This is a genomic window from Catellatospora sichuanensis (genome assembly GCF_007483665.1).
GTDB lineage: Bacteria > Actinomycetota > Actinomycetes > Mycobacteriales > Micromonosporaceae > Catellatospora > Catellatospora sichuanensis.
The window spans coordinates 1-54983 of the sequence record NZ_VIQO01000049.1 but is presented as its reverse complement, the minus strand read 5'-3'; the positions used below and the strand labels follow the sequence as shown (position 1 = coordinate 54983).

61 protein-coding genes and 5 pseudogenes (1 of these 66 running past the window's edge) are annotated in these 54983 nt (G+C 69.7%); 28 read left to right on the top strand and 38 right to left on the bottom strand.

What is annotated here, in order from left to right; translation table 11 throughout:
* A protein-coding gene (locus tag FLL47_RS41090) for a cation:proton antiporter (RefSeq protein ID WP_144128105.1) crosses the window boundary here: on the top strand, positions 1-560 show its final stretch. It extends 574 nt beyond the left edge of the window; only the last 560 of its 1134 coding nucleotides appear in the window; its start codon lies beyond the left edge, outside the window; it ends in the stop codon at positions 558-560.
* Positions 561-785: 225 nt separating this feature from the next.
* Here the strand turns inward: FLL47_RS41090 and FLL47_RS45305 are convergent.
* Positions 786-1052: pseudogene (locus FLL47_RS45305) on the bottom strand (STAS domain-containing protein); the annotation flags it as partial.
* A 487-nt stretch (positions 1053-1539) separates the two neighbouring features.
* Between FLL47_RS45305 and FLL47_RS41080 the strand changes: the two are divergent.
* The gene (locus tag FLL47_RS41080; protein WP_144128103.1) at positions 1540-2076 is read left to right on the top strand and encodes a hypothetical protein; all 537 of its coding nucleotides are present in this window, start codon (positions 1540-1542) and stop codon (positions 2074-2076) included.
* Between the two features lie 287 nt (positions 2077-2363).
* On the opposite strand, the gene FLL47_RS41075 is transcribed toward FLL47_RS41080, so the two are convergent.
* The 8 genes and pseudogenes from FLL47_RS41075 to FLL47_RS41040 form a co-directional block, all read right to left on the bottom strand.
* On the bottom strand, positions 2364-3134 hold the full coding sequence (locus FLL47_RS41075) for an ABC transporter permease (RefSeq protein WP_144128102.1): 771 nt from the start codon (positions 3132-3134) through the stop codon (positions 2364-2366).
* Positions 3131-3859: an ABC transporter ATP-binding protein gene (locus FLL47_RS41070; protein ID WP_144128101.1), complete on the bottom strand. Its 729-nt coding sequence runs from the start codon at positions 3857-3859 to the stop codon at positions 3131-3133. Before FLL47_RS41070 ends, FLL47_RS41075 begins: the two co-directional genes overlap by 4 nt.
* The gene (locus FLL47_RS41065) at positions 3856-4419 is read right to left on the bottom strand and encodes a TetR/AcrR family transcriptional regulator (protein WP_222106432.1); all 564 of its coding nucleotides are present in this window, start codon (positions 4417-4419) and stop codon (positions 3856-3858) included. The genes FLL47_RS41070 and FLL47_RS41065 overlap by 4 nt, the downstream gene beginning before the upstream one ends.
* Before the next feature lie 222 nt (positions 4420-4641).
* Positions 4642-5055: a hypothetical protein gene (locus FLL47_RS41060; RefSeq protein WP_144128100.1), complete on the bottom strand. Its 414-nt coding sequence runs from the start codon at positions 5053-5055 to the stop codon at positions 4642-4644.
* A 413-nt stretch (positions 5056-5468) separates the two neighbouring features.
* Positions 5469-6407 (bottom strand): hypothetical protein, encoded by a 939-nt coding sequence (locus tag FLL47_RS41055; protein WP_144128099.1) that lies wholly within the window; start codon positions 6405-6407, stop codon positions 5469-5471.
* 106 nt (positions 6408-6513) lie between these two features.
* Positions 6514-7596 (bottom strand): cation:proton antiporter, encoded by a 1083-nt coding sequence (locus tag FLL47_RS41050; protein WP_144128098.1) that lies wholly within the window; start codon positions 7594-7596, stop codon positions 6514-6516.
* 274 nt (positions 7597-7870) lie between these two features.
* Positions 7871-8288, bottom strand: a pseudogene (locus tag FLL47_RS41045) (MerR family transcriptional regulator).
* Positions 8288-8750: pseudogene (locus FLL47_RS41040) on the bottom strand (SulP family inorganic anion transporter); the annotation flags it as partial. The pseudogenes FLL47_RS41040 and FLL47_RS41045, both read right to left, overlap by 1 nt.
* A gap of 241 nt (positions 8751-8991) precedes the next feature.
* On the opposite strand from FLL47_RS41040, the gene FLL47_RS41035 reads away from it, so the two are divergent.
* Both FLL47_RS41035 and FLL47_RS41030 read left to right on the top strand, forming a co-directional pair.
* Entirely contained in the window at positions 8992-9645 is a 654-nt protein-coding gene (locus tag FLL47_RS41035) for a hypothetical protein (protein WP_144128097.1), read from the top strand.
* Positions 9646-9814: 169 nt separating this feature from the next.
* Positions 9815-12220, top strand: a complete 2406-nt coding sequence (locus FLL47_RS41030; RefSeq protein WP_144128096.1) for an arylsulfatase — start codon at positions 9815-9817, stop codon at positions 12218-12220.
* 285 nt (positions 12221-12505) lie between these two features.
* On the opposite strand, the gene FLL47_RS41025 is transcribed toward FLL47_RS41030, so the two are convergent.
* Positions 12506-12898 carry a hypothetical protein gene (locus tag FLL47_RS41025; protein ID WP_144128095.1) on the bottom strand — a complete coding sequence of 131 codons (393 nt, stop codon included), beginning with the start codon at positions 12896-12898 and terminating at the stop codon, positions 12506-12508.
* Positions 12899-13348: 450 nt separating this feature from the next.
* Here FLL47_RS41025 and FLL47_RS44945 point away from each other — a divergent pair, with 450 nt between their 5' ends.
* From FLL47_RS44945 to FLL47_RS41015, 3 genes are all read left to right on the top strand, one after another.
* Entirely contained in the window at positions 13349-13483 is a 135-nt protein-coding gene (locus FLL47_RS44945; RefSeq protein WP_281286795.1) for a hypothetical protein, read from the top strand.
* A 210-nt stretch (positions 13484-13693) separates the two neighbouring features.
* Positions 13694-13942, top strand: a complete 249-nt coding sequence (locus FLL47_RS41020; RefSeq protein WP_144128094.1) for an RNA polymerase sigma factor — start codon at positions 13694-13696, stop codon at positions 13940-13942.
* The gene (locus FLL47_RS41015) at positions 13939-14424 is read left to right on the top strand and encodes a hypothetical protein (protein WP_144128093.1); all 486 of its coding nucleotides are present in this window, start codon (positions 13939-13941) and stop codon (positions 14422-14424) included. Before FLL47_RS41020 ends, FLL47_RS41015 begins: the two co-directional genes overlap by 4 nt.
* 308 nt (positions 14425-14732) lie before the next feature.
* On the opposite strand, the gene FLL47_RS44570 is transcribed toward FLL47_RS41015, so the two are convergent.
* Positions 14733-15011, bottom strand: coding sequence for a hypothetical protein (locus FLL47_RS44570; RefSeq protein ID WP_246159316.1), 279 nt, complete (start codon positions 15009-15011; stop codon positions 14733-14735).
* Here FLL47_RS44570 and FLL47_RS45300 point away from each other — a divergent pair.
* Together FLL47_RS45300 and FLL47_RS43815 are read left to right on the top strand one after the other, a co-directional pair.
* Positions 14902-15135 (top strand): annotated as a pseudogene (locus tag FLL47_RS45300) (chromate transporter); the annotation flags it as partial. The gene FLL47_RS44570 and the pseudogene FLL47_RS45300 sit on opposite strands and share 110 nt — an antisense overlap.
* A 49-nt stretch (positions 15136-15184) precedes the next feature.
* Positions 15185-15985 (top strand): chromate transporter, encoded by an 801-nt coding sequence (locus tag FLL47_RS43815; protein ID WP_281286797.1) that lies wholly within the window; start codon positions 15185-15187, stop codon positions 15983-15985.
* Here the strand turns inward: FLL47_RS43815 and FLL47_RS41005 are convergent.
* Entirely contained in the window at positions 15978-16187 is a 210-nt protein-coding gene (locus FLL47_RS41005; RefSeq protein WP_186316226.1) for a hypothetical protein, read from the bottom strand. The genes FLL47_RS43815 and FLL47_RS41005 overlap by 8 nt on opposite strands.
* Before the next feature lie 148 nt (positions 16188-16335).
* On the opposite strand from FLL47_RS41005, the gene FLL47_RS41000 reads away from it, so the two are divergent.
* Positions 16336-16521, top strand: coding sequence for an OsmC family protein (locus FLL47_RS41000; RefSeq protein ID WP_144128091.1), 186 nt, complete (start codon positions 16336-16338; stop codon positions 16519-16521).
* A gap of 531 nt (positions 16522-17052) precedes the next feature.
* On the opposite strand, the gene FLL47_RS40995 is transcribed toward FLL47_RS41000, so the two are convergent.
* From FLL47_RS40995 to FLL47_RS44565, 6 genes are all read right to left on the bottom strand, one after another.
* The gene (locus tag FLL47_RS40995; protein ID WP_144128090.1) at positions 17053-17817 is read right to left on the bottom strand and encodes a sulfite exporter TauE/SafE family protein; all 765 of its coding nucleotides are present in this window, start codon (positions 17815-17817) and stop codon (positions 17053-17055) included.
* Positions 17814-18401 carry a rhodanese-like domain-containing protein gene (locus FLL47_RS40990; RefSeq protein WP_144128089.1) on the bottom strand — a complete coding sequence of 196 codons (588 nt, stop codon included), beginning with the start codon at positions 18399-18401 and terminating at the stop codon, positions 17814-17816. The genes FLL47_RS40995 and FLL47_RS40990 overlap by 4 nt, the downstream gene beginning before the upstream one ends.
* 31 nt (positions 18402-18432) lie before the next feature.
* Positions 18433-19761 carry an MBL fold metallo-hydrolase gene (locus tag FLL47_RS40985; RefSeq protein WP_144128088.1) on the bottom strand — a complete coding sequence of 443 codons (1329 nt, stop codon included), beginning with the start codon at positions 19759-19761 and terminating at the stop codon, positions 18433-18435.
* A gap of 123 nt (positions 19762-19884) precedes the next feature.
* Positions 19885-20154, bottom strand: coding sequence for a metal-sensitive transcriptional regulator (locus FLL47_RS40980; protein ID WP_144128087.1), 270 nt, complete (start codon positions 20152-20154; stop codon positions 19885-19887).
* A 194-nt stretch (positions 20155-20348) separates the two neighbouring features.
* The gene (locus FLL47_RS40975) at positions 20349-21023 is read right to left on the bottom strand and encodes a response regulator transcription factor (protein WP_144128086.1); all 675 of its coding nucleotides are present in this window, start codon (positions 21021-21023) and stop codon (positions 20349-20351) included.
* Positions 21020-22225, bottom strand: a complete 1206-nt coding sequence (locus FLL47_RS44565; protein WP_144128085.1) for a sensor histidine kinase — start codon at positions 22223-22225, stop codon at positions 21020-21022. Before FLL47_RS44565 ends, FLL47_RS40975 begins: the two co-directional genes overlap by 4 nt.
* Positions 22226-22402: 177 nt before the next feature.
* On the opposite strand from FLL47_RS44565, the gene FLL47_RS44560 reads away from it, so the two are divergent.
* The 4 genes from FLL47_RS44560 (at position 22403) to FLL47_RS40950 (ending at position 25876) form a co-directional block, all read left to right on the top strand.
* The gene (locus tag FLL47_RS44560; protein WP_144128084.1) at positions 22403-23143 is read left to right on the top strand and encodes an ABC transporter ATP-binding protein; all 741 of its coding nucleotides are present in this window, start codon (positions 22403-22405) and stop codon (positions 23141-23143) included.
* Between the two features lie 14 nt (positions 23144-23157).
* Positions 23158-23892, top strand: coding sequence for an ABC transporter permease (locus FLL47_RS40960; RefSeq protein ID WP_144128083.1), 735 nt, complete (start codon positions 23158-23160; stop codon positions 23890-23892).
* A gap of 187 nt (positions 23893-24079) precedes the next feature.
* Complete coding sequence (locus FLL47_RS40955) at positions 24080-24673, top strand: hypothetical protein (protein WP_144128082.1); 594 nt, start codon at positions 24080-24082, stop codon at positions 24671-24673.
* A gap of 72 nt (positions 24674-24745) precedes the next feature.
* Positions 24746-25876, top strand: coding sequence for a HupE/UreJ family protein (locus FLL47_RS40950; RefSeq protein ID WP_144128081.1), 1131 nt, complete (start codon positions 24746-24748; stop codon positions 25874-25876).
* A gap of 91 nt (positions 25877-25967) precedes the next feature.
* Here the strand turns inward: FLL47_RS40950 and ccsB are convergent, their stop codons facing one another.
* The 13 genes and pseudogenes from ccsB to FLL47_RS40885 form a co-directional block, all read right to left on the bottom strand.
* Positions 25968-26885, bottom strand: coding sequence for a c-type cytochrome biogenesis protein CcsB (gene ccsB / locus FLL47_RS40945; protein WP_144128080.1), 918 nt, complete (start codon positions 26883-26885; stop codon positions 25968-25970).
* A 61-nt stretch (positions 26886-26946) separates the two neighbouring features.
* Positions 26947-27840, bottom strand: coding sequence for a M56 family metallopeptidase (locus tag FLL47_RS40940; protein WP_144128079.1), 894 nt, complete (start codon positions 27838-27840; stop codon positions 26947-26949).
* Positions 27841-27854: 14 nt separating this feature from the next.
* Positions 27855-28202 (bottom strand): annotated as a pseudogene (locus tag FLL47_RS40935) (BlaI/MecI/CopY family transcriptional regulator); the annotation flags it as partial.
* Between the two features lie 171 nt (positions 28203-28373).
* Positions 28374-29039 carry a class I SAM-dependent methyltransferase gene (locus FLL47_RS40930; protein WP_144128077.1) on the bottom strand — a complete coding sequence of 222 codons (666 nt, stop codon included), beginning with the start codon at positions 29037-29039 and terminating at the stop codon, positions 28374-28376.
* Positions 29040-29250: 211 nt separating this feature from the next.
* Positions 29251-29658 (bottom strand): four-helix bundle copper-binding protein, encoded by a 408-nt coding sequence (locus FLL47_RS40925; RefSeq protein WP_144128076.1) that lies wholly within the window; start codon positions 29656-29658, stop codon positions 29251-29253.
* Positions 29659-29876: 218 nt separating this feature from the next.
* Positions 29877-30512, bottom strand: a complete 636-nt coding sequence (locus tag FLL47_RS40920) for a DUF305 domain-containing protein (protein ID WP_144128075.1) — start codon at positions 30510-30512, stop codon at positions 29877-29879.
* 207 nt (positions 30513-30719) lie between these two features.
* A complete protein-coding gene (locus FLL47_RS40915) occupies positions 30720-30941 on the bottom strand; it encodes a cation transporter (RefSeq protein ID WP_144128074.1) in 222 nt (73 codons plus the stop codon).
* Complete coding sequence (locus FLL47_RS40910; RefSeq protein ID WP_144128073.1) at positions 30938-32023, bottom strand: sulfite exporter TauE/SafE family protein; 1086 nt, start codon at positions 32021-32023, stop codon at positions 30938-30940. Before FLL47_RS40910 ends, FLL47_RS40915 begins: the two co-directional genes overlap by 4 nt.
* Before the next feature lie 81 nt (positions 32024-32104).
* Positions 32105-32491 carry a hypothetical protein gene (locus FLL47_RS40905; RefSeq protein WP_144128072.1) on the bottom strand — a complete coding sequence of 129 codons (387 nt, stop codon included), beginning with the start codon at positions 32489-32491 and terminating at the stop codon, positions 32105-32107.
* A gap of 52 nt (positions 32492-32543) precedes the next feature.
* A complete protein-coding gene (locus tag FLL47_RS40900) occupies positions 32544-32936 on the bottom strand; it encodes a (2Fe-2S) ferredoxin domain-containing protein (RefSeq protein ID WP_144128071.1) in 393 nt (130 codons plus the stop codon).
* 68 nt (positions 32937-33004) lie between these two features.
* A complete protein-coding gene (locus FLL47_RS40895) occupies positions 33005-35263 on the bottom strand; it encodes a heavy metal translocating P-type ATPase (RefSeq protein WP_144128070.1) in 2259 nt (752 codons plus the stop codon).
* Positions 35263-36222 carry a hypothetical protein gene (locus tag FLL47_RS40890; RefSeq protein WP_144128069.1) on the bottom strand — a complete coding sequence of 320 codons (960 nt, stop codon included), beginning with the start codon at positions 36220-36222 and terminating at the stop codon, positions 35263-35265. Before FLL47_RS40890 ends, FLL47_RS40895 begins: the two co-directional genes overlap by 1 nt.
* Positions 36219-36431 (bottom strand): heavy-metal-associated domain-containing protein, encoded by a 213-nt coding sequence (locus FLL47_RS40885; protein WP_144128068.1) that lies wholly within the window; start codon positions 36429-36431, stop codon positions 36219-36221. Before FLL47_RS40885 ends, FLL47_RS40890 begins: the two co-directional genes overlap by 4 nt.
* A 302-nt stretch (positions 36432-36733) precedes the next feature.
* Here FLL47_RS40885 and FLL47_RS40880 point away from each other — a divergent pair, with 302 nt between their 5' ends.
* Together FLL47_RS40880 and FLL47_RS40875 are read left to right on the top strand one after the other, a co-directional pair.
* Positions 36734-37132, top strand: coding sequence for a DUF6153 family protein (locus tag FLL47_RS40880; protein WP_144128067.1), 399 nt, complete (start codon positions 36734-36736; stop codon positions 37130-37132).
* Between the two features lie 74 nt (positions 37133-37206).
* Positions 37207-37818: a DUF305 domain-containing protein gene (locus tag FLL47_RS40875; RefSeq protein WP_144128066.1), complete on the top strand. Its 612-nt coding sequence runs from the start codon at positions 37207-37209 to the stop codon at positions 37816-37818.
* A gap of 62 nt (positions 37819-37880) precedes the next feature.
* On the opposite strand, the gene FLL47_RS40870 is transcribed toward FLL47_RS40875, so the two are convergent.
* Positions 37881-38207, bottom strand: coding sequence for a metal-sensitive transcriptional regulator (locus tag FLL47_RS40870; protein WP_144128065.1), 327 nt, complete (start codon positions 38205-38207; stop codon positions 37881-37883).
* 92 nt (positions 38208-38299) lie between these two features.
* Here FLL47_RS40870 and FLL47_RS40865 point away from each other — a divergent pair, with 92 nt between their 5' ends.
* From FLL47_RS40865 to FLL47_RS40850, 4 genes are all read left to right on the top strand, one after another.
* Positions 38300-38545 (top strand): heavy-metal-associated domain-containing protein, encoded by a 246-nt coding sequence (locus tag FLL47_RS40865; protein WP_144128064.1) that lies wholly within the window; start codon positions 38300-38302, stop codon positions 38543-38545.
* A 46-nt stretch (positions 38546-38591) separates the two neighbouring features.
* The gene (locus FLL47_RS40860; RefSeq protein ID WP_144128063.1) at positions 38592-40046 is read left to right on the top strand and encodes an MFS transporter; all 1455 of its coding nucleotides are present in this window, start codon (positions 38592-38594) and stop codon (positions 40044-40046) included.
* Between the two features lie 160 nt (positions 40047-40206).
* On the top strand, positions 40207-42732 hold the full coding sequence (locus FLL47_RS40855) for a copper-translocating P-type ATPase (RefSeq protein ID WP_144128062.1): 2526 nt from the start codon (positions 40207-40209) through the stop codon (positions 42730-42732).
* Between the two features lie 513 nt (positions 42733-43245).
* Positions 43246-44532: a C40 family peptidase gene (locus FLL47_RS40850; protein ID WP_186316224.1), complete on the top strand. Its 1287-nt coding sequence runs from the start codon at positions 43246-43248 to the stop codon at positions 44530-44532.
* 180 nt (positions 44533-44712) lie between these two features.
* On the opposite strand, the gene FLL47_RS43475 is transcribed toward FLL47_RS40850, so the two are convergent.
* Positions 44713-45183 (bottom strand): TetR/AcrR family transcriptional regulator, encoded by a 471-nt coding sequence (locus tag FLL47_RS43475; RefSeq protein ID WP_222106434.1) that lies wholly within the window; start codon positions 45181-45183, stop codon positions 44713-44715.
* 205 nt (positions 45184-45388) lie between these two features.
* Between FLL47_RS43475 and FLL47_RS40840 the strand changes: the two genes are divergently transcribed.
* On the top strand, positions 45389-45856 hold the full coding sequence (locus FLL47_RS40840; RefSeq protein ID WP_144128060.1) for a hypothetical protein: 468 nt from the start codon (positions 45389-45391) through the stop codon (positions 45854-45856).
* 254 nt (positions 45857-46110) lie between these two features.
* On the opposite strand, the gene FLL47_RS40835 is transcribed toward FLL47_RS40840, so the two are convergent.
* The 3 genes from FLL47_RS40835 to FLL47_RS40830 all read right to left on the bottom strand — a co-directional run bounded on the left by FLL47_RS40835 (position 46111) and on the right by FLL47_RS40830 (position 47986).
* Positions 46111-46968, bottom strand: coding sequence for a C40 family peptidase (locus FLL47_RS40835; protein WP_144128059.1), 858 nt, complete (start codon positions 46966-46968; stop codon positions 46111-46113).
* A gap of 15 nt (positions 46969-46983) precedes the next feature.
* Positions 46984-47127, bottom strand: a complete 144-nt coding sequence (locus FLL47_RS43470) for a hypothetical protein (protein ID WP_186316222.1) — start codon at positions 47125-47127, stop codon at positions 46984-46986.
* A gap of 289 nt (positions 47128-47416) precedes the next feature.
* Positions 47417-47986: a TetR/AcrR family transcriptional regulator gene (locus FLL47_RS40830; RefSeq protein WP_144128058.1), complete on the bottom strand. Its 570-nt coding sequence runs from the start codon at positions 47984-47986 to the stop codon at positions 47417-47419.
* Between the two features lie 106 nt (positions 47987-48092).
* Between FLL47_RS40830 and FLL47_RS40825 the strand changes: the two genes are divergently transcribed.
* From FLL47_RS40825 to FLL47_RS40800, 6 genes are all read left to right on the top strand, one after another.
* The gene (locus FLL47_RS40825) at positions 48093-48245 is read left to right on the top strand and encodes a DotU family type IV/VI secretion system protein (protein ID WP_144128057.1); all 153 of its coding nucleotides are present in this window, start codon (positions 48093-48095) and stop codon (positions 48243-48245) included.
* The gene (locus FLL47_RS40820) at positions 48245-48760 is read left to right on the top strand and encodes a DUF2269 domain-containing protein (protein ID WP_222106430.1); all 516 of its coding nucleotides are present in this window, start codon (positions 48245-48247) and stop codon (positions 48758-48760) included. Before FLL47_RS40825 ends, FLL47_RS40820 begins: the two co-directional genes overlap by 1 nt.
* 161 nt (positions 48761-48921) lie before the next feature.
* The gene (locus FLL47_RS40815; protein WP_144128056.1) at positions 48922-49338 is read left to right on the top strand and encodes a cupin domain-containing protein; all 417 of its coding nucleotides are present in this window, start codon (positions 48922-48924) and stop codon (positions 49336-49338) included.
* A gap of 41 nt (positions 49339-49379) precedes the next feature.
* Positions 49380-49859, top strand: a complete 480-nt coding sequence (locus FLL47_RS40810; protein WP_144128055.1) for a MerR family DNA-binding protein — start codon at positions 49380-49382, stop codon at positions 49857-49859.
* A 142-nt stretch (positions 49860-50001) separates the two neighbouring features.
* On the top strand, positions 50002-50211 hold the full coding sequence (locus FLL47_RS40805) for a hypothetical protein (RefSeq protein ID WP_144128054.1): 210 nt from the start codon (positions 50002-50004) through the stop codon (positions 50209-50211).
* Between the two features lie 325 nt (positions 50212-50536).
* On the top strand, positions 50537-51685 hold the full coding sequence (locus FLL47_RS40800) for a hypothetical protein (RefSeq protein ID WP_144128053.1): 1149 nt from the start codon (positions 50537-50539) through the stop codon (positions 51683-51685).
* A gap of 634 nt (positions 51686-52319) precedes the next feature.
* Here the strand turns inward: FLL47_RS40800 and FLL47_RS40795 are convergent.
* Positions 52320-52928, bottom strand: coding sequence for a carbonic anhydrase (locus FLL47_RS40795; RefSeq protein ID WP_222106429.1), 609 nt, complete (start codon positions 52926-52928; stop codon positions 52320-52322).
* 2 nt (positions 52929-52930) lie between these two features.
* Here FLL47_RS40795 and FLL47_RS40790 point away from each other — a divergent pair, with 2 nt between their 5' ends.
* Entirely contained in the window at positions 52931-53980 is a 1050-nt protein-coding gene (locus FLL47_RS40790; protein WP_222106428.1) for an MFS transporter, read from the top strand.
* Here FLL47_RS40790 and FLL47_RS40785 read toward each other — a convergent pair.
* Positions 53962-54474 (bottom strand): hypothetical protein, encoded by a 513-nt coding sequence (locus tag FLL47_RS40785; protein WP_144128051.1) that lies wholly within the window; start codon positions 54472-54474, stop codon positions 53962-53964. The two genes, FLL47_RS40790 and FLL47_RS40785, sit on opposite strands and share 19 nt — an antisense overlap.
* Positions 54475-54983 lie beyond the last annotated feature (509 nt).

Below are 54983 nucleotides of genomic sequence, written 5' to 3'. Positions count from 1 at the left end.
TCAGCCTCGCCTTCGCCGCCACCCACCGCCTCGGCGGGCCGCTGGCCCGCATCGTCGACACCGACGACCCCGAACTGCTGCTGCTGCGCGTGCTCAGCCTCACCCTGCTCGTCGCCGGGGTCACCGAACTGCTGCAGGCCTCGGCCGCCGTCGGGGCGTTCCTGGTCGGGCTCGCGCTCACCGGTCAGGTCGCCGACCGCACCCGCCGTGTCGTGGCCCCGCTACGCGACCTGTTCGCCGCCGTGTTCTTCCTCGCCATCGGCCTGTCCATAAATCCGCGAGACATGATCCCGGTCCTGCCGGCCGTACTCGTCCTGGCCGCCGTCACCGCCGCCACGAAGATCGCCACCGGCTGGTACGCCGCCGCCCGTGACGGAGCCGCCCGCAGGGGACGGATGCGGGCCGGGACCGTCCTCATCGCCCGCGGCGAGTTCTCCATCGTCATCGCCAGCCTCGTCGCCCTCCCGCAGCTCAACGCGCTCACCGCCGCGTACGTCATCGTGCTCGCGATCATCGGCCCGCTGGCCACCCGCCTGGCCGACAACCTCCCGGCGCGGTGACCCGCGCCGCGCCGTTCCCGCTGTCGGCGGGACCTCACAGCCCGATCGCCGCCGACACGCACACCCCAGCAGGTCCGTGCGGCTTTCGGTGTCTTCACATAGCGACCGCTCGGGCTGGCCTTGGCATCTCGAAGGGTGCCGGACGCCATGGCGGTATCGCGGTGCGCAGGTTGCCCGCTCAGGCCAGGCACCCGGACTGTCGCCGGCCGCGATCCCCAGGAGGTCGGCGACACCGCACAACCTCATCATCGCCGCCACGGGCACAGACGGATCGACTACCGAGAAGGGCAGGTTCCGGCGGACTGCTTCGCGCCTGCAGGCGATCACCGCTGCGACACCGGCAGTGTCGACGAAGGTGACCGCCGACATGTCCAGCGCCAAGCTGACAGCCGCCCGAGTGTGCAGCACCGCGACAGTGACCTTACTCAGCGTGGGCGCTGTCGAGAAGTCCATATGACCCGCGACGATCAGGCAGACGCTGCCTGCACGCATGCTCAAGCGAATCCTGAGCTCTTCAGACAATGCCGCACCGCAGGCCGAAGCCGCTACAGCCGACGAGATCGACATCGGGTATGGCAGCTAAGGCAACTCCTACAAGACGGCAACGTCATCGCCGACCAGGCTTCCCGGCACACCGGCCCACACGGTACGGCCCGTCACCGGCTACTCGCAATACGGGCACCGCGCTGTCCCGGTGATCAGGGCGGCAGCGCGTCACATCACTGCCCCGGTGACGATGATGCCGCCGAGACCAGCCCGCGATCCGGCACCTGCCAGCCCTTTAGGTGGCGGTCCAACCGCCCACAAATGTGCAGGTAGACTCCGCCCAGGTGTGCCGGGAAGCCTGGTCGGCGACGTCGAACCGTGACCGCCGACCGAAATGAGCTCACATCTTGAGCGCCCTTGGCCCTTGCCTGACCCAGCAGCGGACCGCTGCCGGCGTGGATCCCAGGCCGTGTACCTGCATCGGACTCATACGATGACCCTGGTGACAGTCATGTGTCTGGCCGCGGCTGGGCTCGCAGCCGGCCTGCTGAGGCTGCCTAGACGCCTGCCGCACGTCGTGTTTGATGCCCGAGCCCAAGACATGCTGGCCGCGGCGGCGAAGCACCGTTGCATCCGTGTGATTGCCATGGAGCCGGTGCCATACGACGACGGCCCACATACTGAGCGCGACGATCACGACTGCGATGGCACCTTCTTCATCGAGGTCACCGTCGCACGGACGCGGCTCGCGGTGGCGGCCGTCCACGGCGTGCGGTACTACGGTCACCAGATCCTCGCAGTCCGAGCGTCATCGGTCGGTCCCGCCATCGCCGCGGTTCTGCTCGCGCTGCGTGATGCCACAGGCCACGTGCCCGTCGCTGAAATCGGGTGGTCACGGCATAGCCTCGCCCGCGAAGCCGTCCAGTTGTTGGTACGCGGGCATGGACTGACCGCGGCTCGCACGCGCCACCTGCTTGCCCGCGCTGAACAGGACCCGACTCGTCGACCGAAAGTGTCACTTCGTTCGTAACCTCGGTGGGCTCGAGGCACCGGCGCCTCCGGTCAGAGAAGCGCAGCCACCGATACGGCAGGCAGACTTCGGCGGTGATCATGGGCGAAGATCCGGCCGCACTCGGTGAACTACCAGATCGCACGCAACTGACGCTGGCGGATCATTAACCTCGAATACAACGACGCTCGTCGCACAGTTCTTCGGGGCGGTGAGGAAGGCGAAGGTTCATGCGGGCTGTGCTGCCGCTTCCTCGTCTCTACTGGCTGAGGGCTGCACGTGCGCGGCGCCGGTCATTTCGGGGCTCGTCAGCGGTCGAGTTGAAGGCGGCGCCATGTGTGCAGGGTCAGCAGCCCGAAGGCGACGGGGAAGACTGCGGCGAGCATCAGCTGTGCAGCGGTCACCGTATCGGGCAGCAGCGCCCACAGCGCCGGTGCTGCAGGTGGGAACCAGCCGCCGCCGGCGCCGGCCACGACCACGATCTGCGTGACGGCCATCAAACCGACCACGGCGGCAATCGCGGGCAGCAGTCCGCGGCCGACGGTGGCCGCCCACGCCGCCGGGGCGGCCAGCGCCGCGGTCATTAGAGCCAAGGCCAGCAGGCGGCCCAGGCCCGCCCAGTCCGCTGGGCTGGGGGCCTGCCGGGTGACGGCGACAGCGGCCAGTGCCACAGCGGCGGTGAGTCCCGCCGACGCGACGCACGCCCACAGCAGGAAGACGATGAGCTTGGCCGACGCGATGGTGGGTCGGGTGACGGGCAGGCCGAACAGGCCCGTGATGGTGCCGTCGGTGAACTCCCGCCCGAACATCCAGCTCAGGCCGACCCCGAAGGCCAGCAGTCCGGCCGCGGCGGTGACCTGGGTGGCGACGTTGAGCATGGCGGGCCATCCGCCCTCGGCGGCCAGCGGTCCCAGCTTCGCGGCGAGCTGTTCGTTGCCGTCGGCGGCAGCGGCCGTGGTGGCTGCGGCCAGCGCGGCCACACCGCACATGAGCAGGATCGCGGTGCTGGTCAGCACGCGGGAGGCGGTTGCCTTGCGGCCTTCGACGGCGATGGCCGTCGCCAGCGTCCGGGCGGTCATGGCTGGCTCCGTTCATGCCGGGTGTCGTCGTCGTGGACGAGCGTGAAGAAGGATCTTTCGATGTCGACGCCGTGCGGGTCGAGCGTTCCGATGACGCGGCCGGCGTTGATGACGGTGATCCGGTGCGCGACCCTGGCGACCTCGTCGAGATGATGGCTGGACACCAGCACGCCGGCGCCAGCGGCGGCGCGCCGTACGAGCGCCTCGCGCAGCATGATGACGCCGGCCGGGTCGAGGGCGTTGGTCGGCTCGTCGAGCACCACGACGTCAGGGTTGTGCTGCAGCGCCGCGGCCAGGCCCAGCCGTTGCCGGTTACCCAGCGACATCCGCCGCGCACGGACGCCGGCGTAGCGGGTGAGATTCAGCTCCGCCAGGACACGTTCCACGATCAGCGCGGCCTGGGCCGAACTCGCCCCGTGCAGCCGTGCCGCCAGCATCAGGTTGGTGCGTCCGTCCAGCTCGCCGTAGGCGAGAGGGTTCTCCACCAGGTGACCGACGTGCGCCCAGTCGGCCGCGTTTAGCGGCCGGTCGTTGATGCGTACCGTGCCCGAATCCGGGTGCAGCATGCCCAGCAGCAGCCGCATGAGCGTGGTCTTGCCTGCCCCGTTGAGTCCGACCAGGGCGTGGATCTGGCCGGCGGCGACGTCGAGGTCGATGCCGGCCACGCCAGCGCCGCCGCCGAACTGCCGGGTGAGCCCGCGTGCCTGGATGCGTGCGGAGCTCATCGGCGTCCGTCCAGCGTGTCGAGGGCCGCGGCCACCGCATCGGTCAGGGCGATGTCGTCGCGCTGGGACCAGTCCAGCAGCGCTGCGGTGATGCCGGCCAGGGTCGCGGCGGCCGCGACCCTGGCCGAGCGCGGGTCGGTCCCATCGGCGACGAGCTGGTCGACCAGGATCTGCTCGGTGGTGGCGTTGTTCGCGGCGATCGCGGCACGCAGCGACGGGGTGACCGCCGCGATACGCACCCGCCGCCGTACCGTCTGACTCTGCGGTTCCGGGAGCTGTGCCCAGGCCGTCCGCAGGCCGGCGACCGCCCGCACCAGGGGAGTGAGGGTACGGGGCTGCGCCGCGACAGCGTCGGCGATCAACGGATCGTAGGGGTCTTCGACCACCACCCGGTCCTTCGCGGCGAAGTGCCGGAAGAACGTCATCTCAGTAACCCCCGCGGCTTCGGCGATCTGCGCGACGGTCGTCTGCTCGTAGCCCTGCCGCTCGAACAAATCCAGCGCACAGTCCAGCAGGCGGGCACGGGTGCGGGCCCGTCGCCCACCGACCTCACTCTCCAACCCAACAAGAAAATGTTAGCGGCTAACATTTCGTCGGAACAAGGAGGTGTCTGACGAAAGGTCCGCGAAGCTCGCAAGGGACTGCGCAAAGCGCGGGCCTGCGGCCACGTTGCGGGCGCTGTACGCTCCGCACCCGATCCTGTCCGGGCTGGTCACCAAGAAGCAGTTGGTCGAGGACAGCGGCCGAGTGACCCCATCAGATCCCGGGCCGAGCTGCAGTGGTCATAGGCCGGTAAGGTCCGTGCGGTCGGCCACGACCTCCGCTGGCTCGACACCCTGCGGCCGGCCGTGACGGCCGATGTCGGCTGCCCACTGCAAGGCGAGAGTGTCGGCGGCTGCACGACCGCCGACGGCCTCCAGGTAGAGGTATCCGGCCTGGTCAGCCATGCCGAGCGTATACGCGACGACAGGCCAGATACCCGTGCAGGCTCGCCACGGCCATACCACCACCGTGGCCAATAGCGCCGGCATCCATTCCAGAGCCTGGCCGACCAACCGCCCAGGCAGCGGGGAGAACATCATCGGATCGTCGTGAGCCAGTCCTCTGATCGCCGATCGGGGTCGCCAGGCGATGCGGCGCCGGCCCACCCGCCACAGCTGCACGCTGCCGTGCGGGTCTCGTCCAGTGACCAGCATGGCGCCAGGGTAATCGCCGGCAACCACACCTGTGCCGCAGGAACACGACGGTGGCGGCGACGTCGGAACCGACCTCGAAAGCGTTGCCGACTGCGAAATGCCCGACCGACGCGCCGTCCTATGCGCGAGCCCCGGGACGGGCACCGGTCAGGCGCCAAGCGACGCCGCGTTTCCGGCGCCCGCTCAGACAGTACGAATCCGATCATGGCCATGCCCACCGCCGCCTGCGTCGCAGCACAGCGTACGACGACGGCGACTGGCCACAGGCGACTCGACCTCGCGCAGGAGCACGGCCTCTGCTGATCTGCAGGGGCACTGCGAGGAAGATCCACATGTGGATGGTCTCGCCGCGGTGGACGTCACACGGGTCCAGAAACCTGCTGCAGCCCAGGTGCTGGCTGCACCGTCGCGCGTCAGTGGCGGGGAAGTCCCAGCTCGCGCCGCAACCGGCCCTTGAGCACGTCGAGTTCGGCGTCGGTGGTGTAGACGTGGTCCTGGTCGAGGGTGACGGCGATCAGGTGACGGCTGGGCTCACGGCTGATCTCGTAGTGGTACAGGGCACCCTGCTCCACGTCGAGGACCATGCGGGTCAGTCTGCCGGTGTACAGCACGGACAACTCACGGTTTAGCTCGTGGTGGCGTTCGATGATCCGCAGGCCTTCGGCCTGGTAGAGCTCGCGGCGCTGGTGCGGGCTCACCTGCCGCAGCCGGTATTTCGCCTGCTCGAAGGCGTCGACGCTGAAGATGCGCTGGGCGGGGGCGTCGGGTTGGCCGTCCGGCGGCTCGTACAGGGCGATGTAGTGCAGGCGTTCGACGCTGAGCGCGTCGCGGCAGGCTTCCAGCAGGGCGCGGTCGGTGGAGTCGGCCTGGTAGGCGCCGGGCACGGTGGAGATCGCGACCTCCTCGGCGGGCAGGGGCGTGGTGGTGGGGTTCTCGATGACCTCTTGGACGTCTTCGACGCGGAAGTAGAAGCAGCCGATGGCGAAGGTGGTGACGCCGAGTAGCAGGGTGAGCATGCCGACGATGTCTTGGACGAGGTCGCTTTTGAACAGGTTGTAGGCGGCGGTGACCAGGAAGCCGTGGATGGCGCTACCCAGGCCGGCGAGGATGAGGAACGCGCCGCGGGCGCGCTGGACGTTGAGCCAGCCGGGCCGGGCAATGTAGAGGCCGCCTGCGGTCAGGCCGACGATCACGACGGCGACGCCGGCGCGGCCGAAGTTGAAGGGCTCGTCGCCGAGCAGGGCGAGGAGTATTTCGAAGATCAGCGGTAGGGCGATGGTGCTGGCGAGGATCCCGGCCATGCGCTGCGACCAGTTGATCTTCGGCATGGAGGTGGGGTCGGCTGTGGACATCGCGCACCTTCGGTTGAGGGGGAGTGCGGAGAGGTCATCTTAAGGAACGCGCGCACGCGGTGTGGTGCGCCGGTTGCGGCGCGCATCGCACGGGCGTCGGCTCGTGTCAGCGGGGCTGGGTTTCGTGTCCGAGGTCGGCGCTGGGCCCGGCCTGGTACGGCAGCGGCACGACCGCTTCGGGTGCTGGTGTGGCGCGTCGGTCGAGCAGTGTGTTGGCCACGAGGTGGATGACGTTGACGACGAGGATCGCGGGTGCGACGACGGCGATGACGCCGTCGAACTGTGCCTGCAGCAGGAGCGAGAGGATGATTGCGGTGATGCCGTTCTGCTGGGCCAGGGCCAGGTGCGCGCGGTCGCCTGCGGGCAGTTTGCGGGTGAGGGCGTATCCGACGATGACCTGCGCCGCGAAAGCGGCCGCGCCCAGCGCCAGTCCGGCGCCGATGTTGACGCCTTCGGTGAGCAGCAGCCCGAGCATGAAAGCCGCGCCGATCAGCGCGGCCTGCACGGCCCAGCTGAGCTGGCGGCTGATGTTGGGCCGGATGAACAGCCCGGCGACTGCCAGTCCGATCATCGTGAACTGCCACACCGCAAGGGCGATGAGCGCGAGCGCGAACACGGCCATCGCCTTGGGGAAACAGCGCAGCCAGTACCAGCCCAGGAACGCCACCGCGATGAACACCACGTTCGCGGCGAGGTTGTTCAGGTAGGACCCGCCGGCACCCGTCTGCAACTGCGGCACGCCCTGGGCTGTGGCGACGATCGCGGCGGCGTACACCGACAGCAGCACGGTGATCGGGTCATCGAACGACGACCAGGCGGCCAAGATTGACTTGGCGCGCGGGGACATGCGCGGATTGCCGATGATCGCCGCCGCTGCCAGGGGGTCGATCTGTGCCACCGCGACACCGAGCACCAGGTACAGCGGGTTCTGGAACGCCAGCGCCAAGCTCACGCCGATGATCGCGGCCTTCGCGAAAACACCGATCGTGACCGCGGCGACGATGGTGCGCCAGTCTCTGCGGGCGTGGGGCAGGTCGATGCCGAAGGTGCTGCCGTACAGGCCCACGGCGAGCAGGATCGTGGTCACCAGCAGGTACGTCGGCGATGACTCGAGCCCGGATGCCCCGGTCGCGAAGGCGACAAGCAGGCCGACGCCGGCTGGGATGACGAGCTTGCCCAACGCCAACACCGGCGTGCCTCCACATCGTTGACGACAGCCGATTGTGTACTACCGCCGCCACCGGCGTCGATCGCGCCGAGGCCGGTGACGAACGCTGCCGGACGGCGCGGGTCAGGCGATCGCGAGGTACGCCGCCGTCGAAACGATGTGCTGTGGCGTGCGAGCTGTGTGCCGACCGAGCAGTGCGGGCACCCGGGAACGCAGTGCTGGCACCCGGGAACTTTGCCGGAACGGCCGCGGTAGGTCCGGCGGCCAATCCGCTGGGCTTGTTCGATTTCCGTACTCAGCGCTGGTGGAGGGCGAGCTGCTCGTGGAGTTGGTCGGCGAAGCCTTGCGCGGTGGCCAGCTGCCCGGCCAGGTCCGCCACACGTTGCCAGGCGGCCCGGTGGAACGTTTCGAGCCGGGCGATCAGTGCGGTCCCGTCGGCGGCGGACACGCGGGGCAGGGCGTCGACGATGTCGAGCAGGTCGCGCATCTCCTCCAGGGTGAAGCCGAGTGGTTTCATCCGCTTGATCACCGCGAGCCGGTCGAGGTCGGCGCAGGTGTACAGGCGGAATCCGCCCTCGCTACGGGCTCCACAGGGCACGACCAGCCCGGCTTCGTCGTAGTGCCGGATGGTGGATGCTCAGCCCGGACCGTTCGGCGGCCTCGCCGATCTGCATGTGCCGCCCGCTGTCCGCGGTCTTGCCTGCCGGGGCCATCAGTGGCCGGCCTGCAGCTGTCCGGCGAGGGTCTGGTGGATGCGGGCGCTGGGCTTGTTGAGGCCGCTGATCTGTACGGTCTTGCCGCGGGAGGCGTACTTGGTGGTGATCGCGTCGAGCGCGGCGACCGAACCCGGCGGGCGAAGATCACCATCGCGGCCAGCGCGCCGAGGACCACGCCGATGGCGAGGTTGTGGGTGATCAGGGTCGCGGCGACGGTCGTTACCATGACGGTGGTCTCGCCCCAGGGCATGCGCTTGAGAGCGGCGGGGGTGATGCTGTGCCAGTCGAAGGTCGGCACCGATACGATGATCATCACGGCGACCAGTGCGGCCATCGGGATCACCGCGACGACGTCGCCGAGGGCGACGACCAGGATCAGAAGGAATGTGCCGGCCAGGAACGTGGACAGGCGGTGCGGGCTCCGGACGCCTTCACGTTGATCATCGTTTGGCCGATCAGGCGGCCCTGACCGGGTGGGAGTGGTCATGGGTGGGCGTGGCGGCGCTGTTCGACATCGGGCACTGGACCATGACGCTGTCGACGCGACGGCGTGCTCGGACTGACGTGGGGCCCGGTGATGGACCAGGCCTGCACTAATTCTGCTGATCTGCACCTATGGTTCGTTAGCCGTCCTACGCTCGTGGAGTAATCCACGGAGGGCACCGTGGTGACCGGCGACGCCAGGGGATGGTGAGTACAGGTGGCATTACCGAAGATCGATCTCACGAAGACGAACATCGCCATCGACCGGCTGCTGGAGACGACCCAGAACCCCCGGCACCGGTACATGCTCATGTCCTACTACCGGCACCGGTACCTGGAGATCGCAGGACGGTACAAGGAGATCTTCGAACCGGACATGACGATCGAAAACCCCGTTTATCACTTCCACGCGTTGGGCGTGAGCACGACGCTCGAGGGCCGCGACGCGGTGGAGACCCTTTACCGGGAGTGGACCGAGACCGGTCAGTGCGTGATGTACGCCGAGGACGAGCAGGTGGCGGTGGCCGACAACTTCATCGCCTCGACGTTGCACGGCCATCAGTTCATGCCGGGCCAGGTGCTGCAGGCGCTGGGCTTTACTGTCGACGACCCGGACGCGATGTACGTGTACTCGGCGCACCAGGAGATGGTCTGGCCCTACGACGACCGCTGCCGTCTCATCGGCGAGGACGTCTGGGAGGTCGACCCGGAGAAGGCCGTGATCACCAAGTGCCGCCCCGAAGAGGTGATCACGGTGGCCATGGCCGCCGAGGCGCTCAACCCGCTGATCAAACCCCTGCCGTCATATGACCAGTACGTCCTCGGCAAGGCGAAGGCCAGCACCGGCGCCCGAAACAGGGCAGTGACGTAAAGCTTCTCCACCCCGCGCGGGCCGGCGGGCTCGATGCGGCTACCCGGCGACGCCACCCGGCACAGGTGCCGGGTGGCGACCTCGCCCATCGGGCGTCATTGGCGCCGCCGTCGCCCGGGACAGCAACGACGGCACGTACGACATCGCATCGCGCAGCCGAGGAGTGACCATGGGCGAGGACGTTGACCGAACCACCCTGCCGATCCGGCGGCCCGCATTCAGCGGCACCGTCAACCGGACCCTCGACGGCTCACAACCCGACTGGAGCCAGATCGGCCACGTGAGCGCCCCCGAAGGCGCGCCGAACGTGCTGCTGGTGCTCGTCGACGACGCCGGCTTCGGTAACCCGAGCACCTTCGGCGGCCCTGTCGACACACCGAACTACACCCGTATGGCCGAGGGCGGTCTGCGCTACAACCGCCTGCACGTCACCGCACTGTGCTCGCCCACCCGCGCCGCGCTGCTCACCGGGCGCAACCACCACACCGTCGGGTTCGGCTCGATCGGCGAACTGTCCAGCGGCTTTCCCGGCTACACCGCGTTCCTGCCCAAGGACTGCACGCCGTTCCCGCGGGTGCTGCGCGACAACGGCTACACCACTGCCGCGTTCGGCAAGTGGCACCTGACCCCTGACCACCAGCAAGGTCCCGCCGGGCCGTTCGACCGCTGGCCGTCGGGCTGGGGCTTCGACTACTTCTGGGGCTTCCTCGGCGGTGAGGCCGGCCAGTACGACCCCGTCGTGGCCGAGAACAACACGATCACCGGCGTGCCCGCCGGCAAGGACGGCCAGGAGTACTACCTGCCCGACGACATGGCCGACCGGACCATCGCTTGGCTGCACGGCGTACAGTCCCAGGACCCGGACCGGCCCTGGTTCGTCTACTTCTCCACCGGCTGCGCCCACGCGCCGCACCACGTGCCCCCGGAATGGGCCGACCGCTACCGGGCCAGGTTCGACGAAGGCTGGGACGCCTGCCGGCAGCGGACCTTCGAGCGGCAGAAGCAGCTGGGCGTCATTCCCGCCGACGCCGAACTGACCCCCCGCGACCCCGCCTTCCCCGCCTGGGACTCGCTTACCGACGACCAGAAGCGGCTCTACGCCCGCCAGATGGAGGTCTATGCCGGCTTCCAGGAAAACGCCGACCACAACATCGGCCGCGTGCTGGATGCGATTGCTGACATGGGGGAGCTCGACAACACGCTGGTCATCTGGATCTGGGGCGACAACGGCGCCAGCATGGAGGGCACCATCACCGGCTCGTTCAACGAGCTGACCATGCAGAACGGCATCCCGCTCACCGAGCAGCAGCAGCTGGACCTGATCGGTCAGTACGGCGGCCTGGACGCCTGGGGCACCGACGTCATCGCCCCGCACTACTCGGCGGCGTGGGCCTGGGCGGGAAACGCGCCGTTCCAGTGGGGAAAGCAGGTCGCCTCCCACCTGGGCGGCACCCGCGACCCGATGGTGGTGCACTGGCCCACCCGCATCGCCGACCGCGGCGGTCTGCGCACCCAGTTCACCCACGTCATCGACATAGGCCCCACGATCCTCGACCTCGCGGGCATCCCACAGCCGACCCACGTTGACGGCATCGCCCAGCAGCCTGTGCACGGCAGTAGTTTCGCCGGCTCGCTGACCGACGCGGCCGCGCCCGAGCACCGCACCCGCCAGTACTTCGAGATCTACGGCAACCGCGCGATCTACGACGACGGCTGGTGGCTGTCGATGCGCCTGCCGCGTATCCCGTGGACGGTCGACCCCGAGACGATGAAACGCTTCGCACCCGGCGTCTGGAACCCCGACGACGACCCCGTCGAGCTGTACTACCTGCCCGACGACTTCAGCCAGGCAAACGACCTAGCCGCTCGGCACCCTGACAAGGTCAAGGAGCTGCAGGAGCTGTTCTGGAGTGAGGCCGAGAAGTACCAGGTGCTGCCGCTGCTGGGTGGGATGTCGTTCTACTTCGGCATCGTGCCGCCCATGCCGACCCGCAGCCAGTTCACCTACTACGGTGACGTGCAGAACGTCAGCTCCGGAATGATTCCCCGGATCTACAACCACTCGTACACGATCAGCGCGGAGCTGCACATCCCCAACGGCGGTGCCGAGGGCGTCATCGTCGCCGAAGCCGACCATCTCGGCGGCTTCAGCCTGTTCGTCAAGGACGGCAGACTGCGGCACACCTACTCGATGATGGGCGTGTCCGTGTACCACCACGAAGCGAGCGAGCAAATGCCGACCGGCGACGTGCAGGTCGCAATGGTGTTCGCCGCCGACGCGGCCAAGCCAGGCACCGGCGGCCACGTGACCCTTCTGGTCAACGACCGGCCCGTCGGCGGCGGCCGGATGGAACACACCGTGCCGTTCCGCTTCTCCGGCTACGCTGGCATGGACCTCGGCCGCGACAGCGGCCTGCCCGTCGACCGCTCCTACGCCGACCAGTCGCCGTTCGCCTTCACCGGCACCGTCAAACGGGTCGTCTTCGACATCGACCCACACCCCGACACCGACCAGGAGCAGCAGCTGCACGAGCTCGCCCAGCAGTCCCTGGCAGCACACGGCATGTCACAATGAGATTGTTGGCAAGCCATCTCAACTGGCACCTGCGAATGCGCCAGACCCGTCACCAAGAGCCGTTGGTCGACACACCGGCGGCCGACGAGAAGGCAGACAGGGTCGTTGTGGCAGCCGATGCAAAGCCGCCTCTGTTCAGGCGTCGCGGCGGGTGAACGCCGCGTAGGCGGCGACCACGGCGGTGAGGGCCCAGAGCCACGCCGAGCTGGTGCCACACGTCGGTGCCGGTGGCTGCGTTGGTGTTGAGGAAGGGCAGCACGCTTTCCAGCCATGGCAGCCGCTGCATCAGTGTGCCGGCCAGGGTTGTTCCACAACGAGTGCCGTCAACAGCGGGATGACGATGCCCAGCACCGTGTTGCGGGTCGCCGCGGCAGTACCGAACCCCATCAGGGTCCAGCCCGCGAAGTACAGCAGTACCCGCGCCGCCGCCGGCAGGGGCTGCCCGTTGAGCTGCGGGCTCACCCCGACTGCGCGCGCCAGCGCGGTCAGTACGACCTTCACCGCCCCGATCACCCCCGGCCTGCCGCGAGCATCGATCGGCTGCACATCCACCGTCGGCTGGAGGAAGCGGTCGCCACCAGCGCGGATCCCAGGTACCTTACCGCCGTCTTCGGCGTGGCCGACAAGACCGCGATCCGCTATGCCGACAACGCGCTGCATCTGCTCGTCCGCGGCCACGACGAGTCAGTCTGACAGCACCCGAGACCAGTTCTCCTCGCTGTGAATTCGTCGGGGCGAGCAAATGCCGGCCGCCCGAGCGGCGACACTGGCCGTCCGCCCGAGGAGCCGCAGGCAGCAGACGAGGTACTGCTGCGGCTCGACATGTACGGCCAGGTCAGGTGTCGGTCGCGGACCTCGATGGCGGCACTGCCCATCGGCTGAGCGCTACTGCGCGACCGGCCGGCGACGTGCTGGAGGCTGGGGTCACCGGAAGTATGGCTGCCGATAGTCGGGGTTGGTGATGGCTGAAACGCCGACGCCTCGTCTGCTCTCCCTGCGTGACCGCTCGTTCGTTGCCCGGGTCGCGGGGGTGCGATCGGCGGCCCGGCCGGCAGCGGAATTGGTCTGTAACATCGGTGGCCCGCTGGGCCAACTCCCTACAAGAGCAGGCAAGTCAAGGCAGATGCCGTGCAGGAGTTCACCGATGAGGCGCTGCTGGCCGCGATAGCCGCGGGTCCGGGCGCGCTGCCCGAGTTCTACCAGCGGCACATGGGCAAGATCGTCGGATGGGTGTGCGCCGGTTCGACAACCCGCAGGACGTAGCAGACTTCGTCGCGAACGTGTTCCTGGAGGTCATGACGTCGGCGGGCGGGTTCGACCCCGCTCGGGGGCGGGCGGTGCCGTGGCTGTACGGGCTGTCCACGAACGTGGCCGCGGGCATGTGGCCGCGACCAGTTCCGCCAGACCCGGACGGCACAGCAGCTGCGGCGGGAGTTCCTCGACACCGACGCGCACGCCGAGGTGGAGGAGCGCATGGACGCAGCCGCCGAAGCCCGCCGGGAATACGCCGCGATGCAGCGGCTGAACCCGGCCGACCGGCAGGTGCTGGAGCTGGTGGCGGTCGACGGGTTGTCGACCGGGGCGGCCGCAACCGCGCTGGGCGTCAGCCCCGTCGCCCTTCGGGTGCGGCTGGTGCGTGCCCGCGGCCGTCTACGCACCCTGCTGGCGGCAGGTCCGCCATCTTCCGCGATGCGCCTGGTAACGAAGGAGGAAGCAGCATGACCATCAACGGGTTCAAAGACCGCCTCGGACAGGCGCTGGCGCAAGCCGACGCGCAGCGGGTCCCGGCCGCCGCATCCACGCCGGCTGCGGTGAAGCGGCGGCGGGTCACACGCCCGGCCGTGATCGCGGGTGCGGCCGTCGCGCTCGTGCTCGCTGGCGGCGCGACCGCGACCGCCATGGGCGTGTTCACTAAGCAGCCGCCCCTGGGCGCAGCTGACACGTTCACCCCAGGCCAGATCGACTGGATCAAGGGGTCCGGCTGCCGGCCGGGATCGACGGTCACGGCGTTCATCGACGACGTCGCCGTCGGCACCGCCGTGACCGAATCCGCACCGGAAGGCCCGGACCGGCTGTTACTCGGAGTCTATCGGCTGCGGTTCACCGTCCCGGCAGACATCGGTGCCGGGCAGCACACGCTGCGCACGGTGTGCCCGTCGATCGAGGACGGCTCGCAGTACAGCCACCCAAACCCATCACGGTGAAGTGAACCGGCTGGGCTGCGACCCACGGAGGCCGCAGCCCAGCCCTTCGTCGGTTCGGTGGTCAGGGTCCACGGGGTATCGGCGCAGCATCGCCCGCTCTGGCGCCAATCGCCGAAAGCACCGCCCGCCAGTCGTCGACCGGCAGCTTCCCCTCGGGGACCATCTGCTGGGCATGATCGCGCCCTCCGTCAGCGCGACCACCTCCGCCCTTGGACCTCACCTTGTGGTTAGAGGACCATCGTCTTGCGCACGGCCCGCCCGTATCGCCGCCACGCCGCTGGTCTGGACACCGGTTCTTCTGTGGTTCATCAGCAGTCCGTACGATCAGCGGCCGAGATCACCACGACGAGGCACAGGCAGGTCATGACCATCGAGCGCACCAGCAGCGAGGAGCCCTCGCCCGCCCGATCGGGGAGGTCGCCGGGCGGCTCGCCCGGGTCGGTGGCCGAGGTGGCGTTGCTGTTCCTCAAGCTCGGCTTGATCGCATTCGGTGGCCCGGCCGCGCACACCGCGATGATGCGCGACGAGATCGTGCGCCGCCGCCGGTGGGTGACCGACGAGCGGTTCGTCGACCTGATGGGCGCCACCAACCTGATCCCGGGCCCGAACTCCACTGAGCTCGCCATCCACCTGGGTTTCGACCGGGCCCGCTGGCGTGGCCTGATCGCCGCCGGGGTCTGCTTCATCCTTCCGGCCGCGCTCATCGTCACCGGCCTGGCCTGGGCGTACGTCACCTACGGCGACACCCCGGCCGTCGAGGCTGCTCTACGGGATCGTCCCGGCGGTGATCGCGATCATCGCGCACGCGCTGTTCGCCCTGCTGCGCACCGTGATCAAGAACGTGTGGCTCGGGCTGCTCGCCGCCGCCGGCCTGGCGGCATACCTGCTCGGCGTCAACGAACTGCTCATCCTGGCCGCCGGGGCGATGGTCGCCGCCGCAGCGCACCTGATCCGCCACCCACCCCGCCCCCGGATCAACGGCTGGGTCGGCGTACCGATGCTCGGCGAGCAGCCGCTGTTTCCCGACCCGACCGGCAACGAGTTGTGGACCCTGTTCCTCACCATGCTCAAGATCGGATCGGTGCTGTACGGCAGCGGCTACGTGCTGCTGGCGTTCCTGCAAGGCGACTTCGTCGACCGGCTGCACTGGATCACCCAGCAGCAACTCATCGATGCGGTCTCCATCGGCCAGGTCACCCCTGGGCCGGTGTTCACCACCGCCACCTTCATCGGGTACCTCGTCGCCGGACCCGCCGGAGCTTTCGTCGCCACGGTCGCGATCTTCCTGCCGTCGTTCGTGTTGGTCGGCCTGCTCACCAAGGTCACCGACCGGCTGCGCTCCTCGCCGTGGACCTCGGCCCTGCTCGACGGGGTGAACGCCACTGCGCTGGCGCTGATGGCCGGGGTGTCCTACCAGCTGGCCCGGACCGCGATCATCGACCCCATCACCGCCGCCATAGCCGCGGTAACGCTGCTGCTGTTGTGGAAGACCAAGCTCAACAACGCCTGGTACATCGCCGCGGGCGCCGCCATCGGCCTGGTCCACACGCTGCTCACCTGACCACAAAGACAGCCGACCCGAGGAACCCGTTGCGGCTGGTGAGCAGCGGCGCCTGCGCCAGCGCCCCGCCACTGCCGGCTTCGCCTGCGGTACAGCTCGTCCAGCCCACTCCGCCTCCGGCGATGACCATGCCGCTCAGCCCGAGCAGCGTCGGGGTCCGGCGTCGGCTGATCGGCTCGCTGATCATGGCAGAGTGTCCCATCCAGTCGCCCGCCATCGCCGGGAACTCCCGCGGACAGGTGCCCCTTCTTCGTCAATGTTGGGGGTGAAGCAGGCTGCCTGTTCAGGGCCGATAGTCCTGGCGCGCACGCTTCCTGACCAGCCACGGCATCACCCGCGAGGGCCTGGGCGTGCAGGTCGCGTACCGCATGGCCGCCGACCGCCCGGCCCGCGTGGCCGCGATCGACCTGACTGTCACCGTCCCCGCCGCGCTGCCCGCTCATCGACGGCCCGCCCTGTGTGCCGTGATCGAGCACTGCACGGTGCACAACAGCCTGGCCGACCCGCCGTCGGTGCGCATCGATCTGACCGCGTGACGTCGGCGTGCCATTCCGGTGACCCGCACACGGGGTGCGGGTCACCGAGCCGCTTCGGGCCGCGGAACTGGCATTCAGGGCGGGGCGAGCGCGGAGGGCAACATCCGCTGCTGGCCCCGCCGTCGCCGGATGGGGGAGCAGGCCAGGGGACGGTTCTACGGGCACCTTCGCCAGCCCACTGGTCCACTCGGGCCGCTGTGATGTTGCGGTGCCTGGGTGTTCAGCGGCGACGCAGCACTGCCCACAGCCCACGCCTCGGCCGGTCCTGTGCCTGGTCGCACGTGCACCGCTGCGGCATTGGCACGTCGGCGAGGACCTGCTCGACGTGCATCCCGCATCCCTGGTACGTCGCCTTGCCGCACTTGCTGCAGACGGCACGCTCGCACATGGCGCTCTCTTTCGTAGATCTCATTTCCCAGGCCAATATACCCCCTGGGGTATAGTGGATCGCCGGTGGTCCACGCTCATGCTTGCTTCAGGGACAACCGGCGAGTGCCGGCCTTCCGCTCGCCGGCCAGCCGCGGAGGGCCTCTACCCGGCGAGTTGGCCGGCCAAGACTCCCACGCCCATGACCACGACGAACCAGCCGAATGTCCGGCGCAGCAGGGCGGGGTCGATCCGCCCGGCCAGCCTGCCGCCGGCGAAGCTGCCTGCGACGGCGCCGGCGGTGACCGCGGCGGTCAGGCGCCAGTCGATGGTTACGCTGTGCAGGTAACCGGACAGCCCGGCGAACGACTTCATTGCGATGACGAGCAGTGACGTGCCGACCGCGACGGGCATGGGTAGTCCGCCGAGCAGGACGAGGGCCGGCACGACGAGGAACCCGCCGCCGGCGCCTACCAGGCCGGTGGCCAGTCCGACGGCCACGCCTTCGGCGAGGATCTTGGCGATGGGCAGCGGCTGGTCCTGGTGCTGGTTCGGTGTGGTGGTGCCGCGCCGGGACCGCAGCATTGCGACCGCGGTGATCAGCATCATCACCGCGAAGGCGATCAGCAGCACGCTGCCGGGAATGTACTGAGCGACCCGGCCGCCGGCGTAGGCTCCGGCCATTCCGGCGGCGCCGAACAGCGCTCCAGTGCGCCACTGGACCCGGCCCGCCCGGGCATGCGTGATCAGCGCGACCGCGCTGGTCACGCCCACCACGACCAGTGACATGGCGATCGCGGCTTTAGGCTCGACGTCGGCGAGGTAGACCAGCACTGGGACGGTGAGGATGGAGCCGCCGCCGCCGAGCAACCCCAGGGCAACGCCGATGGCGACGGAGGCGGTCAGGGTGAGGACGAGTCCGGCGCTCACCGGCCGGTCCTGTCGAGCAGCCGGGTAATGGCCTGCCGGACGTCGGTGGTATTTCGGGGCCGGTTGTAGGGCAGCTTGGACAGCATCATGCCCATGGCGCAGGTGTCGGTGAGCGCGGCGAAGGCGAGCCCGGCGCCGATGAACCCGGCCAGGTACCGTGCCGCGGGCAACCAGATGCTGACCAGGATCGACGCGAGTACGATGCCTCCGGCGGCGAGGCGGACCTGGCGTTCCAGCGACCAGCGCTGCCGACCGCGTACCACGGGGCCGTCTTCTGCGAGCCAGGCGTTCATGCCGCCGGTCATGACGGCCACGTCGGTGAGGCCGGCGGCGGCGAGTTTGGTCCGGCACTGTTCGGCCCGGTTGCCGGACTGACAGACGATCACCATGGTGGTGCCGGCAGCGGCGACGATGTGCTGAAGGTGGCTGTCGACCTGGTCGAGGGGCAGGTTGACGGCCCCGGCGATGTGGGCGGTTTCGTACTCACCAGGCGTGCGCACGTCGACTAGGAGTACGTCGGGGTCGAAAGCAACCAACGCTCGGGTGGCGTCGACGCGGATGGTGGCGGATGGGGTCGTGGTCATGCGCGATTCCTTTCTCGGGACGGGTGCTTGGTCAGGCGGACTGCGCGGCGACGACGTCGGGCACGCCGGCGCCGGTGAGCACCACCGGCTGGTAGCCCTCGCGCAGCAGCAGGGTTGCGGCGATGGCGGCGCGGCGGCCGGAGCCGCAGGCGACCAGCACCGGTCGAGTGCGGTCCAGCTCGGCCGGGATGCCTTCGGTGATCAGGTCGGGCAGGAACCGCCGCACTGCGCCGTCAAGCGAGACGGCGGCCTGCTCGCTGGGCATACGCACGTCGAGCACCTGCGCGTCATCGGCCCTCACGCAGTCGGTGAAAGCCGGCAGGTCGAGCAGCTCGAAGGTCATGGACGCGGCGTCGCCGAGCTCGTAGACAACTCCGCGGACGCTGTCGACGCCGATCTGCGCCAGCTGGGTGACCGCCTCGGTGACGTCCTGGTCGTGCTGGGCGACCAGCACGATCGGCTCCTGGTAGGGCAGCAGCCACCCTGCCCAGGAGCCGAAGTCGGTGCCCAGCTCGATACCGACCGCTCCCGGCAGATGCCCTTCGGCGAGGTCGGCCCGCGGCCGGATGTCGACCACGTGCGCGCCGTCGGGGACGTCGTCCAGGGTTAGCTCGGCAACGGTCACCGTAGGCATGGGCGGCACGCCGAGCGTGTTCGCCGGTCCCATGTGCTGGTAGAAGGCCGGGATGGGCATCGGCTCGGCCATCAGCCGCTGGGCAAAGGCTTCGGCGTCGGCCACAGCCAGTAGCGGGTTGGTGTCGACCTCCGCGCCGATGGCGGAGGTGTAGCGGCCGGCACCGCTGGACGTGCAGAACGATCCGTCGCCGTGGGTGGGCAGCAGTTCGACGTCGCGGGGCAGTCCCGCGAGCCGGTGCAGCGACCCGTACTGCAGCTTGGCGAGGGTGTGGGCGCGGGGCCGGCCGAGCAGGTCGGGCCGGCCGGCGGAGGCCACGAGCAGGCTGCCGCCGGAGAACACGGCCACCGGCTCGCCGTCAACGAGTACGAGGTAGCTGGTGTGTTCCGGGGTGTGGCCGGGGGTGTGGATCGGGCGCAGGGTCAGACCCCGCCCGCCCTTGATGTCTTCCAGGTGGAACGCCGGGGTGTGCGGATATGCAGCTGCGGCCGCGGCGGGCAGGACCAGCTCGGCACCGGTGCGCAGGGCGGCCTGCTCACCGCCGGAGACGTAGTCGTTGTGCAGGTGCGTCTCCAGCACGAACCGCAGCTGCACGTCGCGCTCGGCGGCTGCGGCCAGGAACCGGTCGATGTCGCGCTGCGGGTCCACGAGCACGCCCTGGCCCTCGTGCGTGAGCAGGTAGGTCTGGTCGCCCAGACCGGGCGTACGAAAGGAGATGATCTCCACTTTCCACTCCTTGACTGATACCCGGGGGGTATTTTTCGTTGAGACTTCGGCAGTTAGGCATACCCCGGGGGGTATCTTTCCGACCGAAAGAAGCCGACACCGAACCGGGTGTCGGCTAGTGGATCAGGCCAGAGCCAGGAACAGCTTCTCGAGCTCGTCCTCATTCATCGGCGGCTGCTCGCCGCGCTCGCGGGCGCGCTGGCAGTGACGCAGGCCGGAGGCGACCAGCTTGAATCCGGCCCGGTCCAGGGCCTTGGACACGGCGGCGAGCTGGGTCAGAACCTTCTCGCATTCGTCGCCGTCCTCGATCATCGAGATCACGCTGGCAAGCTGCCCCTGGGCGCGCTTGAGCCTGTTGAGGGCGTCGCCGGCGAGTGCTTCGTTGAGCTGCATGAGCCCCAACATACCCCCAGGGGTATGAGGTGGCAAACGCGTCAGTTACCTGGCTTACGGCTGAGGCGAGCGATCATCGCGTTACCGGCCACCGGAACCCGTCTGCTGGATGGGCCTTGCCCTGCCCGCCCAGCGCCCCCGTACCGACCGCCGCGGGGCGACGCTCGAAGCCGGACGCTGTGGCCGGCGTGCGGTCACTGCTGGCGAGAGGGGGTGACCAGGCCGGATTCGTAGGCGGCGATGACGAGTTGGGCGCGGTCGCGGGCGCCGAGTTTGGTCATGGCCCGGTTGACGTGGGTCTTGGCGGTGTGGGGGCTGAGGACCAGGTGTGCGGCGATCTCGTCGTTGCTCATCCCGGCGGCGACCAGGCCCAGCACCTGCCGTTCCCGGTCGGTGAGTGCTGCCAGCCGGTCACCGGTCACGGCATCGGCTTGTTGGGGTTGGGTGAGGAACCGGTTGATCAGCGCTATGACGGCCTTGGGTGACAGCAGCGCGTCGCCGCGGTGCACGGTGCGTATGGCGTCGAGCAGGTCTGCGGGTTCGGTGCTCTTGCCGAGGAATCCGGCGGCTCCGGCACGTAGCGCGGTGTAGACGTACTCGTCGAGTTCGAAGGTGGTCAGGATCAGGACCCGGGTGCCGGCCAGGGCGGGGTCGGCGGTGATGCGGGCGGTGGCGGCCAGGCCGTCCAGGCCCGGCATCCGGATGTCCATGACCACGACGTCGGGCACGGCGCAGGTGGCGAGTTCGACGGCCTCGGCACCGTCGGCGGCCTGGCCGACCAAGAGCATGTCGGGTGCCGTATCGACGAAGAACGCGAACCCGGCCCGGACAAGGGGCTGGTCGTCGGCGAGCAGTACTCGGATGCTCATGCCGGGGCTCCGGCCGTCAGGGGCAGGGCGGCGGTGACGCGGAAACCGCCGTCGGGCAGTGGACCTGCGGTGAAGGCCCCACCGAGGGCGGTGACGCGTTCGCGCATCCCGGTCAGGCCGTGTCCCGCGCCGCCGCGCGCGCCGGGACGGGCTTGCTGCCGGCCGGGGGTGTTTTCCACTGTCACGTGCAGAGTGTGCGGCTGGTAGTTCCAACAAAGGACGACGGTGACCGGGCCGGCGTGCTTGCACACGTTGGTGAGCGATTCCTGCACGATGCGGTAGGCGGTCAAGTCGATGACGGCGGGCACCATGCGTGCGGCGCCGTCGGTGTGTTCGGTGATGGCCAGACCGAGGCGTTCGAAGGCGCGCAGCAGGTCGGTGATGCCGTCGAGCCCGGTCGTCGGCTGCACGGCAGGTGGCTGGTCGCCGGGTTGGCGTAGCAGGCCGACGGTGTCGGCCAGGTCGCCCAGCGCGGTCTTGCTGGCGGTAGCGATGTGCGACACCGCCTCGCGTGCCTGCGGCGGGGCGACTTGCACGCCGGTGGGCTGGTCGAGGACATGGGCGGCGACGCCTGCCTGAACGTGGATGAGGGCGAGGTGGTGGCCGAGGACGTCGTGCAGTTCCCGGGCGATGCGCAGCCGCTCCTCGGTGACGCGGCGCGCGGCTTCGGCTTCCAGGTCGGCTTCGGCGTGGCGTGCTGCGGCCTGCGCTTCTGCGAGCCACGCTCGCCGGTGGCGGGACGCGGTCCCGGCCGCGACGGCCAGGGCCCCGAGCGCGCCGAGGGCGATGTTCTCCGCGCCGATCCACGTCGCGGGTCTGACCAGCAGGTGGATGCCGCCGAAGAGAACCATGACCAGGCCGCCGACGAGCAGGGAGCGGCGGCGGTGGGACGACTCCGCGACGGTGTAGAGAGCGATCAGCGGTGCCGCGAGGACCATCTGCCCGTGGTGGTCGTGGTAGTGCAGCAGGTAAGCCTCGGCGCCGACGGTCGTGATCAGGAGCACCAGGAACGGCCGGTAGCCGCGTGCGGCCAGCGCGCCGCAGGTGAGGGTGGCCAGGGTGAGGCCGTGGGCGTCGATGGGGGCGCCGGCCGGTCCGGCGGCCGTGGTGACGAGCGTGACCGTGTAGATCACGGCGGCGATCGCGAGGTCGGCGTGCGGGCGGCGCGCGGCGGCGGCGCGCAGCCGGTCCAGCACGGTCATCACACCAGGTTAAGGGCTACCCGGCCAGGGCCGCGTCGTCGGGCGGTGGTACGTGGCGTACCGCATGTGCGGTATGCCGAAGATGGCGCGCCGCGGCGACGACAGGGCCTGCTGCCGGCGGCGATCGTGAGTGCCTGCCGCCGGGACAGGTGCCCGGCCTTGTCAGGAAGGCTCCATGTGGCGTCCATCGACATCTCGGTCCGCGGGCTGAGCAAACACTTCGGCCCGGTGCGGGCCGTGCACGACCTCACCTTCGACGTGCCCGCCGGGCAGGTGACCGGATTCCTCGGCCCCAACGGCGCGGGCAAGACCACAACCCTGCGGATGCTGCTGGGCCTGGTCCGGCCCACCGCCGGGCAGGCGCTGATCTGCGGCCGGGCATACCCGGACCTGCCGTCCCCGCGCCGGACGGTCGGCGCAGTGCTGGAGGCGACCGGTTTCCACCCCGGGCGCCGGGGCCGCGACCACCTGCGCATCGCGGCGTACTCCGCCGGACTACCTCTGGCGCGGGTCGAGGAGGTTTTGGACGAGGTCGGCCTGTCCGACGCTGCCGGTCGGCGGGTCGGCGGGTACTCCCTGGGCATGCGCCAGCGCCTCGGGCTGGCCACGGCCCTGCTCGGTGACCCACAGGTGCTGGTCCTCGACGAGCCCGCCAACGGCCTGGACCCCGCCGGCATGGCGTGGCTGCGCGACCTGCTGCGCGAACGCGCCGCCACCGGCCGCACCGTGATCGTGTCCAGCCACGTGCTGTCGGAGATGGCCCAGACCGCCGACCGCGTGATCATCGTGGCTCGGGGCCGGCTCACCTTCGACGGACCGCTCGACCGGCTCGAGGCCGAGGCCGGCTCGCTCGAAGAAGCGTTCCTGCGCCTGACCACCGACCACGACGACGCCGCAGCCGCCGCCGCGGCACGCTGAAGGAGACGCCCACCGTGCTCACGCTCATCGGCAACGAATGGCTCAAGCTGCGCACCACCCGCGGCCTGTGGATCCTGCTCGCCGTCCAACTGACCCTCATCACCGTCGGCGCGGCCGGGCCGCTGTCGAACATGCCCCTCGACCAGGCGGCGACCGCGATCGGCGCGGTCGCGCACGTCGGCCTGACGTCGCTGGTCGCGCTGATATTGGGCATCTCCGCGGTCGCGGGGGAGTACCGGCACAAGACCATCACCGACACCTACCTGGGCACACCGCGCCGCGGCCGGGTCGTCGCCGCGAAACTGACCGCCACCACCCTTGTCGGCGCAGGTCTCGGCGTAGCGGGCGCGGCGGTGTCCCTGGCGGTGACCTGGGTGTGGCTGACCGCCGCGGGTCACACCATGCCCTGGTCGGAGCCTGAACTGTGGCGCACCGCCGCCGGCGGCGTCGTGTGGAACGCCGCGTTCGCGGCGATCGGCGTCGGGGTCGGCGCACTGGTGCGCAACCTCGCCGTCGCGGTCGCCGCCTCACTGGCCTGGCTCGCACTGGTCGAAGGCATCGTCGGTCAGGTCGCCGGCCGGGACGTGACCCGCTACCTGCCCTTCTCGGCAGGCACCGCCGTAGGTCGCCTGCCTGCCTCGATCGCCGACGGGCTGCCGCAGTCAGGTGCCGCGGCGCTACTGGCCGGGTATGCCGTGCTGTTCGCGGCGGCCGCGGTCGTGTTCAGCACCCGCCGCGACGTCGCCTGAACGCCGGCCGCTGCCGGCGGCGACATCCGGTCGGCAGCGGCCGGCGGCGGGTCAGCCTCGGGCTCATCCATGCCGCACCACAGGGCTTGTCCCCGCGGTCACCTGTTCGCCATCGGCGGGAACCACGGCTCGCCGAACCGCGACCACTACCGCAGGATGGCTGTGACACGCGGTAGGAGGTGAGGCGGTGAGCACGGTGCGGCGGCCCCGGGCGAGCCTTGCCCTGTCCGCGGTGTCGTTCGGCATGCTGGGCTGGGCCGGTGCGCACGCCGCCGTCGACCTGCTGCTGGCTCACGAGCACGGCGGTGCCCGTCACATCCACGGCTACCTGCCGTCGGTGATCGTCGCCGCGGCCGCGCTCGGCGTGGCATCACTGCTGGCAGTGTTCCTGGCCGCCTTGGCCCCGGCACGCCCCGGCAAGCCCGCCTCGGGACGCCGGCGCAGGCACGCTGACATGCGTGTCGCCGCGGCGCTGTCACCTCTGGCATACGTGGCCGCCGAATACGCCGAACACATCACCGCAGGCGGCCATCAGCTGCCACCACCCGTGGTCGCGGCGGTCGGCCTGGCCACCTACCTGTTCATCGGTGTCGGCATCTCGCTGCTGTGGCGCTCGTCGGTCACCGCGGTACAGCGCGCCGCGCGCCGCCTCAGCGCACCCGACACCACCACGATCCCCGCCTGGCGGCCACACCGCGGACTGACCACCGTCGCGGCACCCGCGACCCTGCACTGGCCGCACGCCTGCGCCGGCCGGGGTCCACCAGCACCTCCTGCCTGACAGCCCCTCCCGTCACCACGCCGGAACCACGACGAACTCCGGCGCAGGCTCCGTCATGCAGAAAGGCAACCCATGAACAACCCCACCCTGCCCTACGATCGCCCGGCCCCGCACACCCCGCTGGGCAGGCTCACCGCCCGCACCCTCACCGTCACCGCCGCGACCGCGGCACTGCTCGCGCTCACCGCGACCGCCGCCTCGGCACACGGGGTCACCGGCACCGGCGGACGCTGGTACAGCTTCATCTGGTCCGGGTTCATCCACATGCTCGCCGGCTGGGACCACCTGCTGTTCGCCGGCGGCGTGCTGCTGCTGTCCGGCGGTATCCGCCGCGGCGCGCAGATGATCTTCCTGTTCGCGCTCGGGCACAGCACCACCCTGATCATCGCCACCATGGCCGGGTGGCGCATCAACGCCACCTTTGTCGACGTCGTCATCGCCCTGAGCCTGGTGTTCGTCGGCGTCGTCGGATTCTTCGGCCGCCCCACCACCTGGCGCTGGTTCGGGCTGAGCGTCCTCGGGTTCGGGCTCATCCACGGCCTGGGCCTGTCCACCCGCCTGCAGGACATCGGCCTGCCCCACGACACCATGCCGCTACTGGCCCGCGTCATCAGCTTCAACGTCGGCGTCGAACTCGGCCAGCTGCTCGCCCTCGGGCTGATGTACATGGCCGGCGACGTCGCCAAGACCTACCTGACCTGGCGCCACACCTGGAAGGCCACCCACGCCACCCTCGCCGGCGTCGGTGTCGTCGCCGCGCTGCTGCTGGCCACCGGCGTCATCGGCGTGAGCACCGCCCCGGACGAAGCCGAGACCGAGTCCAGACCGACGGCGATCGGCAGCTGCCAGGTCCGCGAACGCACCGAGACCTACCCCGCCGACGGCGGGCACCCGTCCGGTGACTTCTTCAACCCGGCGCAGACCCCGCCCTGGAAGGACTTCGGCCACGTCATCGGCGACAGCTGGGTGATCGTGCACTACCGGCCCGACCTGCCCGCCGCCCAGCTCACTGAACTCGCGTCCTACATCGCCGGGGACGAGGGCAAGGGCGTGGCCGGCGGCGCCGAACCGGGCCTGACCGGCGCGTTCAAGGCCGTCAACCGCTACGACACCCTCATGTGTCAGCAGTTCGACCTGCCGGCGCTCAATACGTTCGCCAAGAACTGGTTCACCGACCCCCGCTCCGACACCGGGCAGCCTTAGCAGGACGGGCCGGTGTGGCGCGTTTTCCTGCACCACACCGGCCCGCGCCGGCAGCGCTTGAATGAGCGGAAGTGTCCGGCACGAGAGGCGGTCACCATCCTGCGTAGGAGTGCAGCCCCTTGACCAGGATGTTGACCGCGAACACGTTGATCAGCATGCTGGCCCAGGCCGCGCACGCCAGCGCCGCGGCGCGCTTGCCACGCCATCCGGTGGTGGTGCGGGCGTGCAGGTAGCAGGCGTACAGCGCCCAGCTGACGAACGCCCACGTCTCTTTGGGGTCCCAGCCCCAGTAGCGGCCCCACGCCGCTTCGGCCCAGATCGCGCCGGTGGCGATGGCGAACGTCCAGATCGGGAACGCGATGACGTGCATGCGCAGGGCGATGCGGTCCAGGCCCACGGCGGCGGGCAGTTGCGCGCCGATCGTGCCCGCGTGGCGGGCCGGGTCGGCGTCGTGGCGGGTGCGCAGCAGGTACAGCGCGGTAACCACGAACCCGATCAGGAACAGTCCTGTGGCCAGGGCTGCCGCGGCGACGTGAACGCGCAGCCACGGCGACTGCAGTGCCGGCATGAGCGCCTCGGCCTGTACGTGTGCCCTCCCTGCTCCGCCGAGCAGCAGCGCCGCGGTGAGGGTGACGAACAGCCCGACGGCCCGCACCGGCCGCGTGAGCGCGATGGCCAGCCAGGTCAGCATCGCGATCAGGCACGAGGCGACGATGAACTCGTACATGTTGCCCCACGGCACCCGGCCCGCGGCCAGCGCGCGGGTGACGGCGCAGCCCAGGTGCGTCAGCACCGCGGCGGCCGTTACGGCCAGGGCGGCGCGGCCCAGCAGCCGCGCGCGGTGCCCGTCGGTGACCGGCGCGCTGGCGGTGACACCGGCGCCTGCGGTGACGTGCACCCGCGCCGGTGCGACGAGTTCGGCCGCGTGCAGGGCCATGGCTGCGATGTATCCGACGATGGCGACTACCAGCAGGGCGTCGGACGTGCCCGCCCAGTCGGTGAAGGACATGACAGCTCCACTCCGTGGTCTACTACTCGATGTAGTAGACCACGGGGCCTGTCGGCGCCGGCTACCAGGGCAGCATCAGGCTCGGCGCGGTCGTGGCGACGGTGACCGTCATCGCCACCACCAGCGCAGCCGCGCCGGCGCGTAACCGCGGCAGACCGGCGTCCACCCGCCGCAAACGCTCGGCCACCTGCCCCGCCGCGCCCAGCGCACCGGCCGGCACCGCGGCCAAGCTGGCCGTGGCGAACACCCGCAACGCCCGCCGCACCGCGTCCCTGCCCTGCGCCGCGCACGCGCGGTCGTCGGCGCGCATCTCCACCAGCAGCGACACCGCCTGCAGCGACAGCGCCGACAGCGGCAGGCGCAGTGCCGCGAGCGCCGCGAAGGGCAGCAGCACCAGATCGTGGCGTTCGGCGGCATGCGCCCGCTCGTGCGCCAGCACCGCCCGTAGCTCGGCCGAGCTCAGCGCGGCCACCGCACCGCTGCTGACAACCAGCCGCCCACCCCGCCCGGGCAGGCAGTACGCCACCACCGCAGGGTGTGGCAGCACCTGCACGTCCCCGCCGTCGCGGGTGCCGACCAGATCCAGCAGGTGACGGTGCCGCCGACGGGCCCGCAGCACGCCCACCGCGAACCGGCCGGTCAGCGCCGCCAGCGCGCACGTCAGCGCCGCCGCGGCCGCCAGCGCCGTCCACTGCACCGGTCCCAGTGCCGGATCGGCGTCACCGGCCAGCCGCACCAATCCGGCCAGCTCACCGGTGCGGTAGCCCGCCAGCGCCACCGACAGCGACAGGCCCACCAGTGACAGCCACACCGACAACATCAGCGCCTGCCACACCGCGATCGCCAGGCCAGGAGCGCGGCGCGTCCACTCCGCAGCGGCGAGCGGCCTGGCGCAGGTCACGCACAGCGCGATCACAGCCAGGTAGTGCCCGCCGTGGCTGAGCACGTGCCGCATCACCGGCCGCCGTCGGCGTCCAGCGCCGCCCGCAGCGCCGCAGCGTCCTCACCGGAGACCAGCTGCGCGAAGCGGGCCAGCGCGACACCGCGGTCACCGGCCCGCTCCAGCGCGTCGCGCATCAGCTCGGCGACGACATCCTCCCGCGACGCCGCCGGCCGGTACCGCCAGGCCCGACCGTCGCGCTCCCGGCGTACCGAGGCTTTGCCCGCCAGCCGGTCCAGCACGGTCATCACCGTCGTGTACGCGATCGAATTGTCGGCCAGCCGGTCGAGCACCTGCCGGACCGTCAACGCCTCGCCGGCCGACCACAGCACCGCCATGACCGCTCGTTCCAGCTCTCCGACACCACGCCGCCCCAACCCGCCACCTCCTACACGAAGTCGTAGAATTCTACCGAGCACGCCGCCTGCGTCGAACGCGCATCGGCAGCCAGCCCGCAGGACAGCGCGCAGGCCGACGTAGGGCTGTGGAGCGGCTTGCGCAGGCGCAGCGACAATCCGCGCCGGCGCTGCGATGGCCGCCTGGTTGGCCTAGGCGGCCCGCCGGTCGCCTGAGGTCGGGTAGGCGACGCCGAGGATGTGGGCGAATCGGGGCACGGCCGAACAGGGACTGAACCCGAACCGCTGGCAGCTGCTGATGGTGAACCCGTTAGCTGCGATGACCGCAGCGGTGTCGTGGTTGGGGCGGCACCCCCCGGCCAGACGTGCCCACAGCGGGGCGATCAGGTCTTGCAACAGTGCCAGCAAGAGCTTGTCGGAGCGGACATGCTCGTAGAAACGAAGCTGCCCGTCCGGGCGCAGCACACGTCTGATCTCGGCGAGCGCGTGGACCGGGTTGGCCACCGTACACAGGACCAGGGAGATCACCGCCGTGTCGAAGGCGCCGTCTGGCGCAGGCAGCGCATCGGCGTGCCCGGAGACGACCTCCACCGGCACGGGAGCCCGCTGCGCGGCACGCCGTGCCAGCGCACGAAGAGTGTCGTCGGGTTCTACAGCCAGCACGCGGGTGACGTGGGGCGGGTAGTGGGCGAAGTTGAGGCCGTTGCCCGCGCCGACCTCGATCACCGTCCCGGCCAGCCCTTTCAGAAGCCGAGCACGGTGCTCGGCGCCACCATGAGCTTCGGCTCGCGTGCTGATCGCCGTGTAGAAGCGGGCAAACCTGGGATGCTGAAGGTTCTTCAGCTGCCGATCAACCATCGACTGCTCCGCGTTGTCCCACCCACCGATGAAGCGGGGACCGGCTCGCCCAAACACTCGCCGAGCGTGGACAAGGGAGAACGGCGTCGGTCTGCGACAGGCAGCACAACACCACGACCGGCTGCCGACTCAGTGTCACGGTCACAAATGGTCGCTGTCCAGCACTGTCCGCCAGCCAGCAGCCCGTCCTTTCAGCCGAACCGACGACGCCTCACTTCATCGCTGCCAGCAGCTGCTGGCAGGCAGCCTCGCAGTCCCGGCACGCCTGCGCGCAGATGCGGCAGTGCTCGTGCATGTCGGCGTGGCGCTCGCATTCGTCGGCGCAGGTGCGGCAGGCCATGACGCACGCCTCCAGCAGGGTGCGGCTGATGTTGGCGTCGTAGCCGGTGTGCCGTGACAGCACGCGGGCGGTGGCCTGGCAGATGTCGGCGCAGTCGAGGTTGGTGCGGATGCACTTGGCCAGCTCGGCGATCATCGGCTCGCTCAGGCAGGCGTCAGCACATGCGGTGCACGCCTCGCTGCACGAGATCAGCGAGTCGATCGCGGCGGCGAGCTGGCGCCGGTCGAGGTTGATCTCCAGCGGGTACGTCTCGAGCATGGGCATGGTCACGTTGGTCATGGCGTCTCCTTCGATCGGTACGGCCGCACCTATACCCGCGCGGATCGTCTTCTATGCGCATGAACAGGGCGAGTCTGACGGAATGCCGGTGCGGCGGCAGGAGACGCCGGGCAGTCCTGACTGCTCGCGCATCGGCACCTTGCCGAAGCCGTCGAACCGCGCAAGATGGTGCAAGCGCCAGCATCGGATGGAATCTGGTTGGGCAGCCGCATGTGAGGTCAGCTGGTGGGGCTGGGCGTGGCGCCCAGCATCTGGCGCATCTGTTCGATCTGGGCGCTCTGACTGGCCTGGATCTTCTCCGCCAGCTGCATGACGGCCGGGTCCGCACCACCGGCGATCTCGGCCTCGGCCATCGCGACCGCGCCTTCGTGGTGGGCGATCATCATCTGCAGGAACATCCGGTCGAACTGCTCGCCGGCCATGTTCTGCATCTGGCCCATGTCGGGCATCGGGCCCATCGACGGCATCATGCCGGGGCCCATCGGCATAGACGGCATCGCCATGCCCGGCCCCATCGACGGTGCCGGCTTGCCCCACTGCGCAAGCGACGTGCTCATCTGCTCGATCTCAGGCGTCTGCTCCTGCTCGATCTCGACGGCGAGCTGCTTGACGTCGGCGTCGGCGGCTTTGTCGGCGGCCATCTGGGCCATCATCAGCGCCTGCTGGTGGTGGACGATCATCTGCTGGACGAACTGGACGTCGATGTCATTGAACTGCTGCGTCGGGCTCGGCTGCACGGCCGCGGGAACATGCGTGGACGGCGTGGTCTGCGTGCTGGCGCCGCAGCCGGACAGTGCACTGGCGCTCAGCAGCACCGCGGTGGTGACCGCCATCATGCGGACAGCAGAACTCATGTCGACCCCTCCAGGCGTGTCCAGCAACCTCGACCACGTTAAGCCGGATAGGAGCGCGCTAATGGCGCTTTGCGGTAACTGGTGGCGGTTCGACGGTCGGCGGGGTCGGCGTCCCGGCCGGCGTGGCGGTGCCGGTGACGGCCGCTGGGCCGCCACCGGCACTGGGATGCCGACCGTGTCAGGTCACCGGCGGCGCCGCCGGATCGGTCAGGCCGTGGCCGTCAGGGTCGCGGGATAACCGGCGGCGGTGATCGCGGCGGCGATGACGGCCGGGTCGAGGTCGTCGTCGGCGGTCACGACCGTGCGGTGCTTGCGCACGCTGGTCTCGGCGCGGCGCACGCCGGGGACCTCCTCTTCGAGGGTTTCGTCGATGAGCAGGCCGCAGCTGGCGCAGTGCATCCCGGTGACGGTGAAAGTGAAGGTGGTCATGACGTCGCCTTCTGGGTGACGGTCAGGCGGCCGGTGTACATGCCCATGCCGCAGGAGTACGCCAACCGGCCTGGTTCGAGGACGCCGAGGTCGATGCGGGTGTCGCCATTGACCGGAAGGATCTTCTCGACGCCCCGGCTGGGGATCACGAACGAGCGCACGCAGCCCTGCGCCTTGTCCGAGCGGACGATCAGGGTGGTGGGCAGCCCGGCGGCGACCTCGAGATTGTTCGGGGTGTAGGCCCCGGTCTGCGCGGTGACGATCACGGTCTGCTGCCCGCCGTCGACGGTGACCCGCGGCCCGGTGACCTCCGCGGGTGCGTCGCCGGACAGGCCGAGAGCGTAGGCGACATTGCTGGCGGCGATCGGGGACCCGGACAGCTCAAGGCCGCCGTTGAGGGTGTAGGCGCCCAGCGCCAGGACGACCACGCCGGTCGCGACCGCTAGGCGCTTGGCCCACGCGCCGGCGGCGCGGCGGGCACGGGCGGCGGCGTAGCCGAGCACGGTGAACAGCGGCGCGGTACCGATGACGAACACGGCCATGATCAGCGCACCCTGCCACGGCGACCCGGACGTGACCGCCAGGGCCATGACCGACAGCGTCACCCCGCACGGGATGAGGACGCTGGTCACGCCGAGCACCGCCGGGGCGAGCGCGGACTGGGAGCGGGCGCGGCCGCGGACCAGGCGGGTCCACGAGGCAGGGGGAGTGAAGGTCAGGCCGCTGAACGCTCTGACGCCGAGCTGCCCCAGGCCCATGGCGATGATCAGTAGGCCGGCGCCGATCTGGACCATGGCACGCAGGTGCACCCCGAGCTCGACGGCGGTGCCGACCGCGCCGAGCAGTGCGCCGAGTAGGGTGTGGGAGGCGAGTTTGCCGGCCAGGAACCCGCCGACGGGGGCGAGGTCGTCACCGATGCCGGGGGTGGGGGCCGGGGCGGCGCCGCGGGGGCGCGGGCCTGTGGTGACAGGTTGGCGCTGGCGGGAGACCAGGCCTGCCAGCAGGCCGCCTTGTACGGCGGCGCAGGACACGCCGCCGGCCAGCAGGCCCAGCAGCAGCACGGAGAACAGACTTGTCGACACTGTGAGAGAAAACCTTTCGCGCGAGGAATGAAACCGACAACAACGCATCCATTGGAATAGATGTTTTGGGGCGGGTTTCTCCTACGTGCGCAGGACGCACAACTGCGCGAGCGTCGCCGCACGCGGCAGCGGCCCGATCGGGCGTAGCAGCATCTGTACGGCACGGGCGATCATCACCAGCAGCCGTCGTGGCGCACCCATCAGCAGCAGCGCACCGGCGACCGCGGCCAGCACGCTCATGCACGCAACGACCAGGCCGCCGTGGCCGCCGTCGTCGGCCGGAACCTGCTCGTGGGCACCGCCGTGCACGTGTGAACCGGTGCCGGCGGCAATCGCCGCCGGCATCATCAGTGGTGCCATGTCGTCGGTGCACTGCCAGGACTGCCACAGCCCGAGCCCGGCCAGCAGCAGCGCGACCAGCACGACACGCAGCGGTTTGCCCGCCGGTCGTGTCGTAAAGTGCTGCACCCCGCAAGGATACGGTGCGCCCCGGCCGGCGGGGCTGGGCCGGGGCGGTGCGTCAGCGTGCGCCGGCACGCTGCTCAGCGTCCAGGCGCCGACCCGGCGGCTGCGCCCGTTCGGCCAACTCAGCCGGGATCTCGGCCAGGCCAGGGCCGCCGGCGGCGATCCACTGCGCCAGGGACTGTGTCGACTGCGGGTCGAGGATGCGTCCGAACCACGTCGCCCGCCCGCCCGCGGCTCGCCCAGCTCTGCTGGGCGCCACCACGACGGTGTTGCTGCGCTCGCAGTTACCCAGGCAGCCGGTGACGGTCAGGTCGACGCCGGGGGCTTGGCGCAGCTGCTCGGCCTGCTGCTGGTGGTCGGTGTCGGGATGCTTGCTGACGGTGCCGCAGCAGCAGCCCCGGCACAGCACCACCCGGCATGTACCCGCAGCGTCGAGGGGGGTCGGCATCGTCGGTTCGCCTCTCGTAAATGCGGGCTGGTGGCATCGCCCCTACAGGCGGTGCCACCAGCGGTGGGTCAGCGTGCGGTGACGGTGGTGAAGCCGCGCAGCCGCAGGCTGTTGGACACCACGAACACCGACGACAAGGCCATCGCCGCACCGGCGATCATCGGATTCAGCAGCCCCAGCGCCGCCAGGGGCAGGGCGGCGACGTTGTAGGCGAACGCCCAGAACAGGTTCGTCTTGATCGTCGCCAGGGTGCGCCGCGACAGCCGGATCGCGTCGACCGCGGCCATCAGGTCGCCGCGGACCAGGGTCAGGTCGGCGGCCTCGATCGCGGCGTCGGTGCCGGTGCCCATCGCCAGCCCGAGGTCGGCCTGGGCCAGGGCGGCGGCGTCGTTGACGCCGTCACCGACCATCGCCACGACCTTGCCCTCGCCCTGCAGCCGCTTGACGACCTCGACCTTGTCTGCGGGCATGACCTCGGCGATCACCTGCTCGATGCCGACCTCGGCCGCGATCGCCTTGGCGACCGTGGTGTTGTCCCCGGTCAACAGCACCGGCGTCAACCCCAGCGCCCGCAGCCCGGCGACCGCGGCGGCGCTGGTCGGCTTGACCACGTCGGCGACCGCGAACACCGCACGTGCGGCACCATCCCAGCCGGCCAGCACCGCCGTGCGCCCGGCCTGCTCCGCGATCTGGCGGGCGGCGTCGAGCTCGGCAGGCACGCTCAGACCGTGCTCGGCCAGCAACGCCGCCCGGCCCACGACCACCGCAGTGCCCTCGACGGTGCCGGTGACACCCAGGCCTTGGGTGTTGGCGAACCCGGACACCGGCGGCAGGTCCCCGTCTTCGGCCGCCGCGGCGGCGATGGCCTGAGCGATCGGGTGCTCGGAAGCGGCCTCGGCCGCGCCGGCCAGCCGCAGCGCGGTGGCCCGGTCGGTGCCGTCGGCGATGACGACGTCGACCAGGGTCATCCGGCCAGTGGTGACGGTGCCGGTCTTGTCCAGCACGACGGTGTCGACCCGCCGGGTGGACTCGAGCACCTCGGGACCCTTGATGAGGATGCCCAGCTGCGCGCCGCGGCCGGTGCCGACCAGCAGCGCCGTCGGCGTCGCCAGCCCCAGCGCGCAGGGGCACGCGATGATCAGCACGGCGACCGCGGCAGTGAACGCCGCCGCAACACCGTTGCCGGTGCCCAGCCAGTACCCCAGCGTCGCGACCGCCAGGGCGATGACGATCGGGACGAACACCGCCGAGATCCGGTCAGCCAGCCGCTGCACGGCCGCCTTGCCGGTCTGGGCCTGCTCGACCAGCCGCGCCATCTGCGCCAACTGCGTGTCGGCACCGACCCGGGTCGCCTGCACGACCAGCCGCCCGCCGACGTTGACGGTCGCGCCGACCACGGAGTCACCGGGACCGACCTCGACCGGCACCGACTCACCGGTCAGCATCGAGGCATCCACCGCCGAACTGCCGTCGGCGACAAGGCCGTCGGTGGCGATCTTCTCCCCGGGCCGGACCACAAAACTGTCTCCGACGGCCAGCTGCGCCACGGGGATGCGCTGCTCGCGGCCGTCACGCAGGACGATGACGTCCTTGGCGCCCAGTTCGAGCAGCGCCCGCAGGGCCGCGCCGGCGCGGCGCTTGGACCGGGCCTCGAAGAACCGGCCGGCGAGGATGAACACGGTGACCGCAGCAGCGACCTCGAGGTAGATGTTGCCGGAGCCGTCGCTGCGGGAGATCGACAGGCTGAACGGGTGCGTCATGCCGGGCGTGCCCGCGGTGCCGAAGAACAGCGCCCACAGCGACCACCCGAACGCGGCCAGGGTCCCCACGGAGATCAGCGTGTCCATGGTCGCGGCCCCGTGGCGCAGGTTGACCCACGCGGCACGGTGGAACGGCGCGCCGCCGTAGACCACGACCGGTGCGGCCAGGGTCAGCGACAGCCACTGCCAGTTCGTGAACTGCCACGCCGGGACCATTGCCAGGACCACGACCGGCACCGCCAGGACCAGCGATTTCCATAGGCGTCGGCGCAGCCCGGCGAGCTCGTCTGCCGGTGCGGCCTGCTGGTCGGGTTCGGCTTGCGGGGGTGTCGGTACGGCGGCGGTGTAGCCGGTGGCCTGCACTGTGGCGATCAGGTCATCGGGTGACAGCGTGTCGGGGAACGTCACTGACGCCTTCTCGGTGGCGTAGTTGACCGTGGCGGACACACCGTCCATGCGGTTGAGCTTCTTCTCGATCCGCGCGGCGCAGGAGGCGCAGGTCATGCCGCCGATGGCGAGCTCGATCTGCTGGGTGGCGTAGGTGAGCGGCTTGCTGTCGGTGCTCATCAGTGCCCTCCTTCGTGTCCGTGCGACGGGCTGGGCGCCGCGGCGCTGGGCGCGGGCGCCGGTGCGGCGGCCTGCCCGGCCACCGCGGTGAACGAGGCGGTGCGTACGACGCCGGCGTGCTGGAAGTCCAGGAACAGCCGGTAAGCCCCGGCGGAGGGGACCTCGGCGTGGAAAACGATCTGAGGTCCGGCGGCGGTGCGGCCGTCGCCGGGTGTGCCGTCGGGGTGTACGTGCAGGTAGGCCAAGTCGCCGTCACGCAGCGCGACCAGGTGCCCGTAGGCGGCCAAATACGGCTGCAGGTCGGTGACCGGCACGCCGTCCTTGGTCACGGACAGGGTCAGTTTCGACGAGGTGCCGGGCACCAGGTCGCCGTCGAAGGTGATGGTGTAGCCGTCGACGGTGGCCGTGCGTGCGGGCGCGGGCAGCGGCTGCGGCTGATAGTCACCTGCGGCGGGCAGGTCCACGCCGAGGGTCAGCGACTGGTCGCGGCCGGCGGGCTGGAAGTCGGCGAACAGCCGGTACTGCCCGGCGGCCGGCGCCTTCAGGTCGATCTGCCACACGCCGTCGGGACCCAGCGTCGGGTGGACGTGCTGGAAATCGGTCAGGTCCCGTCGCACGACGATCAGGTGCAGGTCCTTGTCGTGGGTGGGCGTGTAGGCGGTGACGGGCTTGCCGTCCGGGCCCAGGACCGCAAACCGCAGCGCGGTGGGGGACTGGGTGGACAGGGCGGTGGTCAGCGGCTGCAGCCGGTAGCCGTCCTCGGCGGTCTGCAACCCGCCGGGCACCTCGGCCGGCTGCGGGGCGGCAGGTGTGGCGGCGTGGCCGCCGTGCGCCGGGCTCGCCGGCTGGGGGTTGTCGGCGGCGGAGCCGGGGCCGGCCAGGTGGCCGGCCCCGAGCGACGCTGCGAAGACCGCGGCCAGGCCGAGCCCGTACAGGCTCAGCTTGAGCGGGGTGTTCATGACTGTGCTCCGATCAGTTCGTAGCCTGCCTCGTCGACCGCGGCGGCGACCGCGGTCTGCTGCAGCGGCTCGGTGCTGGTCACGGTGACCGCACCGGTCGCCAGGTCGACCTGTACGCCGGTCACGCCGTCGATCTTGCCGACTTCGGCGCTGACCGAGTTCACGCAGTGCCCGCAGGTCATTCCCTTGACGGTGTAGACGGTCTCCATCACAACTCCCTCCACGCGATACCCCCACGGGGTATCTCTCACGGCACCGTAACATACCCCCGGGGGGTGTGGCTAGCGGGCGGCGATGGCCGTCGTCACACCGAACACCTCTTCCCCGCAGGCCACGCTGTCACCGGTGTACGGCGACCGGCGGCGAGCCGGCCGTCGAACACCGGCCGGTCGACGAAGCGCCTGCTCGTCGCCGAAGATACCCCCCGCCGGTATCCTGGCCGCAGCACGTGGCACCCTGGCCGCAGACGCGATCGCCCGCTGCGCGGGCGAGGGTTGGCTACGGTGGAAAGGTGACCGACGTGCACCGGGTGACGCTGCGAGTGCTGCTGATGGCAGTGCTTTTCGGCCTCACCCTCATGCACACCTTCGGCCACGCAGCCCACGCAGGCCCCCACCACCCCGACGCGGCAGGCGCCTACAGCCACACCGCGCCCACAGCGGTCCCCGCGTTCCAGCCGGACGACTGCCACGGCTGCGGCGACCACCAGCCATGGCAGGCCTTCAGCGTCTGCATGGCCGTGCTGTCGGCACTGGCCCTGCTCGCGATCGCCCTGTTCTGGCTGCGCCGAGCGGCCGGCCGCGTCCATCCGCCACGGCCGGCCGCAGCGGCGTCCGCCTGCTCGCGCGGCCCGCCTGCGGTGGATCCGCTGCGCCTGCGCCTTGCCCGCCTGTCGGTGTCTCGGACGTGAGACGACCCCTGCGGCCCACCTGTGGCGGCCGCACGGAACACCTCACGTCCGGCAGACCGATGGAAGGCTCAACCATGAACAAGAACATCGTCCGGCGGCTGCTGCTGACCGGCTCCCTCACCGCTGCCCTGTTCGCGGCCGGCTGTTCGGCCGCTGGCGAGCACGGTGGCAACAGCGGCCACGGCGGCACACCGGCGCCGTCGATCCCGGCCGGGTCGGCCCACAACGCCGCAGACGTCACGTTCGCCCAGGCCATGATCCCGCACCACCAGCAGGCGGTGCGCATGTCCGAACTCGCCGCGACCAGGGCCGCCGACCCGCAGGTCGCCCAGCTCGCCACGCAGATCAAGACGGCGCAGGGCCCTGAGATCGAGACCATGCAGAGCTGGCTCAAGGCGTGGGGTCAGCCGACCGCCATGCCGGGTCACGACATGGGCAACATGCAGTCGATGCCCGGCATGATGACCGACGAGCAGATGGCCGCGCTGGAAGGCATGTCGGGCGCGGCGTTCGATCGCGAGTTCGTCCGCATGATGATCGCCCACCACCAGGGTGCGATCACGATGGCCAAGACCGAGCAGGCCAACGGCTCGGACCGCGCGGCCAAGGAGCTCGCGGCGAAGATCGAGAAGGATCAGACCGCCGAGATCGCCACGCTGCAGCAGATCCTCGACCGGCTGAAGTAACACCAACGCGGCGGGTGCAGGGCCCAGCCCTGCATCCGCCGTCACACGACGCGGTGACCCGTTCAGCCGCGCTTCATCAACCGCCCGACCGCGGCCATCATCTCGGTGGCCATCTCCTCGGAGCGGCCCTGCTCGGCGCCGGCCTGCATGCAGTGGCGGGCGTGGCCGTCCAGCAGGCCCAGGCCGACCTTGTCCAGCGCAGCCTGGATCGCTGAGATCTGGGTGAGCACGTCGATGCAGTAGCGGTCGTCTTCGACCATTTTCTCGATGCCGCGCACCTGGCCCTCGATGCGGCGGATGCGGGTGAGCAGCTGGTCCTTGGTCGCGGTGTAGCCGCGGGTCGGGGTGCCCGTCGCGGGCGTGGTCGGGGCGTGGGTGTGCGTCGTCATGACACCACTATAGCGAAACCCCCGGGGGGTATGCTACGTTGCCGAAGACGCTATACCCCCACCGGGTATGGGTATCTGAGAGGGGTTCTGTCATGGGCTGCTGCGACAACGGCACCTGTTCGACCACCACCGTTTCGGCCATCGGCCGCGCCTACACCGTGTCCGGGATGACCTGCGGCTCGTGTGCCGCCCGCGTGACCGCCGCGGCGCGGGCCGTGCCGGGTGTCACCGACGCCACGGTCGACCTGGCCGCCGCCACCCTCACCGTCGCCGGCACCGCGAGCCCGGCCGAGATCACCGCGGCCGTCACCGCCGCCGGCTACACCGCACACCCCTAGAACCCGCCGGCCCCACGCGGCCGGAACCTTGAAGGGACCCGAAGTCATGTCAACGCAACCGCGGCGCTCGTGGGCCCTGGCGCTCATCGCCGCCGCACAGTTCATGGTCATCATGGACACGTCGATCATCGGCGTCGCCCTGCCCCACATTCAGGACCAGCTCGGCTTCACCCAGGAAAACCTGTCCTGGGTGTTCAACGCCTACGTGATCGCCTTCGGCGGCCTGCTGCTGCTCGGCGGGCGCCTGTCGGACCTGTTCGGCGCCCGGCGCATGTTCATCACGGGCTGGCTGATCCTGCTCGCCGGCTCCGCAGCCGCCGGCGCCGCCGGAGACGTCGCGACCGAACTGAGCGCCCGCGCTGTGCAAGGCGCCGGCGCCGCGCTGATCGCCCCGTCGTCGCTGACACTGCTGATGATGCTGTTCGGCGCCAACCCGCGCGAGCTGACCCGCGCTCTGGCCCTGTACGGCGCGGCCGCCCCAGCCGGCGGCACCGCTGGGGTGTTCCTCGGCGGCCTCATCACCCAGTACCTGTCCTGGCCGTGGATCTTCTACCTCAACATCCCGGTCGCCATCGCCGCCGTCATCGCCGCCCCGGCGCTGATGCCGGCAGGTACCCGAGCCCGCGGCAGCGTCGACTGGGCCGGCGCGCTCACCGTGACCGCCGGCCTGGCCGCATTGGTGTACGGCATCGTCGCCGCACCCGAACGCGGCTGGACCTCCCCCCACATCTGGGCCGTGCTCGGGGCAGCGACCGCTCTGCTGGCCGCCTTCGTGATCATCCAGGGTGTGCGGCGGGCGCCGCTGCTGCGCCTGTCGCTGCTGCGGGCGCCGAACCTCACCGCGGCCAACCTCGCCCAGGCACTGCTGGGCGCGGCGTGGATCCCGATGTGGTTCTTCCTCAACCTCTACCTGCAGCAGGTCCTCGGCTACAGCGCCCTGCCGGCCGGGGCGGCACTGCTGCCGATGACCCTGCTCATCATGGCCGCCATGATCACGCTCGCGCCGCGGGTCATCGCCCGGTTCGGCCCGAAGGCGACCACCGTCACGGGGCTGGCGATCCTGGCCGCAGGTATCGGCTGGCTGGCCCTGGTCCGCGCCGACGGCAGCTTCACCGCCGACGTCCTCGCAGCCTCGCTACTGGCCGCGACCGGCATGGCCCTGGCGTTCATCCCGTCGCTGGGCACGGCGATCTCCGCCGCACCCCCAGCCGACGGCGGCCTGGCCTCCGGCCTGGTCAACACCAGCTACCAGGTCGGCTCCGCGCTCGGCCTGGCCGCGATGACCGCCCTGGCCGCCTCCCACGGCGCCACCGCACTCGGCGACCCTGACGCACTGACCGGCGGATTCTCCGCCGCGTTCACCGGCGCCGCCGTCATCGCGGCCGCGGCCGCCGTGCTGGCCGCCATCACCCTCCGCACGCCATCGCCAACCTCACAGCAGGCCACAACAGAGCAGACGACCGCCGAGCAGGAAGCCCTCGCGGTCCGGACACGAGCCTGACCGCTTGCCCGTGGCGGGGAGCCGGCACCACCGCGCTGCCCGCCAAGGCCGGAAACGCCACCAGCAAGCTTCCCAAATAATGATCAAATCGCGCGCCCGACTTACCCCCACGGGGTATGTTCGGAAGTGGATCTAGCGAAGACGGGACTGGGGAACCGCAATGAGACACCAACACTCCGGCCAAGGCCACCAGGCCCACAACAGCGCGCACGGCGGCCATGTCGCCGAGATCGCATTGGAATTCTGCTTCTGCGCCACCGAACTGGCCGCCCTCGAGCGGTGCCTCATCGCACAGCCCGGCATCACGACCGCGGTAGCCGACCGCACCCGCTCCGTCCTGCACATCGGCTACGACCCGGAACGCATTGACGCCCCCGGCATCCAGGCGTTGCTGCGCGGGCGCGGCTACGGCTGCGAATGCGCCGACTGCCCGGCCTCGTGCTGCCAGCCCGGGCACCCGGCCGCCGGCCATCCCGACGAGCCGGATGCCCACGCCCACCACCCCAGCCACACCGCCGCCAGCCGGCCGGCCGACGACCCGGCCGGCGGCCACGCCCACCAGTCGCCAACGGCGACGATGCAGCACCCGCCGGCCGCCGACCAGACACACCCGGCCGAGCACGACGAGCACGCTGGCCACGACGAGCACGCCGGCTACGACGAGCACGCCGGACACGGCGCGGACATGGTCGCCTCGATGCTGCGCCGCTTCGTCATCAGCGCGGTCCTGACCATCCCGATCGTGTTGTTCTCGCCGATCGGGGAGGTGTTCGGGTTCCCGTCGCAGCCGCCGTTCGGGCTTTCCATGGGCTGGTTCGGGCTGATCCTGGCCACCCCCGTCGTGTGGTGGGGCGGCTGGCCGTTCATCTCCTCGGCGGCCCGCTCGCTGCGTCACGGCGAGGTCACCATGATGACCCTGATCGCCGTCGGCATCCTCGTGGCCTACCTGTACTCCGTCGCCTCGACGCTGCTCGGCGGGCATGAGGTGTTCTTTGAAGCCGCCGCGATGCTGACCACGCTGAGCCTGCTCGGGCACTGGCTGGAGATGCGCTCACGCTTCGCCACCGGCCGAGCCGTCGAGGCGCTACTGCAACTGGCACCGCCGACGGCGATCGTGCGCCGCGTCGGCCAGGAGACCGAGATCCCCCTGGACCGGGTGGTCACCGGTGACGTGATCGTCGTGAAGCCGGGCGCGAAGATCCCCGTCGACGGCACCGTCGCCGACGGGGAGTCCTACGTCGACGAGTCGATGATCACCGGCGAGCCGGTGCCGGTCGTCAAGCGGCCGGGCGACCCGGTGGTCGGCGGCACGATCAACACCACCGGCGCGTTCACGTTCACCGCCACCGCGGTCGGCGCCGACACCGCACTGGCCCGCATCGTGCAGATGGTCCGCAACGCACAAGCATCCAAGGCCCCCGCGCAGCGGCTGGCCGACACCGCCGGCAAGTACCTCGTCTACGTCGCGCTCGCCGCGGGCGCGCTGACCTTCGCCGCGTGGATGCTGTGGGGCGCACACGGGGTCGGGTTCGCGCTGACCGCCGCGGTGTCGGCGATCGTCATCGCCTGCCCCGATGCCCTCGCGTTGGCCACCCCGACCGCGATCACCGTCGGCGTCGGGCAGGGCGCCCGCGGCGGGGTGCTGTTCAAGAACGCCACCGCCCTCGAAATGACCGCCGGTATCGACACGGTCGTGTTCGACAAGACCGGCACGCTGACCGCCGGCAAACCCACCGTCACCGACCTCGTGCCCGCCGACGGCGTCACCGATGAAGAACTGCTGCGCCTGGCTGCCGGTGCCGACCAGCCGTCCCAGCACCCTCTTGCCGCGGCGATCGTCGACGCCGCCCGTCAGCGCGGCGTCACCGTCAACCCGCCCGAGGTTTTCGACTCGGTACCCGGCCACGGCGTCCAGGCCACCGTCGAAGGCCGCAAGGTGCTCATCGGCAACGCCCGGCTAATGCAGCGCGACAACATCGACATCAGCGGGCTGACCGGCGCCGGGCTGGCGCTGGCCGGCGACGGCAAGACCGCCATGTACGTCGCGGCCAACGGCCGTGCGCTGGGCGTCGTCGCGGTCGCCGACCCGATCCGCGACTCCGCCAAGGCCGCGATCGCGGCGCTGCACGCCGCAGGCGTGCGCACGGTCATGCTGACCGGCGACCAGCGCTCCACCGCCGAGGCGGTCGCCCGGCAGTTGGGCATTGACACCGTCATCGCCGAAGTCCTGCCCGCAGAAAAAGCCGGCCACATCGCCAAGCTGCAGCAGGGCGGCGCGAAGGTGGCGATGGTCGGCGACGGTGTCAACGACGCCCCCGCCCTGGCGCAGGCCGACATCGGCATGGCGATCGGCGCGGGCACCGACGTGGCCGTGGAGACCGCTGATGTCGTGCTCATCCGTGACAACCCTGCCGACGTCGCCTACGCCCTGAGCATCGCCCGCGCCGTCCGAAAGAAGATCAAGCAGAACCTGTTCTGGGCCGCGATCTACAACCTCCTCGCCATTCCGGTCGCAGCCGGAGTGTTCTACACGAGTCTGGGGATCCTGCTGCAGCCGCAGTGGGCGGCGCTGCTGATGAGCGCCTCCACCATCATCGTCACCTTCAACGCGCTGCTGCTGCGCCGGCACACCCCGCCCGTGCCGCAGCCCGCACGTACGCCTGCCACCACGGCGGTTGCCAGCTGAAGCGGGTCAGACCGTCGGGCGCAGCACGGCGAGAGCGACCGCGATGAGACGGGCTGACGGCGACATTCGCCGTCAGCCCGCCTCATGCCCTGCAGGCGCTGATGCGGCATCCGGCCCGTTTCGCCGCAGGCAACGTCACTGCGGACGTCCCCTGAGCTCGCGGCGTCGGCGAGCAGCTCGGTGACACGGAGGCGCAGGTACTGGGTTTGGGCCTTGCGCGGGCATCGCCGGGGCCGGGCAAGTGCTGGCCAACGGACCTCTCCCGACCAACGCCTCGGTGCGTGCGATGCCGCCGCGGCATCAACGGCGCTGCCCTCACAGCTGGTGTACAGCTTGATGGCACCGGCGCAGAAGGGTCGACACAGATCCTGACTTCCGGTAGGAACATCGTGGGACCAACCAGGGGAGGGCGGGCCACTGATGTCCAAGCGCCGAAGTGGACAGACTCGACGGCAGAGCCAGGTTGCGCTGGGCAGCGCCGTTCTGAGCGCACTTATCGCAGGTGGCATCGCTGTGCCCGCCGGCGCCGAGGCGCCCGTCGGTTCGAACATCACGTCGATCCCCGACGCGGGCTCCCGCCCCCAGCCCGACGGGCTGCCGGCACTGCCGCTCGGCTCGCTGAGCCAGCCCCGCACTCAGCCGACGACCGCCCAGGCCGTGCTGCTGGCCCAGTACACCGCCGCCGAGCTTGAACTGTCCGTGCTCGGTGCGCGCCGCAGCGAGCTGTATCAGACGTACGCCAACGCCCTCGTGGCCAAGGCCGTGGCCGACTACGCGTGGCGGGCCACCGCCGATACCCTGCGTGAGGCCAAGAAGGCAGCCGAGGCCGCAGCGGTGGCCGCCTACCAGGCCGCGGTCAAGGCACCGCCCCGGCTGGGCGAGTCGCTCAACGAGCTCGAGCAGCTCATCCCGCGCAACGAGGCGACGCCGGAGACCGAGGCCGTGCTCAACGACCTCGCGCGCGCCCAGCAGGAGGAGCGCCAGGCGTACACGGTGCTCACGGCCGCCATCACGGCCGAGCAGCAGGCTTCCTCGGCCTACGCGGCGGTGGAGACGGAGTTCAAGCGTAAGGAGGTCGCCTTCCTAGAGCTCAAGCGGCGCCTCGCTGAGCTGCAGTCCGAAGCCGACCGCGTGCGAGAGCTCGAGCAGCAGAACCTCGGTGGCTACGACGCCGGCAAGAGCAACGCCGGACTGGTCGCGCATACCAAGGCGCGCCAGGCCGTCATGTTCGCGCTCAGCCAGCGTGGCAAGCCCTACCGCTGGGGCGACGAGGGCCCCAATACCTATGACTGCTCGGGCTTGATGCTGGCTTCGTACCTTTCGTCCGGCGTCAGGCTCAACCGAGTCGCCAAGGACCAGTACTACGGGACCCGGCACAAGACGGTCAGCAAGAACGCGCTGCTGCCGGGTGACCTGCTCTTCTACGCCACCGATCCCGCCGATTGGCGCACCATCCACCATGTGGCCATGTATATGGGCGACGGCCGCGTGGTACAGGCACGCACTACGGGCGATGTGGTGAGGATCTCGACTGTCAATCTGAGTTCTGTCGACTTCGCCACCCGGGTGGTGGACGCGCTGCCGGCGCCGAACCAGCCCGGCCCGACGCAGACCAGCGGCCCGGCGCCGACGCAGACCACATCGCCGCGGCCGTCGGCTAGTTCCTTGCCCTCGGCGAGCAGCTCGCCGACCCCCTCGGCCAGCCCGTCGCCATCCCCGTCGCCGAGGCCCGCCGAGTCGCCGTCCGCGGCGGGCCCAGGTCCATCGAGCACGCCTTCCCCGGTGCCCGCCCCGGCGTAAGGCTCGCTACACCATCGTGTTCGACGTGATGCGCCTTAAGGACCGGGACGGACCGATTGTTAGGACCGCAGTTGCTTGAGGCGACCGATGAACTGTTCGAGTGCGGGTTGCGTCGGTGTGGGCATGTGATGCGACCGATCGGAGGCGGCAGGGTGTGCGTTGACGACTGCCGCCGGTCGCTTAGGGGTGGGTGGCTGCAAGGATCAGCCTGCGCATCAGCCGGTCCAGTTCCACCGGTTGCATCGGTTCTGCCGCTTGAAGCCACCATTGCACGATAGCCAGGTAGGCGCCGGCGGCGTACTTCGTGAAGCCGTCGAGCGGCAGCGGCAGCTGTGTCAGCCGGGCTTGCAGGAGGTCTTGCCTGATCGCTTCTTCGAGCAGGGACATGATGCGCTGCGCGACCGGGGTGTGCTGGGCGGAGCCGAATAGTGCCTGCCCGAGGGCGCGGTGCTGCTCAATGTGGCGCAGCAGCGGCAGGCTGAAGCCCAGCGGCTGTTCGTTAGGGCTGGTCAGGACTGTGCGCAGTTCACCGAGTGAGGCGTTGAGTAGCGCCTCTTTGCTGGAGTAATGGGCGTAGAAAGTCGAGCGGCCGACGTCGGCTCGGTCTATCACGTCCTGGACGGTTATCTGGTCGTACTGCCTCTCGCTCATGAGGCTCAGTAGCGCTGTTTGGAGCGCGTTCTGGGAGCGCCGTACACGCCGGTCGGATGTTGTGGCCACCATCACAGTCCTTTGCTGGACGAAGCGTCTGTCAGCTGTGCCGAATCGAACTGTTCCAGGCAGAACCGTTCCTGGTCCCACGAGTCTAATGAACGTAGCGTTCGTTTCCAGACATCATGTTCGGAAAGGATGCTTCGTGGATAGGACGCTTCGCCGTTCTATAGTCGCCGTCACCGCTGCCATGGTCGCGACCGGCGTTCATCATGTGTTCCGGTTGGGCACGGGAGCGCTGCCGGCGGCAATCGGGCTTTGCCTGCTGCCATCGGTGCTGGTAGCCGTCTACCGGTGGCGATCCAGCCGGTGGCTGCTGGGCGGGTACCTGCTCCTCAACATGCTGGTCGTGTGGTGGTTCGGCGTCGTCGACGGATTCCTCGACCACGTGCTCAAGGCGGCAGGCCTGTCCAACCTGACTTTTCTGCCCGGAGGCGACCAGGACGTGGTGCCGACCGTTTACCAGCTGTGGTCGCCGCAAGCGACTCAGGTCTTCTACGAAGGCACCGGCGTGCTGACCGCTGTGGCCAGCGCGTTCACGACGTACTACGGATGGCGCCTCGCGTCGCAGCTGTTCAGGTCGTTGCTGGACGAGCAGCCCAGCGTGCGGTAGCGCAGACGCGGGGCAAGTTCAAGGCACCGTGGGGTCGGCAGGCAGCGTGCCGGGCAGTCGGGCGGGGCAACGACCGGAAACGTCGTTGCCCCACTCCGGCCACCGGCCGCAGCAGGCATGAGACTGAGTGCGCCACAACCCCCGACGTGCTAAGCCGCGCCAAGACCGGCGGAGAGGTCTTCAGCATCGCGACCAGCTCGGCCGGTTTGGCGATTTGCCTACGTGATGAGTGAAGGTACACGCGCGAGCGCCGGTCAGCTTGGACGTACGTATCCGGCCAGCGGCATGACGTCGACGTACTGCATGCGCACGACGTCGCCGGTGTGGGGTGCGTGGACCATGACCCGCCTGCCGTTGACCTTCCCGACGTACATGCCCATATGGTGCAGGCCGTCGTTGGGGTAGAAGAAGACCAGGTCGCCGACGATGGGGGTACTCACCCGCTTGCCCTCGGTCCACTGGGCCTTGGTGTAGTGGGTCAGCTCGACGCCGGCTTTCGCCCATGCCCACTGGGTCAGGCCCGAGCAGTCGAAGGTGTTCGGGCCGTTGGACCCGAAAACGTACGTCTTGCTGATCTGCTTGCACGCGGCAAGCGCCGCGGTGTTGCCCTTCGAGGACGTGTTGTCCTGCGTGCCGAGTGCGGGCACCGGGCACAGGTTGCCGATCTTCAACGAGCCGCCGGGGCCGCCGCTGCCGTATGCCTTGAGTCGCAGGGCCGCGAGCCGTTCCATGTCGGCCTCGATGGTCTTCTTCTTGGCCGCCATGTCGGCGTCCTTCTTCGCCTGGTCGGCGATGATCTGGTCGAGAGCGGCTTTCTGCTCGTCGAACTCGGCCTTCACCTCGGTCGTCTTGGCGATCTCCTGCTGCTTGGCGTGGGCCAGTTGGGTCAGGATCGACAGCTGCTGGGCGAACCGCTGAGGTGACCCCGTGGACAGCAGCGAGTTGATCTCCTGTGTGCGGCCGCCTTTGTAGTACTCGGAGGCGATGACGCCGACCCGGGCCCGGGTAACCTCGACCGTCAGCCGCAGCGGCGCGAGCTTCGCGTCCAGGGTGGCGGCCTTCTTCTTCAGCTTGTTCAGCTCGGCGTGGACCTTGTTGTACTCCTCGATCACCGGCTCGAGCTTGTTTCACGCGGTGAGGATCTGGGCCTCGATCTCGGCGGGGGTCGGCTCGGCGTGCGCGGGGGCCGAGCAGAGCAGTCCGGCCGTCAAAGCTGCCACCACGATCAGGACCCGCGCGAGCGGGCGGGACGCGGTATGGAGGGGGGACACCGGATCTCCTTTGCCGCCGACCGCGGCCGGAGGTCGGGGTGAGCCCGGCGGCGGTGACTGCCGCGGGGTCGCAGGGGGTGCAACCAGGCGTACGCGGCAGTTGGCCACCAACCCTAGGAAGAAAGGCGAACCGGTTTCAACCCAGGGCCAGGACAACTTCGCTGAGCTGCCGCGATGTCACATACCGTCAGGCTCAGGCCGAGCTGTGATGGCGGCAGGCACATCGTCGAAACGTCACCGTCCGACGGCGCCGCCGGTTGCGGCCACCGCGCCTGCGAGCCGAGCCGGGTCAGGCCGGCGGCCGCAGACCGGCGAGGGTGACGGCGACCAGCCGGCCGAGCGCTACTTTCGACGTCAGACCGCTGGCGGCCTGCAGAGCGTTGAGGCAGAACGCGGCCAACTCCGCCGCGGGGACGTCGTCGCGCACGTCACCGGTGCGTACGCCGCCAACGATCAGGTCGGCGACGAGCGCGCGTAGGTGCTGATGGGCGTGGGCCATGTGCGGACCTTGGTGCAGCATCGCCGCCACGTCCCCGCCGTGGCGGGCCTGGCAGATGTGCGCGTACGTCTCCAGCACGCTGACCAGGGCCCGGCCGGGGTCTCCGGCTTGCTCGCGCACTGCCTGAAGCTGGTGCAGGTGTGCGCCGACCTGCCGCTCGTGCCACGCCTGCAGGATCGACTCGACGTCGGGGAAGTACTTGTACAACGTTGCCCGGCCGATGCCGGAGGACTCGGCGATCTGCGACATCGTCACCGACGCCAGCCCGTGCGCGGCGACAAGGTTCGCGGTGGCGTCCAGTACCGCCTCGCGCACCGCGTTGCGGTGCGCGTCGATGGTGGCGTTCCACAGCTTCGGCACCCGCCCAGTCTACGAGACGTCGGGTCAGATACATATCGTCTTGTGCAAGACACTATGTATCGTTAAAGTGGCGGCGGAAACAGCACGCCCTGATCGAGGAGTCGACATGACCCAGCGCACCCCCGACGAGAACCACACCCCGCTGCCAGCGGGCATGCCACTCTGGGTGAAGATCTCCGGCCTCATCGCGATCTTGCTCGTCGCAGCGTTCCTCGCCCTGCACCTGACCGGCAACAGCCCCACCCACGGCGGCCACTGATGCCCATGCCACCCCGGCTACGCAAAACCGCCCTCACCGCACACGTCACCACCTCGCTGGGCTGGCTCGGCGCCGTCGCGGCCTTCCTCGCCCTGGCCATCGCGGGCCTCACCACCACCGACCCCGACCGAGCCCACGCCCTCTACCTCGCCGCCGACCTCATCACCTGGACAATCATCGTCCCGCTCGCCCTGGCCTCCTTCGCCACCGGAATCATCCAGTCCCTCGGCACATCCTGGGGACTGCTACGCCACTACTGGGTCCTGGCCAAACTCATCCTGACCATCCCCGCCACCGCGGTGCTGCTCGTGCACACCCAACCCATCGCCGTCCTCGCCACCAGCCACGACGCGCTCGCGACCGACCTGCACGGCCTACGGATCCAGCTCATCGCCGATGCTGTCGCCGCGATCATCGTCCTTCTCGCCGCGACGGTCCTGGCCGTGTTCAAACCACGCGGTATGACCTGCTACGGACAACGCCGGGCTCAACCGGCCGCAGCCTCGTCCCGGTAGCCGCACCGTCGTCACCCCCGGCGAGCGGCAGGCGATCCGCATGGCACGCACCGCGGCGACATGCCCGCGCGCGACCAGCACACAGGCGGGCGCATCAAGACAGGCCACCTCAAAGCGGCGAATCGGCCTTCACTGGCCGCTGAACTGCCTAGCGTGAAGCCATGACGTCTTCACCGCAGCCGGCCTGGCCGATCACCTCGGTTCTAACGACGCTGTCCGAGGAAGCCCCGCCGACAGTCCCGCAGCCCACACAGGTCACGACGCTGCTGGTCGAGATACCGCCCGGAGGGCGTGGTCTGCCGCCGCACCGGCACTCCGGTCCTGTCTTCGGCTACATGCTCGAGGGGGAGATGAAGTTCGAACTCGAAGGCGAGCCCGAACGGGTACTGCGGGCAGGGGAGGCCTTCTGGGAACCCGGGGGAGACCTTATCCACTACCAGGACGCCAATAACCTGCAGGACGCGACGACCAGGTTCGTCGTGGTGATGCTGAGTGTGCCCGGAGCACAGATGGTCACCTTCGTGGACGCGGACGAACTCGAACGTCGCCGCGACCGGCGCGCACCCAGACCAGCGTGACGCGGGTAGGGTTATAAAACCCATGGGCCTTTAGCTGCGCGATGCCTGCCGCACGCCTGCACTCATCGATAACTCAGCCGCCGACATATCGGCGGCTGACCCGCTCGACAGACAGATTGACGACGTGCCGGACGCAGCGCGGGGGTGCACCTGCAGCGCCCAGTCCGGGATCCGCCCGCTGTAGTGGCGGACGTCCTCGTCGGGCGGGGACGGCCCAGCGGCTCGGGTTCACCCTCGACGAGGTCGCCGAACTCGTCGGGCACCCACCGCAACGGCGCCGATCTGACACCAGCCTGCAGAAACGCGCCGCGACCAAACTCGTCGAGATCGAGACGAAGATCGCGGACCTGCGGACCATCGCCGCAAACCTGCGCACCGCCCTCGACGCGGGCTGCGACGACCTGACTACCTGCGCAACGGACTCATGGCCTGACGCTATACCCAGCACTCCAGGGCAGGGCATAGCCCTGTTTCTGGAGGTCGTCGCCAGACAATCTCGTACGTCCGCTGGACGTCGTTGAGTCGATGTAGATTATCGCGATTACGCATGTATCGAGTGTTTTGAGTGGGTGAGTCGCTCGGCACGTCGCGCTTCCCACGCAGCTGCGGTTGTAGCCTGTGCCGAGCAAGCTCCGAACGCCGAGCCACTACGAGGAAGAGCCGATGGCGAGAAAACGGAACGTGCCGCCGATCCTGGCCACCGCCGAGGTGACCATCGTCTCCGGCCCGGGTGCGAAGTACCTGGAACAGGAGCAGACCAGGGCGGTATCAGATGTACTGCGGTGGGTCGCCGAGAACCCGAAGCCGGTCAACACATCACCCGACGAGGCGGGCGAGCCGGCGGTCGTGAGCCGGCAAGCTGACAAGCGCTGAGTAACGGAGGCGGACGCTGGTCTTAGGGGCATTGGAACCTCCGCGGGACTACGAACGGGCCTACAGTGCTCAATACATCCCCCTTTAGAGCTCCCAGGCTGCAGCGGCCGCCTGAAGCGCGAACACGGCCGCGGTGTTGATGACGATCAGCGGCGAGTCCGCTGGCCCGATCGGCCTCGTTGGTGCATTTGCGCCGTACGGTGGCTGTGCAAGCGGCGATCGTGGCGGTAGATATGAGGGAATGCCCCGTGCTCGTGTTAGACGACATTCGCCTGCTGTCGCACTGCGCATTGCCGGTCGCTGGATATTGGCCGCTCTGCGGTGGGTGGCGATCACCGTTTCGCTGCTCATCGGCCTATTCGCGCTTACTGTGGGTGCCTACGACGCGGTAGCCGCCGACCGTGTCGGGGAGCAGGTCGTTGGATCGATCGTCGCTGTCGCGGGCCTGGCGCTGGCCATAGCCGGCGGCAAGGCGCTGAAGGACGGTGCGAGGTTTCGTGAACGCGGCTACGCTCTGGTGGGGTTCGCCTTGGGGGCCTTTCCCGGTTCGGCGATCTGCCTGATTCAGCTGGGCTCATTCGGCTACAGCCCACGGGCTCTCTACTGGATGGCAATGGCACTGTTGCCGTTCACCGTCGCAGTCTCGGCCTGGGCCAAGGGCGCCCGCCCGGGCGGGCGGCAATCCACGGTTTGGGCCACGGTCGTCACGACGATCCTGGCTGCCGCGCTGCCGTGGATCGGCGGCGCCTTCCGCGCGGTCGAGGGGCCGGAGACACTGCAGGTGCAGGCGCTACTGACGGTAAGCGGTCATCGGCAGGATCCGAAGCTGGGCAAAATCGCCGTCGTCAACATCAGTGTCACCGTGCGGAACATCAGCAGCCGGCGGCTGGTCTTCGTGGCATCGTCGTACACGCTCAGGGCGGTCAAACGCCCGCTCGTTTCGAACGTCCCCGACACAGCGGACACGGACATCATTGATGACCTGGGCAGACACAGTTGGTCCGCCCGTTACGAAAAGCCGTCGTCGGCGCCGAAACTGATCGAGGCAGGTTACCTGTACGAGCCCGGCGACTACCTGGAGGCTGGAAGCGAGAACACCCAGAGCTTCCCAGCACTCGTCCCGCTGAAGCAGTACGACACCGCGGAGGTCGACGTCTCGATCGCCACCGGGTTCGCCGACCGGGCACTGCTCGGCGAGAGTACCGGTTCGGACTATCCGCTGCTGCAGTCATGGCACCTGGAGAACACGGGATTGATCAATAAGCTCACCATGGGCGAACAGCAGGTGGAGGTCCAGTACAGTCTGCACACCGACGAGTACGGACCGCTCTTCGGATACTCGGTCACCACGGCCGACGCGCCAGCCGAACGCACACAGCCATACGGCACTTACAACCCCCACACCGAGAGCACGTTCGGGTTCGGGGTGGGCGGAGCCAGCCACGAGATCGCCCTCGACACGGCCGCACCGTGAACCCGGGCCAGCCACCGCCGCAACACCTGGAGATCATTAACATGGGGGTCTGCCCGGTTGGGTGACGCCTGCGTCATGCCGTCGGGGGACCGAGGTACCTCTGGCGGGGGAGTGGGCTTGTGGGTTTGGGGATGTGCGCCGCAGTCTGGACGCAGACAAGTCACTCGGAACGGATGGGATGGTGGGGCTGGCGGCGTGGAGCAAAACGTGGAGCACGGCCCCGCTCGGAACTGCACGCAACTGCGCTGAGCTGCGGCGTACTGCACACAACTGCATACACGTCCTGATTGGACGCCCGTGAAACCGCAGGTCACTGGCTTGATGAACGCTTCCCTTTTTTTCACACGGAAGAGGTCACTGGTTCGATCCCAGTATCGCCCACAGATATATGCAGGTCAGAAGCTCGCTAGCGATCACCGGTAGCGAGCTGCTTCGATTATTGGTGGGCAAATCTGCTCCACAATTGCCCCGCATCAATGGGTCAAACTCAGCTTGATCCTTACACGGCGATCGCGTCACCCCTGGTCACGGGGCTGCGCCGAGTCGCGGCGAAAGCGCGGAGCCCGCTTCCTTGGGCAGGAAGAGTTCTCCGCGTTCTGGCCACTGCATCGCCGACGCCTGATCAGGTCAGCGATCAGGTCGCGGAGTTGGCGGTGAGGTCGAGACCGCGGGCGGCTACCACCTGGGCGCTACCGTCGGCCAGCCGGTAGCACAGGCCAACGACGGCGGCCCGGCCTGCTTCTACCCGTTCGGCGAGCACCCGAGAGCGGTCCAGGAGAAGATCGACCGTATGCCTGATGTGCTCGGCCAGGATTTCGTCGGGCTCGAACAGGCCTGCGGCTCGGGCCGCGAGCACGCTGGGCGTCACCCGCTCGACCACGTCGCGGACGTAGCCCGCTGGTGCGATCCCGTCCTCCAACGCGGCGCAGGCGGCGCCCACCACGCCGCACGAGTCATGGCCGAGAACCAGTACCAGCGGGCAGTCGAGTACGTCTGCCCCGTACTCGATGCTGCCCAGCACCTCCGCGCCCATCACGTGACCCGCGGTGCGCACCACGAACAGGTCACCCAGGCCACGATCAAAGATGATCTCTGCCGCCAGTCTGGAGTCGGAGCAGCCGAACACCACTGCGAACGGGCGCTGGCCAGGCGCGATCTCGGCCCGACGTGTCGCGTCCTGGTTCGGGTGCTCCGGCGCGGGTTGGTGGATACGCGGCAACGGCCGTGCGGGCGTCGCTGACATCGGTGGCGACCAGCGTGTGGCAGGTCGGTGTCCTGCGCGCCGGGGCATGGACGGCCCGAGGGCTGCGAGTGCCGGCCCGCAACGCGCTGCTGGCCGACGTGGTGCACCCGGCCGCGTACGGGCGGGCGTACGGCTTCGAACGCATGATGGACAACCTGGGCGCGATTTTCGGCCCGCTGCTGGCCCTGGCGCTGGTCGCCTCGGTCGGCCTGCGGTGGGCGATCGCGCTGTCGGTCATCCCCGGGCTGCTGGCCGCCGCTGCGATCGTCTACGCCATCCGCAACACTCCACGCCCCACCAAGGCCGAGCGCATCGCGATCCGGATCCGGATCCGGCCCGTGCTGCGCGGCGACCTCGGCCGGCTCATGGGTGCGATCACCGCGTTCGAGGTCGGCAACGTCGCGGCCACCCTGCTGATCCTGCGCGCCACCGAACAGCTCACCCCAGACCACGGCGCCACGACAGCCACGACCATCGCCCTGGCGCTGTACGCGGTCTACAACCTCGCCGCCACGCTGGCGTCGCTGCCGGCCGGGTACACCGCCGACCGGATCGGCGTACGGGGACCAGTCTGGGTCCTGGCCGCAGGCGTAGCCCTGTTCCTTGCCGCCTACCTCGGCTTCGCCGCCGACACCACCACCATCGTGCTGATGGCACTGCCGTTCGCCACGGCGGGTCTGGCCATTGGCTGCGTCGAGACCGCCCAGCACGCCGCCGTCGCCGCACTCGCGCCGACCGAGCTCCGTGGATCGGCCTTCGGGCTCCTCGCGGCCATCCAAGCCGCAGGCAACCTCGCCGCCAGCGCGATCGCCGGGATCCTGTGGACGGCCGTGTCCCCGACGGCCGCGTTCGTCTACCTCGCCGTCTGGATGGCTCTGGCACTGGTGTGGATGTTGCACACCGCGATGCGCTCGGCGCCGGGGCCCGACCTCCGCCGCTCAGGCATAGACACGCACGGCCGTCGGCGGAGTGTGGCCGGTGTCCGAGGTTGCCGCCGAGAGGTTAAGCGGTTTGTCCGCCCACGTCGGGTGATTCAGCGACGCGGGGACTGAGCAACGATCGGAAGCTCGATGGTGGCGTGAAGTATGGCCAGCACACCGGCGTGATGATCGCGGGTGCGTTCGCATGCCAAGGCGACGGTGCACGGCAAATCGCGACCGCATCTGCAAAGTCCGTTGTCGGCGGGGTGATGCTGGGAGATGAGCGCGGCGGCGGCGGCAATTTGTCTGTGCGCTGTTTGCGCAACCTCGGACTGCTTAACCACGTTCTGCCTCCGCAGAAACTCAGACAGCCGCCGCACGGCCGTCAGCCAGCGGTGCAGTCCCCCTGCGCGCCCGACGTGCGACGGCCCACCCACCTCGGCGCGCCGGTGCCTGAACGTGTGCGGGTAGGTGAGAGGGCTGCATGAGCCGATCGGCTCCCGCCCGTCATCCCCGCCCGGCAATCGATCCGGTCCTTGCCGGCTGATCGCCCTCGGAGTCGCGGTGGTGACGGCCGTGATCGTGATCGTGACACCGGCGGCCATCCCGGCGACGAACGCGGTCAAGACGTCACTGTGGGCTGTGTTCTTCTGGCAATGCCGTCCAGTCGCCGCCACGCCGACGATTGCCGCGCCTGCCCAGCGGTTCTGGCACACCGAAGCCGTAGGCGGCATATGCCTGGCTGCCGGGAACGCGCTGGCGGTACTCGCCGGATTAGGACGTCCGGTGCCGCTCGCCAGCCCTGTTTTCGTGTCGTCGGTGATCGTCGCAGCGGGCATCGCGACCCTGGGCTGGGCGCCCCTGCGCCCGGCCGTGATGACACATGGCCCTCGCCGCGGCGCGCGGCGAGGGCCATGTGTCATTTGCAACAGTGATCCGTCTGCCGTCCCCGGGTCCGTTAGACATGGCCTAGTTGCTCAGGCGTGGGACTCGCAGTCCGGCGAGCATTGAGCTTCCACCCCAGGACCGGACACCGGGGTTCTCACGCTGCGAGGGCGTGGTCGTGACGATACCCGAGGCGGACCTCGGTGGGTGTGCGGTATCCGAGGGTGGAATGTAGACGGTTGGCGTTGTA

Bases quoted from the DNA above. Each gene is read 5' to 3' on its own strand.
- FLL47_RS40980 (WP_144128087.1), bottom strand. From the start codon at position 20,154: ATGCAGCTCAACGAAGCACTCGCCGGCGACGCCCTCAACAGGCTCAAG.
- FLL47_RS41015 (WP_144128093.1), top strand. From the start codon at position 13,939: ATGACCATCAACGGGTTCAAAGACCGCCTCGGACAGGCGCTGGCGCAA.
- FLL47_RS40890 (WP_144128069.1), bottom strand. From the start codon at position 36,222: ATGAACACCCCGCTCAAGCTGAGCCTGTACGGGCTCGGCCTGGCCGCG.
- FLL47_RS40990 (WP_144128089.1), bottom strand. From the start codon at position 18,401: ATGACCACGACCCCATCCGCCACCATCCGCGTCGACGCCACCCGAGCG.
- FLL47_RS41070 (WP_144128101.1), bottom strand. From the start codon at position 3,859: ATGAGCTCCGCACGCATCCAGGCACGCGGGCTCACCCGGCAGTTCGGC.
- FLL47_RS40865 (WP_144128064.1), top strand. From the start codon at position 38,300: ATGGGCTGCTGCGACAACGGCACCTGTTCGACCACCACCGTTTCGGCC.
- FLL47_RS40950 (WP_144128081.1), top strand. From the start codon at position 24,746: ATGAACAACCCCACCCTGCCCTACGATCGCCCGGCCCCGCACACCCCG.
- FLL47_RS41075 (WP_144128102.1), bottom strand. From the start codon at position 3,134: ATGACCGCCCGGACGCTGGCGACGGCCATCGCCGTCGAAGGCCGCAAG.
- FLL47_RS41080 (WP_144128103.1), top strand. From the start codon at position 1,540: ATGACCCTGGTGACAGTCATGTGTCTGGCCGCGGCTGGGCTCGCAGCC.
- FLL47_RS40820 (WP_222106430.1), top strand. From the start codon at position 48,245: ATGCCCATGCCACCCCGGCTACGCAAAACCGCCCTCACCGCACACGTC.
- FLL47_RS40900 (WP_144128071.1), bottom strand. From the start codon at position 32,936: ATGCCGACCCCCCTCGACGCTGCGGGTACATGCCGGGTGGTGCTGTGC.
- FLL47_RS40975 (WP_144128086.1), bottom strand. From the start codon at position 21,023: ATGAGCATCCGAGTACTGCTCGCCGACGACCAGCCCCTTGTCCGGGCC.
- FLL47_RS40855 (WP_144128062.1), top strand. From the start codon at position 40,207: ATGAGACACCAACACTCCGGCCAAGGCCACCAGGCCCACAACAGCGCG.
- FLL47_RS40815 (WP_144128056.1), top strand. From the start codon at position 48,922: ATGACGTCTTCACCGCAGCCGGCCTGGCCGATCACCTCGGTTCTAACG.
- FLL47_RS43475 (WP_222106434.1), bottom strand. From the start codon at position 45,183: ATGAGCGAGAGGCAGTACGACCAGATAACCGTCCAGGACGTGATAGAC.
- FLL47_RS40920 (WP_144128075.1), bottom strand. From the start codon at position 30,512: ATGAGTTCTGCTGTCCGCATGATGGCGGTCACCACCGCGGTGCTGCTG.
- FLL47_RS41005 (WP_186316226.1), bottom strand. From the start codon at position 16,187: ATGGGACACTCTGCCATGATCAGCGAGCCGATCAGCCGACGCCGGACC.
- FLL47_RS41020 (WP_144128094.1), top strand. From the start codon at position 13,694: ATGGACGCAGCCGCCGAAGCCCGCCGGGAATACGCCGCGATGCAGCGG.
- FLL47_RS40870 (WP_144128065.1), bottom strand. From the start codon at position 38,207: ATGACGACGCACACCCACGCCCCGACCACGCCCGCGACGGGCACCCCG.
- FLL47_RS41055 (WP_144128099.1), bottom strand. From the start codon at position 6,407: ATGTCCACAGCCGACCCCACCTCCATGCCGAAGATCAACTGGTCGCAG.
- FLL47_RS40860 (WP_144128063.1), top strand. From the start codon at position 38,592: ATGTCAACGCAACCGCGGCGCTCGTGGGCCCTGGCGCTCATCGCCGCC.
- FLL47_RS40885 (WP_144128068.1), bottom strand. From the start codon at position 36,431: ATGGAGACCGTCTACACCGTCAAGGGAATGACCTGCGGGCACTGCGTG.
- FLL47_RS40925 (WP_144128076.1), bottom strand. From the start codon at position 29,658: ATGACCAACGTGACCATGCCCATGCTCGAGACGTACCCGCTGGAGATC.
- FLL47_RS40875 (WP_144128066.1), top strand. From the start codon at position 37,207: ATGAACAAGAACATCGTCCGGCGGCTGCTGCTGACCGGCTCCCTCACC.
- FLL47_RS40810 (WP_144128055.1), top strand. From the start codon at position 49,380: ATGCCTGCCGCACGCCTGCACTCATCGATAACTCAGCCGCCGACATAT.
- ccsB (WP_144128080.1), bottom strand. From the start codon at position 26,885: ATGTCCTTCACCGACTGGGCGGGCACGTCCGACGCCCTGCTGGTAGTC.
- FLL47_RS40805 (WP_144128054.1), top strand. From the start codon at position 50,002: ATGGCGAGAAAACGGAACGTGCCGCCGATCCTGGCCACCGCCGAGGTG.
- FLL47_RS40930 (WP_144128077.1), bottom strand. From the start codon at position 29,039: ATGGTTGATCGGCAGCTGAAGAACCTTCAGCATCCCAGGTTTGCCCGC.
- FLL47_RS41030 (WP_144128096.1), top strand. From the start codon at position 9,815: ATGGGCGAGGACGTTGACCGAACCACCCTGCCGATCCGGCGGCCCGCA.
- FLL47_RS40825 (WP_144128057.1), top strand. From the start codon at position 48,093: ATGACCCAGCGCACCCCCGACGAGAACCACACCCCGCTGCCAGCGGGC.
- FLL47_RS40940 (WP_144128079.1), bottom strand. From the start codon at position 27,840: ATGCGGCACGTGCTCAGCCACGGCGGGCACTACCTGGCTGTGATCGCG.
- FLL47_RS41060 (WP_144128100.1), bottom strand. From the start codon at position 5,055: ATGCTGGTCACTGGACGAGACCCGCACGGCAGCGTGCAGCTGTGGCGG.
- FLL47_RS40895 (WP_144128070.1), bottom strand. From the start codon at position 35,263: ATGAGCACCGACAGCAAGCCGCTCACCTACGCCACCCAGCAGATCGAG.
- FLL47_RS40915 (WP_144128074.1), bottom strand. From the start codon at position 30,941: ATGACCACCTTCACTTTCACCGTCACCGGGATGCACTGCGCCAGCTGC.
- FLL47_RS40795 (WP_222106429.1), bottom strand. From the start codon at position 52,928: ATGTCAGCGACGCCCGCACGGCCGTTGCCGCGTATCCACCAACCCGCG.
- FLL47_RS44565 (WP_144128085.1), bottom strand. From the start codon at position 22,225: ATGACCGTGCTGGACCGGCTGCGCGCCGCCGCCGCGCGCCGCCCGCAC.